This is a genomic window from Pseudovibrio japonicus (assembly GCF_014651595.1).
In the GTDB taxonomy this organism is placed as follows: Bacteria; Pseudomonadota; Alphaproteobacteria; order Rhizobiales; family Stappiaceae; genus Pseudovibrio; species Pseudovibrio japonicus.
This window is the reverse complement of the sequence record NZ_BMXE01000008.1, coordinates 115,344-171,944: the sequence shown is the minus strand read 5'-3', so window position 1 is coordinate 171,944 and position 56,601 is coordinate 115,344. Positions and strand designations below refer to the sequence as shown.

The window sequence follows — 56,601 nt, the reverse complement described above, 5'->3', positions numbered from 1 at the left end:
CCTTTTCCAACATTGAGCTGGCGGACCTGACCACTGTGCTGTGCCGTCACTTCAACAGTTGCTTCAAAATTGCTTTGCGCCAGTCCAGCGCCCGGCACGCCCAATGCCAAACCCAAGAGCAGACCTAAGCTCAGGAGAGTTTTGCCAAAGCGTGTGCCCTTCGGTAAACCTCTCATCGGACTAAATTGTCGAAGAAAAATCATAGTTTACCTACTAATTCCCGTTAATAGACTGGGATGAGATCCCGTACTTCACAAATTTGACGCCGCCTTTGACACGCGGTGGCTGCTTTAGCCCATCCTCGGAATCGGCAGCGCTGCGCAAAGAGAGTGAAAGCGTCCCCATCTGGGTTGCGCGGGCGATCGTCTCCGCTTCATGGGGCAATAACTCCAGCGTGGCCGTGTGATCTGGCGACATGGCCTTCTTGCTGTTTTCAGAGGCTGTTGTGGTGTCAATCGCAAGCACCCTGATATTCTCAAGGAGCGTCTCGCTGATGATCCCATCGTCACGTTTCTTGCCCTGCATACTGATCAGGACGTCAACTTTGTCGCCGGGCAGAATGAAACCACCGGCTGTGGTTACTGCGTCTACAGGCACTGCGATGGCGCGCTTGCCTTTTGGGAGGATCGCGGCAAGGAATCCCTTATCGGTATCGATCAGGCGTTCTGTACGGATTGGTTCGCCGCCGAACATCTCTGCTTTGACGATCTGTCCCAAGAATTCCTGATCTGCCTGCGGATTTGCGCCGCGCAGGATGATGCCTTCGGTTACGGACTCTTCCGGCCACTTTGACCAGGTCAAATCACCTTCTGTAAGTGCAGTGCCAACTTTGAGGGCCTTTGCTGCTACTAGAATCTCAAGGGATGGGATTTCCTGTTCCTGCACGACGATTGTTGGTGTCTGATCACGGGAACCTGACGACAGGTTCAGCCAAGCGGCCAATCCACCGGCACCTAATGCGATAATTAAGACTATTAATCTGGAGGCCTTCATGTGGCACCCACCCTCTGAGAGATTTAGCTATGCAGTATTCGTTAACTCTAATTTGAACAAAAATGGTCAAGACATAGTTAATATTCCGTAGCATCTATCTAATTGTATTTTTTACTTATCTTCACAGAAGAAGAACGCGGATTAATCATGAAGAGCAATAGGTTAGAACCAGTGAAGCTCCACTAATTCAAAACCTTAATACTTTCCTAAGAACTGTTTCGACGCACGCTACAGTGTTGGGATCTGGGCGAACCAGAGCGTGTTTGGGTAGACCTGAATTCCTGCGATAGCGATTGCAATTCCATAGGGAACACCGGTCTCTTTATCGTGCAGCTTCAAGAGCCAATGCTGTCCATGCATGAACTGCGGGAAGTATGGCACCTTGCGCAGCCCCAGAATGACCAGCGTTAACAAGCCGCCGTAGACGCTGGTGAGCAGTATGAACTCCAGCATATTAACGGAGAGGCCGAACCAGAGTGAGATTGCGGCCAGAAACTTCACATCACCACCGCCCATGACACCCAGAGCAAACAGGCCAAAGCCAATGACCATGACGCCGAACCCGAGGGCGAAGCTTAGGCCGATCTGCTCCATTGGCAGTTGCAACAGTACTGCCAGTCCAACAAATGCCACAGCAATCGCCAAGTTTATCTTGTTGGGGATCCTCATGGTGAAGAGATCGAAAAAGGCAGCGATTGCGAGCAGCAATGGAAATATGATCAATAACCCATTTGCAATCATGTGGTGATCTCCCCTGCTCGTACCGTCCTACGGTTTTGCAGGGGTATTTGCAAAGAAGCCCTTAACGCTCGATCGTTTTGTCTCGCGAAATCCCGTTTATTTACAATTTTAATTGGTTGGTTTCACCAATTCCCACAATTGCAGTTTTGGCTTCGTTTCAGATGGCTGCGCTTTTTCACTGGCGGGCAGAAAGTCAGCATCACTGAGTTTTGGGGCGGATACCATGGCCAGAATAGTCAGGGCGACGAGCCCGGAGATGAGGCCGAACTCAACGCTTGCGTTGCCCACGTCTCGCTGGAGCAAGCCTTTAAGTAAAGAGAGCATCGAAACACAACTTATTGTTATCGTTGCGTCGGATGCTACTCTTCGCGGCTAAATCTTAGATTGAGCGGTGCACTCAACTTCTTCGCGTATTTGGTGCAGCGCTCTAAGGTTTCATCAAGAAACGGGTAGCCTAGTACCCGACTTCCAGATCAACCAGATTTTCAAGCGGTTCGCCCTGTTCAAACCTCTTGATCTGCCGGGCGACATACTCGGAGAGCGCTTGCGGGTCGCTCGGTGCGGCGACATGCGGGGTTATAATGCAGTTTTTGTGCTTCCAGAGCGGGCTGGTTTGCGGCAGGGGTTCAACCTCAAACACATCAAGGCTGGCCCCTTTAAGCTGACCGGATGTCAAAGCGGCATCAATTGCTGCCTCGTCCTGTGTCGCCCCGCGTCCGGCGTTGATGTAGACCGGGCCGCCCAACGCACCTGATTGTGGCAGCAAGGCCAGGCGTTCTGCATTCACCAGCTTTTGCGTTGCTGGCGTAGATGGCAGGAGGTTGATCAAAATATCTGTGCGCTTAAGGAAGTCATCAAGATGGCTGTCTCCAAAGAAGCTTTGAACTCCCAATACATTCTTGGGCGTGCGCGACCAGCCAGCAACATCAAAGCCCAAAGATTTGAGCGCTTTTGCAGAACTCAGGCCCAGCTCGCCTAGTCCAAGAACGCCGACGCGCACCTCTTTGGCAGCCGGCTGCTTGTGGTCTTTCCAGACACTGGCTTCCTGCTGAGCAGCATACATGAGGTGGTCGCGATGGTGAAAGAGTGTCTGAAAGACAACCCACTCGGTCATGCGGCTGGTGAGATCAGCGTCAACAATGCGCACGAGCGGAAGGTGGGGCAGCTGTGGCAGTGAGGTCAGGTGGTCAACGCCTGCGCCCAGCGAAAAGATCACCTTCAGGTTTGGAAGGGCCGCAAAGACGTCGGGGTCTGGTTTCCAAGCGAAGAGATAGTCCACCTTTTCCGGGTCAGACACGCCATTCTTCCAGCTCTCTATTTTGCGATTGGGAAGGAGTGCTCGCAGTCGATCAATCCACTCTGCTTCGTTGACGTTTGTGAGAGACAAGACCAAATTCATACGGCACCCCATTTTTGAGCATGACCCTCAAAGCTGACCCCCGCTCCTCAGATCACGTTGTATTCTTTCAATTATCGTAATTCGTTTTATTCAGAGTCGACAAAATCAGCAAGCTGCTGGCTTTTTCGATTGACGACGAGACGGGTTACATCCGGGCGGCTGTAGTGACCCGTTGAGTCAAGCAGTTGGCAGTCGGCGCGCACCATGGCGTAATCCAGTTCAGCTATAATCAGAAGCTCTTTGCCAACTTGTGGCTCGACCACCCATGACCAGTCCGGCGCGGCGATGCACGAGCCTCCGTCAGCAACCAAGTCCTCGCTGTTTGCAAGGATTTCGACCAGCTCCGGCGTTCCCTCAGGAAAGTCGGAGGCACGCATGTCGCTGGTTAGCACGCAACATTCCTGAAGTTTTTGGGAAATACATCCAAAGCTACGCGGCCCCCTGACCCAGCAAACCTGCTTGAGTGCTTAGTTTCATTCATCCTCGATGAAATCTGCGATCTGCTGACGTTTGCGATCCACAACCAGACGTGTCACATCCGGGCGACTGTAGTGGCCGGTTGGGTCAAAGTTTTGACGCTCGCCGCGCACCACAGCATGGTCCAGCTCGGCAGTAATCAAGACCTCGTTGCCGACCTGCGGCTCAACCACCCAGGACCCATCAGGAGCAGAGATGCATGAGCCACCGTTTGCGAGGAAGTCTCCACTATTTTCGAGGATCTCTGCCCGTTCCAAAGTGTCCTGCGGTAAGTCTGCGGGGCGCATGAGGCCGGACACTGAAATCACATAGCTTCTGCTTTCTTTAGCGACAAAGCGTGTTGTGTCTTCGGTGTTGTGCAGACCGCCCGGCCAAACGGCAACGTGGAGGTCTTCTCCCTGCGCATACAAAGCGGCACGGGACAGAGGCATCCAGTTTTCGAAGCAGTTGAGGCCGCCAACCTTGAAACGGCCCAGCGGATGGACGCGAAAGCCGTTGCCATCGCCCGGTGCCCATGCAAGGCGCTCTTCGTAGGTGGGTTGCAATTTGCGATGGGTTGAACCGATCTCGCCGTTCTGGTCAATGTAAACCAGTGTGCAGTAAAGGCTATGACCACTTCTGTTTGAGGCCCGTTCCATCACGCCGAGATAGACGGCGATGCTGTGTTTTTTCGCGATGGCACAGATGCCATCGAGGTGACCGTCTTCAATGACCACGCCTTGTTCGAGGTACTCGGCGTAAAATGCTTTTTGCTTCGGGTCATTGAAGCGCGCGCCATCGGTTCGTTCAATCCAAAACGGATAACCCGGCACCAGAGCTTCGCCGAATGTAACAAGCTGACAGCCCTGCTTGCCTGCCAGCTCAACGGCGTCCGCCACCTTTTTCAGCGTTGCGTCCCGTTTCATCCAGACCGGAGCAATCTGGGCCAGAGCGACCTTGATCCGGTCGGTTTCAGCGGTGTTCTGTGTTGTGTGGTTTGCTTCTAAAATTTCCATCTAGCTCTACTCAGGTGGCAAAGATATCAGCATCACTGGCGAAGGCTTTAAATTCAAGAGCATTGCCCGAGGGATCTTTAATAAAGAATGTTCCCTGTTCTCCCGGCTGCCCTTCAAACCTGATCTTGGGTTCCAGCAGCCATTCAATTCCGTCCTGTGCTTTCAGGCGGTCCGCCAGAGACCTCCATTCCTCCATTGGCAACACAACGCCAAAATGAGGGATAGGAACGGCATCGCCATCCACAAAACCTGTGTCATCAAGCTGGGCCTGTGATTTTTTGCGAAGGTGTGCGGACATCTGGTGTCCAAACAGGTCAAAATCGACCCACTTGCCTTCAAGCTCGCGGCCTTGCTTGCATCCAAGCACGCCCATGTAGAACGCTTTGGTCTGTTCCAGATCATCAATCGGAAATGCCAGATGGAATGGATGCACCATTTTCAGCCTCGCCTTGTAGTTATTCGCAGAACTCATGTTGGAGTTGTTTTAAACTGCCTAAAACCTCATAGATAGGCCAATGACAGTCACATAGACATGAGTTAAACTCATAGCATGAGCCGTCACAGTCTATCGATCACCTCACAAATCCTTGCGGTGCTACCTGTTTTTGATGCAGCTGCCCGCCATGGCAGTTTTACCCGCGCAGCCAGAGAGCTGGGCATTACGCAGGGGGCTGTCTCTCGGCGTATTCAAAACCTGGAGGAGCAGTTAGGGCTTGTCTTATTTTCCCGGCAGGGCAAGACATTAGCACTAACGCAGGACGGTTTGCTGTTGAGCCAAAAGGCAAAGAGCGCCTTGAAATTGGTTGAGGATCTGGAGCACGAATTAAAGGGGTCTGTCTCTGGTCAGCTGCGTATCGGCACCCTGCCCTCATTGGCCAACCTTTGGCTCATGCAGCGGATCAAGGGGTTCACGCAGGCCTACCCCGCTATCAGCATTGACCTTGTCACTATTCCTGCTGATTTTTCGGCGGGACACAAGGATCCGGTCAACTGGGACCCGTCCAGTGTGGATGTGGCGTTGACGGTTGGGCGTGGCAGTTGGTCTGCGTTGGAGAGTTACCGGATTTGCGAGGAGGAGATGGTGCTTGTATGTCATAGCAGCCTTCTCGGTGATGCACAGCCCAAAAGCCTGAGAGACTTATTGGTGTTTCCGCGCCTCGTTCATTCCACGCGGCTTGGCAGCTGGGACTATTGGGCGGAGGCGCACAAGCTTTCGAGCTATCTGCCCGGAGATACGTCCCTTTCCTTTGAACATTTTTTCATGGTGCTGGAGGCGGCCCGTCAAGGGCTTGGTCTTGCGCTGCTTCCCTCAGTCCTGATCGAGAACGATCTGGAGGACGGGACATTGAGTGAGCCTATCCCGGCGCGACATATGACGGGCAACGCCTATTATATGGTGGCAAGCTCCGCAGCGTGGAGGCGTCCGGCGGTGACAGCGCTGCGGGAGCATCTGGCACACAAGCCTTAGGCTTTATCTGCGATCAAACTGGAACGGGGATGGCAGTTCGTCTTCGGCCAGATGGGTTGTCTTTTGCGGTCCCGAGGCTGAGGAGGAAACCTGATCATTGGCCTTACTACCCAACTGCATTTCATCAATCTTGCGGGCGCGGTTGGTGATCTTGTCGCCGGAAATCATAATCTGATCCAGATCCTTGTTGGTCTGGGCGAAGTGGTTTTGCAGCTTGGATACACGCTCGGTCAGCCTACCAACATCCAGCAGGAGGTTGCCGACTTCGGCCTGTATGAGGTGGGCTTGTTCGCGCATGCGTGCGTCTCGAAGGACAGACTGGATCACCTGTACAGCGAGAACAAGCAGGGATGGAGAGACGATCACCACGCGTAGGCGGTGGGCTTTTTGGGTCAGGTCCGGAAAGCCTTCGTGGATCTCGGCAAAGAGGCTCTCGGATGGGACGAACATGAGCGCTGTGTCTTGCGTCTCTCCCGGTAGCAGGTATTTACCAGCGATATCTTCAAGGTGTTTGGAGATGTCTTTTCGGAAGCGATTGGACGCTTCCTTTAGCTCTGGTTTGGTCTCCGCGTCCTTGATCGCTGCGAAGGCCTCCAGCGGGAACTTGGCATCAACCACCAAAGGTGGTGCACCTGTTGGCATGTGGATCAGGCAATCGGGACGGGAACGGTTGGAGAGCGTGCCCTGCAGGGTGAAACTTGTTGGCGGCAGCGCATCGTCGATGATCGCTTCCATGCGCCCTTGTCCAAACGCACCACGGGACTGCTTGTCATTCAGCACCATCTGCAGGTCCGTCACCTGCCCGGCCAGCTCGCCCATGGTTTTGTTGGCCTTGTCGAGCAGCGCCATCCGCTCCTGCAGTCCTGTCAGACTTGCGTGGGTTTGGCGGTGGGTTTCCAGAACAGAGGCGCCTAGCGTTTTGCCAAGGCCATCAAGACGGTCGTTGACGACACGCAGCAGGTCCGACTGACGGGAGCCGAAAACTTCTGCCATGGTTTGCATACGGCCTGTCATTTCACCGTTGGAGCGGACCAGCTCGGCTAATGCCGCTTCTGTATCCTCTGCCCGCTTTTGCTCCAGTATCGATACACCGCGCGCTTGGTTTAATTTTGCACGCAGGCTCATAATCCAGACGAGCAGCAGCAGGAAAAAAAGCCCACCGCCCACCGTGACTGCCTGGATAAACGAAAAGGTATATGCACCGAATGAGAAGACTGTCTGTTCCATGAAACAAACATAGAACACTTTGCAAGGCCGCGAAACCTCTCAGCTTTCTTGGATGCACCGCAACCCACATCCTTCAATTGATGGGGAGTGCCCTTAAAAAGCTCTGGCGAAAAGCTTATAGTCTACGCCTTGGCAAATTTCCGATAAGAGGATATGAAGCCTGAACAACCACGTCGGCCGACCTCACGTTGAGCGGGCAGCTTTGCAACGAGAACAAACTCAAAAGTAATTATGACGATTCGCGAGATTAAATTTGTCCCGGAAACCTGCCTTCGCGAGAAGTGCGCTCCGATTGAAGACATCAACGACGAAATCAGAAAACTTGCCGACGACATGCTGGAAACCATGTATGACGCGCCGGGCATCGGCCTAGCTGCAAGTCAGATCGGTGTTATGAAACGCATGTTCGTTCTGGATGTTGCAGAGCGCGAAAACGAAGAAGACGAAAGCTTCGAAAAAGAGCCGATGGTTTTCATCAATCCTGAGATCACATGGTCTTCTGAAGAGAAGAACACCTATCAGGAAGGGTGCCTGTCCATTCCCGGTGTCTACGAGGATGTTGAGCGCCCAGCAAAGATTCGGGTCTCCTTCCTTAACATTGACGGTGAAAAGCAGGAACTTGAAGCTGCCGATCTGCTGGCAACCTGCATTCAGCATGAGCTGGACCATTTGAACGGCGTGCTGTTTATCGACTATCTGTCCCGCCTGAAGCGCGAGCGGATTGTGAAGAAGATGGTCAAGCAGGCAAAACAAGCCTGATCCTTGCACATTGTAAGCGGATGAAGCGGCCTTCTTTGGAGAGCCGCTTTTTTTGTTGTTTTTTCCTTGTCCTCACCCGGTAGCTGACGCATTAAAGCAGGAATACAAGAATTACAGCCAGGCAGGTCAGCTATGTCATTGCGCGTCATCTTTATGGGTACTCCTGATTTCTCCGTTCCGACACTTTTCGAGATTGTCGGGCAAGGTTGGGACGTGGTCGCTTGTTACTCACAGCCACCACGCAAAGCCGGACGCGGCATGGAGCTGAAGAAAACGCCAGTTCATGAAGCAGCAGAAAGCCTTGGCATTCCTGTCTTCACTCCAACTTCCCTGAAAAGCGAAGAGGAACAGGAACGGTTCCGCTCGTTTGAAGCTGATGTTGCTGTGGTGGTGGCCTATGGCCTGTTGCTGCCAAAAGCTATTTTGGACGGCACCGAGCATGGCTGCCTGAACGGGCACGCCTCCCTGCTGCCACGCTGGCGCGGGGCTGCGCCGATTAACCGGGCGATTATGGCTGGTGACAAAGCCTCTGGTATTCAGGTGATGCAGATGGAAGAAGGGCTGGACACTGGCCCTGTGTGCATGTCCGAGACCGTTGCGATTACCGAAGACATGACAGCTGGTGAGTTGCATGACCGGCTTTCCGCTTTGGGCGGCGATCTGATGGTGCGGGCGCTTTCGGCCCTTTCCCGCGGTGCTCTTGGCGCTACGCCTCAGACTGATGAGGGTGTGACTTATGCCAAGAAGATTCAGAAGAGCGAAACGCGCGTTGACTGGTCATTGCCGGCAGAGCAAGTACACAACCACATTCGCGGTCTTTCTCCCTTCCCCGGTGCATGGTGCGAGATGGAGCTGGGCGGGAAGAATCCTGAGCGGGTGAAGATCCTGCGCAGTCATCTGGCTGATGGGACAGGTGCTGCTGGTGAAGTTCTGGAAGCAGAAGCCAACACTTTAAGCGTTGCCTGCGGTTCTGGCGCGATCAAGCTGGTGCAGGTTCAGCGTGCGGGCAAAAAGGCGATGTCTGCCGAGGAATTTTTACGTGGCTCTAAGCTTAGTGTTGGAGAAACAGTTTCCTGACCCAGCGTAATCAGATAGGCTTTCCTTAAGTAACAGTAGGAAGCGCGGAGGCATCATGGTTGAGTTCCACCAGATTGGAGAGGATCAGGTTGGTCTGCGCGCGCCTGAGAAGAAAGACGAGCCTGCCATTTTATCTCTGCTGGCTCGGGCCTTTGGGCAGAACAATGAAGGGCGCCTTGTCGAACGACTGCGCGCCTGTGGGGCGCTGGTTCTGGAGCGGATTGCAACGGATCGTGACGGCAATCTGCTCGGGCACCTCGCCTTTTCCCGTGTGACGGGTTCTGGCAAGGGACACAGTCTCAAAATCAGCTGCCTTGCTCCTGTTTGTGTTGACCCTGCTATGCAGAACAAAGGGGTTGGCACCAAGCTTATTCAAGAAGCACTGGATGACCTTCAAGGGATGGGTGAAGATCTGGTGCTGGTGCTGGGTGCCCCTGACTACTATTCTCGCTTCGGCTTTGATGGCGAGCTGGCAAAAAAGGTGCAAGGACCATACGCCGGACCAATCTTCATGGCTTTGCCGTTTACACATGCAGGGCATAAAGACCTGCCCGTTGAAGTGAGCTATGCCACACCTTTTCAGGAGTTTGAGTAGGTTCTCTTGTGGCCACCGTGTGAGGTCTGGCCTTGCTCTTGCAAATCTGATAGTACAGCGCGGAATTTCCGAGATATCCTGCGGGCACATGCCTGTCTAACCTTCAGCACACTGGCTCACAGTCTGCTCGCTTAACTTTGCAAAGAACAAGAATGCCGCGTTACAAGATTACCATTGATTATGACGGACGCCCTTTTGTGGGCTGGCAGCGTCAGGACAACGGACCTACAGTTCAGGGTGTTATTGAGCGCGCAATCAAATCTTTCACGGGCGAGACTGTCACCATCGGCGGCGCAGGGCGTACGGATTCCGGTGTGCATGCAACCGGACAGGTGGCGCATCTGGATCTTGAAAAGGACTGGCCTGCTGAAACGGTCAAAAATGCGCTGAACTTTCATGCGCAGCCGGACCCTGTTGCCATTCTGGCCTGCGAGAAAGCCGGACTTGGTTTTGATGCCCGCTTTTCCGCGATCCGCCGTCACTACCGCTACAAGATCGCCAACCGACTTGAGCCGCTGACCCATGATCGCGGGCTGGCGTGGTATGTGAAACCGGAGCTGGATGCGGAGGCCATGAACGAAGCGGCGCAAGTGCTGCTTGGCCACCATGATTTCACGACGTTTCGGCATACACGCTGTCAGGCAAAGAGCCCGTGGAAGACGATGGAGCGCATCTGCGTGTATCGGCAGGGCTATCATGTGTTTTTGGAATGCAGCTCACGGTCCTTCCTGCACAATCAGGTTCGGTCTATGGTGGGCAGTCTACGTCTTGTGGGCGAAGAGCGCTGGACCAAAGATGATCTGAAGGCCGCACTTGAGGCGTGTGACAGAAAGGCCTGTGGGCCTGTCGCTGTGCCTGAGGGGCTTTACCTCACTCAGGTGGATTACCGCACTCCGGAAGAGGATGAAGCGTCATTTCTCGCCTATCAGGATAGTTTGAAAAACATCGCGCCTGATGAAGCTCCAGCGGATGAAGAAGACTAGACGCTCTCCTATCTGGCCCTGACAATCGAAACCGGAGGTAATCCACCTCCGGTTCGCCAAGGTTTTACTATTCCTTGAAAGTAACTACCCGTTTGTACAGATGCCACGTAGTATGCCCGAGCACTGGCAACGTGACCAGCAAGCCGACAAACGCCGGGATCATTGAGGCCATCAAAATTGCGGTGATGAGCAGTCCCCAGCCAACCATCACCACTGGACTTCCCGTGACCACCTTGAAGCTGGTTATCATCGCGGTCACAAAGTCCACCTCTGTATCCAACAGCATCGGGAAAGACACCACGCTGACTGCAAAGAGCAGCAGAGCAAAGAAAGCGCCAACTATGTGGCCTGCGAAAAGAAACAGCAGTCCATCTGGCGTTTCAAAGACTGTCTGCACGAACTGCATAAACGTGCCGTAACCCTTCATTCCCAGAAAGAGAGCCAGCAGCAGGTGGACCTTAAACATCCATAGGAACTGGATGAAGATGACCACGAAGGCCATCCACGCGATTTCACCACGGCGTTGTTCCCACATGAGGGTGAACAGGCCGCCCATGCGGGGTGTTTGTCCTGACTGTAGCTGCCTGGATGCTTCATAAAGCCCGAGCGCTGCGAATGGGCCGAGCAGCAGGAAGCCGCAGGCCAGCGGGTAGCTGATGTAGCTCATGTCCACCCAGAACGAGAGCAGCGTGACCAGTATGCCGCCGATCATAAAGAACGCGCCGAAGGTCAGGCCAATCACCGGCGTCTTTACGAAGTCCAGAATTCCAAGCTTCAGGGAGCTTGTGACATCCTCCAGAGTGACATGACGAACAATAGGCTTCGCCGGTTTGTGTGGCGAGTTTTGCGCACCCGCAGGCGCGGTCAGATGATTGTCTGACATTTCCGTCCCTCCCAATTTTCCTCCACGTTAAGTTTGCGCGGAAACTGAGAGGAGCGCTACCGAAAATTTGAAGGGGTTGAAGAAAAACTGGTTTGATCAAGCAAATAGGCGGTCAAACGAGGCGCTGATCAGGATCGACAGGACTAAATCCAGAATCACCAGACCGATGGCGGTTGAGACATTGCAGTCCCCTGCGACGCGGGCGATTTGGAATCTGAACCACAGAACCCACCCGACAATGGGGAAGGTCAGCATGACCAGCAAAGCAGACGGGATGATGCCTGCGAGGTAGAGCAGGTTCAAAAGCGTCTGCGGCAGCAGGATGAGTAGTGTGCTCCAGTTTCGGACGATGATGTAAGGACCGTAGGTGCGCTTGATCCCTATAGAGCCTGCCAACACAGCAAGGACAATTGGGAAGGTGACCCAGTCTACAAACAGAGACAGGGTTTTGCCGATATAGAGCAGTGCGCCGCCAGAAGCGATCTCGGCTGCCTCCTGCCCCTGCTCCAGATTGTATTCGAGCATCAGGGCTTGCTCTGAGATGAGGCTCAGGAAATAGAAGGGAAGCAGCAGAAAGATAACCAAAAAGGAGCGCCAGAAGCCATCTGCAGACAGGTCAAACTGCTGCAACGCCTCTGTTTCCCCCTTCATCACCCGCCATGATGCTATGCAGGACTGCCCAATTTCCTGAATGCTAAGAGCCATCGAAAAACACTTTCAATCTATAATCGTCTAAAATACCCAGCCTGCTAACATACTGATGACGAATACTGGTGTGAAGATTAGGTATGTTGGTATGAGAACAAGAGCCAAGTCCACAACAAACTCCAGCGCGAGCAACCCGAACGAAACTGGTATTGTTGCTAAAGCTACTAATCGAGCAACTCTAAAATATACCCAAAGTCCCAAAAAAGCGGGCAGATAAGCAAGCACCTGTTCCAACAGAGCCGAACCAGAAAGGCGCATCAACAGCTCAAACAGGATCGTAAAACAAGCTAAGACAACCGTCGCCCAGTTTCTTACTATTATATAGTTGCTGTAGGTATCACGAATACCTAAACGGTCTGACAGGCAACCAGTCGTGTAAGCAAACACCACGCAATTTAGTGCAGGCCAAATCAGAACAACAACGTAGATGGCTAATCTGTAAAGCACCTCTGAAGGTTGCCCACCCAAAAACTCGCCTAGTTGCAAAATGCTGCCATCGGCCGAGAAAGGTATGAATATCAACAGGCTTGCTAGACCCAAAGCTAAGGCAACAAGCTGCGCGTAGAATGATCGCCAAAACCCTGCAACAGACAAGTCGAACTGCTGCAAGGCTTCCGGGTTTCCCATCACCACCTGCCACGAGGCAGTGCTATAGGCTCGGATTTCCTGAATGCTTGGAAACGTCAAAATATAAAATTCTCAAATCTGCTAGGCTTGAAAGTAATCTTGCAGGAAGCGGAGGTAGATGTCAGCGAGCTGTTCGATGTCAGAGACAGCAACGTGTTCATCAACCTTGTGCATGGTCTGCCCGACCAGCCCGAACTCAACAACTGCACAGTAGTTCTTGATGAAACGCGCATCGGAGGTTCCGCCGCCGGTTGAAAGTTCCGGGGTGCGACCCGTGACAGTCTTGATGGAGTTGGACAAGGTCTGAATCAGGGCTTCGTCATGGGTCAGGAAGCTGTCGGTTGCCTCTCTGGCGAACTCAATGCTCCAGTCAAGGCCTTCTGGCGCTGCATCACTCAGCAGCTTCGTGATGTGTTCGCTTAGAGAGCTGACAGACCATTGATCGTTGAAGCGAATGTTGAACCTCGCCATGACATGCGCCGGGATAATGTTGGTTGCTGTATTACCAACATCAACGGTCGTGATTTCCAGATTGGAAGGCTGGAAGCGCTCGTTGCCTTCGTCGAGTTCCACTTCTGCAACAGCGCTCAAGAGTTTGAGCATGCCCGGTACCGGGTTATCGGCCAGATGCTGATAAGCGACGTGGCCCTGTGTGCCGTTGACTTTGATTGTGCCGGTTAACGAGCCGCGGCGGCCAACTTTGATTGCATCACCGAGAGCATCCGGGTTGGTTGGTTCGCCCACAATGCAGGCGTCAAATACTTGCCCCTGCTCTTTTGCCCATTCCAGCAGCTTAACTGTGCCGTTGATGGCCGGGCCTTCTTCGTCGCCTGTGATCAGGAAGGAGATCTGGCCGGGAATTCCGTTTGGATGCGCTTTGACATAGTCGATTGCGGCGGCAGCGAATGCGGCCACACCGCCTTTCATGTCTGCGGTTCCACGACCATGAAGCTTGCCGTCTGCGATAGTTCCGTCGAAGGGACCGTGGGTCCATGCTGCTTCGTCGCCAACGGGCACAACATCGGTGTGACCAGCGAATACGAAGTGTGGTTTACCTGTGCCGATGGTGGCAAACAGGTTCTCAACGTCCGGTGTATTCTCATCTGAGAACGTCACGCGGGAGACGGTGAAACCGGCGTCTGCAAGCAGTTTTTCGAGTGTGGAAAGTGCACCGCCTTCAGCCGGGGTAACACTTGGGCAGCGGATGAGGTCGCGGCAGATTTGTACCGCAGGAGCAAGCGTATCAGTCATGCTCCGAGATGTAGCTGCGCTGCGGCTGATGGTCAATCACGAGTTGCCAGAACTTCGTGATTTTCATTGGCCCATAGCGCTGCAAATTCTCAATTGAGCAACTTATCTTTTGGGTCGGATCGGGCGGCTGTTTGCCGTAGGGCCGTACTTGTTCGGACCGTCCTGGGTCTTCAGGAAACCAACCACAATTGGCACAATCAGATTGAGGAAAGGCAAGAAGAGTGTCAGCGCAACAAAGCCCGTGATGCCGCGATCCTGCAGGCGCTTCATCACCAGCATGAATACAATGAAGTTTGTGAAGAGCAGGAGTGGGTACAGCAACGGATTGGTGGACAGCATGTCGCTGTAGATCTCTGCCAGTGGCAGTTCCGTGGTGCCGGACGTGATATAGGTATCCTGCATAGAACCGACGGTGATATTCAGCGCGATGAACAAAATACACCAGATCAGGCCAAACGCCAGCCAATATGGCTCGCGGGAAATGCGGCCAAACGGGCTGAAAAACAACCAAAACAGGCTTGTTGGCGGACTTTTTTGTTCTGGCATTATTTGATCGCTTAAAGCAGCAGCCCTGTTATGGAACAGGCCAGACCACTTCAATCCCTCATATTCTCTTGTGTCGTTATCCGAAAACCGTCCCCCACCTTAGGGAATACGCTTTAAGAAATCTCAGTCCGCAAGGATGTACGCATATTGCAAGCCGCTTTCAAGAGGGGTGATACAGCAAGACACACTTGGCGGGAAAGATATCCTCCCGCCGCTGCGCAAAAAATGGATTTCAGGCATGGTTGGAGATCAGGATGCCACCTTCACAGTATCCAGATATCCGCTCAGTGCTTTGGTGCAGTTGATGCCGAGGTCACCGACCGCATAGCCGCCTTCCATCACAAACAGTGTGGGTTTACCCAGTCGGGCAATGCGGCTGCCAATTTTGGTGAAGTCATCAGTCTTCAGTTTGAACTGGGAGATCGGATCGTTCTCAAAAGGGTCCAACCCCAATGAGATCACGATGACGTCAGGAGCGAACTTCTCGATATTGTGACAGGCTTCTTCCAAGGCCTCTTCCCACATGTCCCATGTGGTGCCATGCGGAAGAGGATAGTTGTGATTGTACCCCGCCCCTTCTTTCAGGCCGCGTTCGTTTGCATGGCCAAGATAATACGGGAACTCAACTTTCGGGTCCGCATGGATGGAGAGGAACTGCACGTCCGCACGGTCATAGAAGATGGCCTGCGTGCCGTTTCCGTGATGATAGTCCACGTCGAAGACTGTGACCTTGCCCACCCCTTGGTCACGTAGGTGTTGGGCTGCGATAGCCGCATTGTTGAGGAAGCAGTAGCCGCCATACAAGCGGCGGTGGGCGTGGTGTCCTGGAGGCCGGCAGAGCGCGAAGGCGGAGTTGTCGCCGGAGAGGATCAAATCAGCGCCCGTCAGTGCAGTTTCAGCACTCTTACGCGCCGCCATCCATGTGTGCTCTCCCATAGGTGAGCCAGCATCGAAAGAGTAGAACCCGAGTTTTCCGTCAATTTGATCAGGAACGATATCATGTCTGAGGCCGTGGACCGGCCAGACGAATGGGAAGGCCTCTTTTTCTGTGCGCCCTTCCGCCTGCCACAGCGCCCAGAAATCCTGCAGGAAGCTGATATAATCGGCGTCATGTACCTTCAGGATTGGAGTCAGAGAAAACTCTTTTGGCGTGAGCACTTCACCAAACCGGGCTTTCTTGAGGTGTTCAAGAACGATTTCGGCACGGGAGGGTGTCTCATTGGCGGGGACCAGTTTCCCGTCGGAGATTTCGTTGGCTGGGTCGTGCAGCAGCTGATCAGGCGAAAAGATGGTCTTCACTATTATCGTCCTTTACAGGGCCTGATGCACTTCTTTCCCTGGTGCATCAGATGAAACGGTACTCTGTTATTTGTTGGTAACGCTCAGTTGGCTGAAGCGTGGAACATGCAAATTCTTCGTGGTTTGGGCTATCGGGCCAGCATTGTGGCTCCAGACAAAGGCCTGCCCGGGGGCCGTACATTTTGTCGTTGAACCCGGGAACGGGTGTATTGAGCGAACTACCATCGTAAAACTGTATGCCCGGCTCGGTTGACCAGACTTCCATCTTGAGTTCGGTGTCCGGCTCAAACACGACAGCAGACAACTCCGGCTTTTCCAGACGGAACTGTCTGAGGCAGAAGTTGGTGTCGAAACGGGTATCCTGTTCATCCTGTATCTGGCGCAACTCACGGAAATCATAGGCGGTGCCAGCCACGTCGAGGATTTCACCCGTGGGGATCAGGTCTTCGGACACAGGAAGGTAGGAGCGCGCCGGGATCATGACCTGGTGCATTGTGATGTCTGCATGATCGCCCAGATTGAAATAGCTGTGATGGGCCAGATTTAGCAGTGTCGGCTTGTCAGTTGTTCCGGAAAACTCGATGCGTAGCGTGTCATCTTTGGTCAGGGTGTAGCGGCAGGTGACATTTACCGTACCAGGATAGCCTTCTTCCCCATCAGGAGAGACAAGCGACAGCAGGACGCTGTCATTGCTGGCTTCCTCAATGGTCCAGACGCGGTGCGCAAAGCCTTTCTGGCCACCGTGCAGGTGGTGCCGCCCATCTTCGTTGACCGTGAGCTGGACCTCATCTGAGCCGATTGTAAAGCAACCATTTGCGATGCGGTTGGCACAGCGTCCAGCAGTGGCGCCGAAATGTGGTGAGTGCAGCTCATAGTCGCGCAGATTGTCAAAGCCGAGTGTGAGGATGCGATCGCCAAGGCACAGTTTTTGAACTGTTGCGCCGTAAGTGAGGATGCTTGCGCTGAGGTTTCCACCACGCAGTGTCACTTCTTTGACAGTTTGCCGGTTCTCCAATTCACCAAAATCACGAATGGTCACCGCATTTCCTTTCTACTACTGACCTGCCTCCCTTCAGGTCATTCATTGCTTACCAACCTCCTACGAAACGAGAATTAGTACAAGCAAGACAAAAGGATACCGCCCATTCAAAGGCCGCAGGAAACAGATTTCATTTTTATTGCTTATCTCGGTGTGATCACGAGTTCTTTGTTTCCAAGTGTGATCTTGCCAAGTCTGTTCAACGCAGACATTCCCAGAAGAACCTGCGAGAGTGCTTCATCTTTAAGGATAAGACTTTTAACGTTGCGTATATGAATTGAGCCCAAATAGAGGTTTGAAATAAAGGCTGTTGCACCTGACGTGATACCATTTGCGGTGCGCACCTCGACTGTGAAGTCCTCATTTCGCACTCTTATGCCTGCTTTTCGGGCAACACTCTGCGGAATTGCAAGGTGACTTGCGCCCGTGTCAATCAACGCTTGGGTCTTATGACCATTGATCTTTATTGTGGCCATGAAGTGACCATTGGGGGATTTGCGAATTCGCGTGATGCGTTTTGACGGGGAATCAGCGGCGTTTTCTGATTGTGTATCATACACTTCCACAACGCCCAGCAAGCGATCTTCAAGTAACTGAGGGATAATGAGAGCGGCGCACATAACAATAGCCGCCAACCAGATATAACGCTGCACGTACGCCCCCGTTCCTTGCAGGCAGTGCAACACCTCAGATTTACAAGTGCATCAAGATATCGCCCAGAATTTTGCCCATTACCTTTTACAGGTATACCGTCGGGCGGAAGAAAAAGGCAAGTCGTCTAATCAAAGCACAAGTTTTTCGGAGATCACTTTAAGCATCAGGTACAGGCAAGTGCAGCAGCAAATTCTGCCATGCGTCCTGCATCAAGGCGACCGTCGACCCGAACACCACTGCAAACATCGACACCGTAAGGCTTTACGGTCTCAATAGCTTCGATGATATTTTGCGGCGTCAGACCACCAGCCAAAAACACCGGAACATCAAGTTTTTCAACGAAATGACGGCTTAAATCCCAGTCGTGGGTTCGGCCGGCTCCGCCAAGGACGTCGTTGTCAGGGGAACCGGAGTCGAGCAGGATCGCATCTGCGACTCGGCTGTATTCCTGAGCGATTTCAAAGGAGTATTCATCTTCCACGTGAACCACCTGGACAACACGGGTGCAGGCTGGCAGGTCCAGACGCAGTTCGTGATACTCTGAAGGATCAATCGGACTGACAATCTGCACTGTGTTGGTGCCGCAGGTCAGTGCATGTTCGACGATATCTTTTGCAGATTTGCGTGAGGTCAAGAGCCAGGTTGCAACAGGCGGTGGCACCTGTCGGGCAATGTTATGAATAAGATCATCTTCAATCACACCGGGACCGGAGGGCATGTGGGCAACAAGGCCGAGAGCATCGGCACCGCAAGCAACGGCGGTGGCTGCTTCGTCCGCTGTTGAAATACAACACACCTTCATACGGGTACGAGCTTTGATCGACATTCCACCATCCCCTTATGCGTCTGAGCTTACAAAAGCGCTCTGAACCTCATAATGGACGAATACACAGTTTTGAGATGCGCTTCGCCTCTGATATTTCTGTCTATCTTTCTTGAGGGTGCTCTGCAAGAAAAAGGCGCCAGACTTGATGCCTGACGCCTTTGATTAAACCAAGTCGGTTTATTTTGTACCGTACATCCGGTCACCGGCATCACCCAGACCCGGGATGATGTAGCCCTTTTCGTTGAGCTTTTCATCGATGGCCGCGGTGTAGATCGGCACATCCGGATGCGCTTCGTTGAAGCGCGCAACACCTTCAGGAGCTGCCAGCAGGCATACGAACACCATGTTCTTTGCACCGCGCTTTTTCAGGCGCTCAACTGCGGAGATTGCGGAGTTTGCAGTTGCCAGCATTGGGTCAACAACGATTACCAGACGCTCATCCAGCTCCTGAGGAGCCTTGAAGTAGTATTCCACTGCTTCCAGAGTCTTAGGATCGCGGTATAGACCGATGTGCGCAACACGAGCGGACGGGATCAGTTCCAGCATGCCTTCCAGCAGGCCATTACCAGCGCGCAGGATGGAAGCAAAGCAGAGCTTTTTACCAGCCAGAACAGGTGCTTCCATTTCAGCAACCGGAGTGTCGATGGTCTGGGTAGTCATCTTCAAGTCGCGTGTTACTTCGTAGCACAGCAACAAGGAGATTTCGCGCAGCAAGCGGCGGAAGTCCTGCGTCGGAGTTGTTTTTCTCCGCATGTGGGTCAGCTTATGCTGGACAAGCGGGTGAGCGATTACTGTTGCGCCGGACATCGTGTTCCTCTTTTTCAACCCAATCGGGTCTTGTATGTGCAGCTGCCTTTTGTCAGCATGTACATGGCAGTGCTTCTATTAAATTAGGCACCTGATCTTCTCGGGTGCAATTGGTTGCAGGTTCCGGATCAGAAAACCGTTCCATCGCTGATAACCATCAGGGGTGGAGATCCGTCACCGCGTTTTTCAAGGGCAATCTGTCGTCCCGCAGCCCAGGATCCGCCTTCCAGCACACATGCCAATGGCAGCTGATCCCGCGATACAGACAAATCCGCCCGAATCCAGTCCGCGAGCTTATCGAGGAGAGCAATCGTGAGCGCTCTCCATTCAACAATCAACTCGCTACTTACTTCATGTCTCTTCAAGGATTGTACCGGATCTTTCAGGCGTAGCACGCCTGTGTCCATGAACAATCCACCATTGCGATATTCCGCAAGGCCAGTCAGACCATCAATGTTTGCCATCTCAATACCAGCCCACGAGAGAGGTTCAACTAAAGAATAAGCAATCCATTGAGAAAGTTTGTGCAGAGGCACCAATTTGTCGGTTTTATCCTGAGCTGTGACTTTGGAATGACGCCATGTGTCGCCAAGGATCACTCCATCAATCTGCTCACGGTTGGGCCAGACCGGCCCCAGACCATCAAGCACCACTTCCAGAATACGTTCAGCCTCCAGCGGTCCTTTCTGGCCTTCCTCATAAAGAACATCAAAAAGACCGCCCGGACGTGGCTCTTCTTCTTTGCCAAACAGGTCTGGACGCAAGGATACAGCCTCTCCCAGACGGTTCAGCAATGAGAGACGGCCATCCAAACCTATGAGCTCGTTCTCGTCGGTTACCTGCAAACCTTCGGCAAGCTCATCCTTGTCCAACCGGAACAAGGTAATGGCATCTGCGCGGAGCGGGTCCAACGGTTCATCGGAGAAGAAGCCTGCGGAGAACATGGCAAGGGAGCCAACTGCCAGACCTTCTGAACGTGTGAAGGTCTCCCCGGTGATCGCCTCACGGTACTTCCACTTGTCGCCAGCGGCAGCATCGAGCAATGCGGAGACGATTGCCAGATCGAACGCAGTACGGCCCATGCCTTGCACGTCGGAGAAGCGGCGCGCCCCTGCCAGCATGGCCCAACGGTCTACGCCGCCAGTCTCAAAATGACGCCAGCGGGCGTGAAACGGGATCTGCCTGTCGGGATAGGTGTTATCGGTCGCTGCGAGTGTTCTGCGAGCAGCTTCTGCCAGGTGCGATAGATCGACGGCAAAGTGCTCAAGTTCGCCCTGCAGTCCCAGCTCCAAAAGCATATGTGAGCGTTCACGCACGGCTCTTGCATTGAGCAAGGACAAAGCTTGCGATGCTTGCATCTCCATCTTCGTCGGTTCCTGTCATTTTGCCTGATGAGGCTTGGAAAGCACTCAAATTTTAGTTTCACCGGGTTTAGTGAAGTCTGGTTGACCAGCTTATACATGAGAGCTTGAAGCGATCAAACAGATCCTCTGATCCTCAGGTATTTTCCTGCTGAGGGCCAGTCTCCGCTTGTAATCACTACACACTAAAGCCCGCACCTTTTTATGGAGGCACGGGCTTTTTTAGCTACGCTCTCAATTTTGGAGCACAAGCAACCCAGCTTGGCCAGTTTTGCTGCTTATGCCCACTCAACTCAAGAAGAAACTCATGCATCTGCTGTGAGAGTTTCCAAACGCTTGAGAAGAATGGTACGGGTTTCCTCATCCACGAAGGCCGCTTCCAGCGCGTTCTTGGTGATGGACTTTTGAATGTCGTAGGTCCATCCAAATGTACGAGAAGTCTCAACGTACTCATGACCGAGTGTGGTGTGGAAGAATGGCGGATCATCGGAGTTCAAGGTGAGGCGAACACCAGCCTGACGCAGTAGGTTCACTGGGTGGAAGCGCAGGTTTGAGTATACGCCAAGCGCGATATTGGACTGTGGGCACACTTCAAGGGTGATTTCCTCATCCACCAGACGCTGGACCAGTGCTTCATCTTCAACCGCGCGGACACCGTGACCAATACGCGTGATCTTCAGGTAGTCGAGCGCGTCGCGCACGCTTTCTGCGCCGCCAAACTCACCGGCGTGTGCTGTGAGGCCGAGACCTGCTTCCCCCGCCATTGCGAACGCTTTTTCGAAGTCCTTTGCCGGACCGATACGCTCATCACCTGCCAGACCGAAACCGGTCACCAGTGGGTGCGGGTTGTCGATGACGGCCTTGACCGCAGCTTCAACGGATTCAGCACCTTCATGACGCACGCCGAGCGGTACCAGACGACCTTCAATGCCGGTATCGGCCTTTGCGCGTTCCAGACCAGCTACAATACCTTCCAGATAGGATTTGTAGCTCAGGCCAGCTTTGACAGCGTGGTCAGGGGAGATGAACACTTCCGCGTAGATCACACCTTCGGCTGCCAGCATCTTATAGTAGGTTTCCGCCAATTCTGCGTAATCGCCTGGGCGACGGAACAAGGATGCGGCTTCATCGTACTGTTTAATGAAGGTTGTAAAATCATGCCAGCTGTAGGCTCCGTTGGCGTCAAACAGATCACCAAGGTCTACATCATAGCGTTGAGCCAGCTTTCTTACGAGCGTTGGAGGTGCTGCGCCTTCGATATGGCAGTGCAATTCAGCACGTGGCACCACATTTTGCGTTGGTCTCATTTCTTAAAATCCATGCATTGGCTTGTCTTTAGCCCGAACAATCCAGTTGTCATCCGACCATTTCGCCGTACCGTCTACCATATGCAAGGCATAAGCGTGACGGGATTTATCGGAACGGTTGGGTGCAGATTTGTGTGGCACCAGACCGTGGAGGATAACAAGGGTTCCTTTTGGGGCGACAAGTGGAGCTGCATCATCTGCAGATTTTTCGAGTGGGGTTTCGTCCAGGGTCTCCATGACCAAGCCTTCACCGTTGTAGTGGAAGCGTTGGCGAAGTGGTCCTTTGTGACCACCCGGCACACCATACAACCCGCCATTGGTTTCGTCCGCATCTTCCAGAGCGAACCAGAAACCGGTGCAGGTCAACGGGGTTGTGTGGAGGAATGTGGAGTCCTGGTGATTGTTTACTTCTCCGCCGATGTGCGGCGGTTTGAAGATGTACATGGACTGGGCAAGCAATGGCTCGGCTAGTCCAATGTCTTTTGCAACACGCTGCATTTTCGCAGAGCGTGAAAACTGCTCAAACACCGGGTCATAGTCATGCAGAGCATGGCCGACCTTGTTGAGCGCCTGATGTTTGTCCTTGGTCAGAGCACCGGTCTCATCAAATGCCTCAGCCTCGAAGAAGAAACGGATCTTATCGCCGCTTTCACGGAAATAAGCGTCCTTCGCATGGGTCTGTGCATTGGTTTCGAACACTGACGCAACGGTTGACGGATCGAACTCGTCAATCAGCCGGGTCATGCGCGCTTTGAGTTGGTCGCATTCTTCCGGAGATGCAAATCCTTCAAGGATCAGAAAGCCATCTTCTTCAAACGCCTGTTTCATCTCAGGCGTCAGACTTCCATCTTGCTGAGCAGTAAACGTGCGAGCCTGCATGTTGCATTCCCCTCTTAATGTAACACGACGGGTGCCTCTCCCTGCACCCTTAACGATTGCAATTCATAGGCAATTCGGAAATATATCGCGGTACACTAAACCGGGCAAACAAAGCTTGCCCAGTTTATTTTCACAATTCCCTGATGGATCTACAGAAAACTATTTCCGTTTTCACCAGCGGGGATACCAAGGTGCTTGGCTACTGATTCACCGATATCAGCAAATGTCGGACGAGCTCCGATGTCGGAGCCCTGCTCGCCTTTGACCAGTGCCAGAACAGGCACGTGTTCACGTGTATGGTCTGTACCCTTCCAGGTTGGGTCACAACCGTGATCAGCAGTCAGAATGAGCAGGTCGCCGTCGTTCATCTTTTCGACCATCTCTGGCAAACGCTTGTCGAAGTGTTCCAGAGCTGCAGCGTAACCCGGTACGTCACGGCGGTGACCGTAAAGCATGTCGAAGTCGACGAAGTTGGAGAATACGAGATCCCCGTTTTTCGCCAAGTCCATTGCTTCCAGCGTGCGATCAAAGAGCTGATCGTTGCCAGCACCCTTGAGAACCTTGGTCACACCCTGCGCCGCGTAGATGTCGGAGATCTTGCCGATGCCGATCACCTGACGGCCTGCGCCTTCCAGACGGTCCAGAACAGTTGGAGCTGGAGGAAGAACAGAGTAGTCACGACGGTTTGCAGTCCGCTCGAAGCCAGCTTCAACTGAGCCAGCAAACGGACGGGCAATCACACGACCGATGTTGTATTCGTCAACCAGCTTGCGGCACTTCACACACAGGTCGAGCAAACGCTCAAGGCCGAAGGTCTCTTCGTGAGCAGCGATCTGAAGAACACTGTCCGCGGAGGTATAGAGGATCGGCTTACCGGTTTTGACGTGCTCTTCACCGAATTCCTCGATGACAACAGTACCGGATCCATGTGTCAGGCACAGAACGCCGGGCAGTTCGCCTACTTCGATGATCTTTTCGACCAGCTCTGCAGGGAAGGATGGGTTTTCATCCGGGAAGTAGCCCCAGTCGAACGTGACCGGCACGCCAGCGATTTCCCAGTGGCCCGATGGTGTGTCCTTACCGTTGGAGACTTCAGCAGCGTAGCCCCAATTGGCTTCCGGAGTGCCCGCAAAATCCAGACCTTTGACAGCTTTGCCAGTGGATGCACGAGCAGCAGCGCCCAGTCCAAGACGATCCATGTTTGGCACGGAAAGAGGACCGCTACGCAGACCTTCTTTATCGCCTTTGCCTTCTGCACATGCATCAGCAATGTGACCGAGGGTGTCGGAGCCGACATCGCCAAACTTGTCAGCGTCGTCGGCTGCACCGATACCGAAGCTGTCGAGTACACACAAAATTGCGCGTGGCATTCGCGTTTCCTTCGTTTTGGAGGACAGCTCTCAATCAGATAATGTCTGCTCTAATAGAGGTGAGAGGCTGTCCTGCCAGTTAATTATTGCTGCGCGGATTAAGGCGCAATACGGTCACGAACTGTGGCGAACTCTTTAACGTCCGCTGCAGAACCGAAGGAGTATGCGTCACGCAGAACTTTTTCTGCGCGCTCTACCTGATCTTCGGTGTGTGCGTGGATCACAGCGATTGGAGTTTCGCTGTCGACAGTTGTGCCAACACCAGCGATGTCTGTCAGACCAACAGCAGGATCAATTTCATCCGCTGCGGCACGACGACCACCACCAAGTTCAACAACTGCCAGACCAACTGCACGTGCATTCACACCAGTGATCAGGGATGCTTCCGGCACATAAACCGCGCGCTGGATTGGTGCCTTGGCAAGGTATGCTTCCGGCTTCTCCATGAAGTCGTTTGGACCGCCGAGTTCACCAACCATCTTGCCGAAGATTTCAGCTGCCTTGCCGGAGGTGAAGGCTTCTTCCATCTTCTTCTTACCGTCATCAACGGAGTCAGCAAGACCAGACGTGGCAAGACCTTCTGCACCGATTGCAACGGTCACATCCCACAGACGGTTGTCAACGTGAGTTCCTTTGAGGAAGTCGACAGCGTTCTGAACTTCGATCGCGTTACCAGCAGCAGATGCCAGAGACTCGTTCATGTCGGTCAGCAGCGCAGTGGTTTTAAGACCTGCGCCGTTTGCAACAAGTACGAGGCTTTCTGCCAGAGCTTTTGCATCTTCATAGTTTGCCATGAATGCGCCAGTGCCCCACTTAACGTCGAGAACCAGAGTTTCAAGGCCAGCAGCGAGCTTCTTGGAGAGGATAGATGCAGTGATGAGATCAATGCTCTCAACAGTCGCGGTCACATCACGGATGCCATAGAAGCGCTTGTCAGCAGGTGCCAGGTCACCGGTCTGGCCGATGATCGCGCAGCCAACGTCACGAACAACCTTGCGGAACAGTTCGTTGGATGGTTTTGCGGTGTAGCCCGGGATGGTTTCCAGCTTATCCAGTGTACCACCGGTGTGACCGAGGCCACGACCAGAGATCATTGGAACAGCAGCACCGTTTGCAGCCAGAGCAGGCGCGAGCATCAGAGATACGTTGTCGCCAACACCACCGGTGGAGTGTTTGTCAACGATTGGCGCATCGATGTCAGACCAGTCGAGAACGTCGCCGCTGTCGCGCATGCCAAGTGTCAGAGCAACACGCTCGTTCACGGAGAGACCATTGAAGAACACAGCCATTGCCAGAGCAGCAATCTGCCCCTCGGTTACGCTATTGTCGGTAATGCCCTTTACGAAGAACTGTATTTCTTCTTTGCTAAGGACTTCGCCTTCACGTTTCTTACGAACGATTTCTTGAGGAAGCATATCAGTAGGTCTCTTTAGTGGTGTTGTCACGGTCTTCGATGCCAGCGAGCACTGCATCAAGCAGGCCACTTGCGCCGAAACGGAACGTTGCTGCGGATACCCAGTTGCTGCCCATCAGTTCGTCAGCCAGTTTGAGGTATTCAGCTGCGTCTTCTACGCTGCGCACACCACCAGCTGGCTTGAAGCCAACAGTGCGGTGATCTTCCTTGGAAGTTTCACGCAGAACGTTGAGCATGATTTCAGCAGCTTCCAGAGTTGCGTTGACCTTCACCTTACCTGTTGAGGTTTTGATGAAGTCTGCGCCCTGCGCAACAGCAACTTCGGAAGCGACGTGGATCAGACGAGGATCCTTCAGCTCACCAGTTTCAAGGATAACCTTCAGCAATGCTGGAGCAGGAATTGCTTCACGCACCTGTTTGATCTGATCTTCAGCGAAACCACGACGGCCTTCAGCGAATGCGCGATATGGCATGACGAGGTCGATTTCGTCCGCGCCGTCCGCGAGAGCCTGTTTGGTTTCTTCGATCACTGCAGCTGTGTCTTCACCGCCAGCAGGGAAGTTCACAACAGTCGCAATACGGACCGGTGAGTTCTTCAGCAGTTCAGCGGCCTGCTTTACAAAGCGAGGCCAGATGCAGATGGCTGCAGTGTGACCGTAAGGTGTAGTGGAGCGCTCAATAAGTGCTGCTACATCTTCTGCAGTACAATCATCATTCAGGTTGGTTAGATCGATTAGTCCTAGAGCACGCTTTGCTGTTTCTTTTATCGATGCTTCGGTCATTTTGCCAGTTTCCTTCAAGCCATGTTTTTGAGGAAGGCACGCAAAATCTTTTTGATCTTGGCCGCTCCAAGCGGGGCCATTTCCTTGGTTTCATCATGAGAGAGGCCGTGGGCTTGTAGGCCAGCTCCCATATTGGTGATGGTGGAGATTGCTGCGACGCGCATGCCAAGGAAGCGAGACATGATCACTTCCGGAACGGTGGACATGCCAACGGCATCAGCACCGAGCACCTGAGACATGCGGATTTCTGCCGGGGTCTCGAAAGACGGTCCGGAGAACCACATGTAGACGCCCTCTTCGAGATCTTCACCAACTTGAGCAGCTGCCTTTTTGAGCTGCTCACGAAGCTCTGGATCGTATGCGGCGGACAGATCGAGGAAACGGCTCTCGTCTTCTTCGCCGATGAGTGGGTTCAGACCAGACCAGTTGATGTGGTCGTTGATCAACATTGGAGAACCCGGTTTGATATTTTCACGCAGGGAGCCTGCAGCATTGGTTGCAACGATTGTTTCACAACCAAGTTCTTTGAGTGTTTCAAGCGGAGTGCGCATCACGGATGGGTTGCCGCTCTCGTAGTAGTGTGCACGGCCGGAAAGAATAACGACCGGTACACCTTCCAGAGTGCCTGCAACAAGCTCACTTGCGTGCGCAGTAACAGATGAGACTGGGAAACCTGTGAGGCGGTTATATGGCACACGAACCGCGTCTTCCACTTCTTCAGAGAGAGAACCCAGACCAGAACCGAGGATCATTCCAACTTTGTAATCACCTGGACGAGCAGCGCGTACAATATCCGCTGACTCTTTACCAAATCCGCTCATAATCAATCCTCAATCTGTTCATTCAATTCAAAGCCAGCAGGCAGCAGTTCTTCCATGGTGAAGGTTCTCCGCAGACCTTCCAAATTGGCAACATGGATCTTGATCTGCCGATTGCTCGCGAACTCCGAAAGTTTTTGACGGCAACCACCACATGGTGTGCACAGCGCGGCGTCTGCAATCACGACAACTTCATCAATCTTGGTGGAGCCAGCACGAACCATTGCCGAGATCGCTCCGCCTTCAGCGCAGACGCCCTCCGGGTAGGCGCCGTTTTCGACGTTACACCCGGAGATTACTTTGCCATCAGTGGTGAGCAGCGCCGCGCCCACCTTGAAGTTGGAATATGGCGCATAGGCGGTTTCTCGTGCCGCCTTTGCTTCTTCAAAAAGTTTGTCAAATGCGCTCATTGTTTTTGTCCTTATGTACGCTCTTTAACGTAAGGGATACCGGATGCTTTTGGTGGAATTGCGCGACCGATAAAGCCGGCAAGCAGAACCACAGTCAGCACGTAAGGCAGAGCCTGGAAGACCTGAACAGGAACCTCACCAATTCCAGGAATTTCCTGACCCTGAAGACGAATTGCCAATGCATCCAGGAATCCGAAGAGAAGGCATGTGAACATGGCGTTCACTGGCTTCCACTTTGCAAAGATTAGAGCTGCCAGAGCAATAAAGCCCTTACCCGCGCTCATATCCTTGATAAAACCAGCGCCCTGCGCAACAGACAGGTAAGCACCAGAGAATCCGCAGAGGATACCACAGATGATTGTTGCCCTGTAACGTAGCAGTGTTACTGACAGACCGGCTGTATCAGCTGCAGAAGGGTTCTCGCCAACAGCACGCAGACGCAGACCAAAGCGGGTTCTGAACACAATCCACCAGACCAGCGGCACGGCAGCGAAAGATGCATATACCAGGATGTTGTGACCGGAGATCAGGTTTGCGTAGATTGGGCCGAACACTGGGACGTCCGCCAAAGCATCAGCAAATGGAAGCTCAATGTTGTTGAACCGGCTGGCGCTATCCAATGCAGGCGTACGACCACCTTGTGAGAACCACGCCTGACCAAGCAACACGGTCAAACCAGCTGCAAGGAAGTTGATAGCAACGCCGGAAACCACCTGGTTGCCGCGCTGGGTAATAGATGCGTAACCGTGTATCAACGCCAACAGAACAGAAACGAAGATACCAGCCAGCAAACCGATCCATGGACTCTGGAATACGTAGGCAGCAGCAGCAGCAGCAAATGCAGAGCCGAGGATCTTCCCTTCCAGACCGATATCTACGATACCGGAACGCTCTGAGAACAGGCCTGCAAGGCACGCAAACAGAAGAGGAGTTGACAGCCGGAATGTACTGTCGAGAACAAGAATAATTGTGTCTAACATGTCCGTCTCCTTAAGCTTCTGCTGTGTCTGAAGAGAAGCGATCGAAGAACGCTACGACTGCTGGGCGGAACATATGCTCAAGAGCACCAGCGAAGAGAATGACCAGTGCCTGAATGACGACGATCATATCGCGAGAGATTGTTGGGATTTCGAAGGCCAGTTCTGCGCCGCCCTGATAGAGCAAGCCGAAGAGCATGGCTGCGAGAATAATCCCGATCGGGTGCCCTCGTCCCATAAGCGCGACGGCAATACCTACGAAGCCAGCACCACCTGCAAAGTCAAGCAGCAAACGGGTTTGTTCTCCCATCACAACGTTGATGCCCATGAGACCAGCAAGGCCACCGGAGATCAGCATGGTGATGATCGTAATGCGAACCGGAGAGATACCTGCGTAGGCTGCTGCATCCGGGTTTTTACCAAAGCTGCGGATTTCATAGCCGAGTTTGGTATGCCAGATGAGAAGCCAGACAACCACACAAACCGCAAGAGCGAGGAAGAACGCCAGGTTCACAGGAGACTGACCGAAGTCAAAGCTGGTGAAGACGTTTCTGAGCAGCGGAAGCTGACCGCCTGCCTCGAAGTTGCGGGTGGATGGAGACATTGTCCCCTGAGGGATCAGGATGTTCGACAGCAGGTACACCATCAACGCAGATGCGATGAAGTTGAACATGATTGTCGTGATGACGATGTGGGACCCGCGCTTTGCCTGCAGGTAAGCCGGGATGAACGCCCAGGCTGCACCGAAGAGCGCGCCGCCTGCAATCGCAAACGGGAATGTAACCCACCATGGAATGAAGCGGTCGAGCGCAAGACAAGCCAGCGCGATACCAAGGCCGCCTACGTAGGCCTGACCTTCACCACCGATGTTGAACAGACCGGCATGGAAGGCGACAGCCACTGCCAGACCGGTAAAGATAAAGTTGGTTGCGTAGTAGAGGGTATAGCCGATGCCCTCACCATAACCCAAGGCGCCCCAGACGAGCCACTTAACAGCTTCGAATGGATCTTCGCCGATGATTACAACTACCAAGCCAGAAACGATGAATGCCGCGATCAGGTTGAGGGCCGGTAGCAGACCGAAATCAACCCAACGAGGAAGTTGCCCCTTACTCATTTCTGTGTTCCCCCAATTGTCAGGTCAAAGCAAATATTGTTGTTAAACAGGGTGTTGATGATCATTCTGCTGCCTCTTGATTGACACCAGCCATGAGAAGACCAAGATCCTGCTCTGTTGCTTCGGCCCCACGCTCACCGACCACGTTGCCATCAAACATGACAATGATGCGGTCTGAGAGAGAGCGAATTTCGTCTAGTTCCACGGATACGAGAAGCACTGCTTTGCCTTGCGCGCGCATATCCATGATCCGGTTGTGGATGTACTCAATCGCACCAATGTCCACGCCGCGTGTTGGCTGACCAATCAGAAGTACGTCCGGGTCACACTCAATCTCACGTGCCAGAACGATTTTCTGCTGGTTGCCGCCAGAGAACTTCGCTGCTGTCATTTCGGTGGTTGGTGGGCGAATGTCGTATTTCTCGATGCGCTCCTTGGCTTCCTTGCGGATCGCGTCCTTATCAAGGAACATGCCCTTGGAGTATTTCGGTTCGCGGTGGTAGCCAAGAATGGAGTTTTCATACTCTGAGAACTGGTTGATCAGGCCCATACGGTGGCGATCTTCCGGAACGTGGCTCATGCCTTTGTGGCGCATTTCCGCTGCATCATGAACGCCAGCAAGATCCAGCTTCTCACCTGACAACTCCATCGTGCCACTTTCAGCACGTGTGATACCGGAGAGCGCGGCAAGCAGCTCAGACTGACCGTTACCGGAAACGCCCGCGATACCGAGAACTTCACCTGCACGCACTTCGAATGACACATCCTTCACACGCAGCACGCCACGGTCATCACGTACGTTGAGGCCTTCAACTTTGAGAAGAGGCTTGCCAACTTTTACTTCAGGCTTGTCCACCTCAAGGAGAACGCTGCGGCCAACCATGAGTTCGGCCAGTTCTTCCATGGAGGTTTCCGCAGTTTTGCGTGATGCAACCATTTCACCACGACGCATCACGGACACCGTATCGGTGACATCCATGATCTCACGCAGTTTGTGAGTGATCAGCAGAACTGTTTTACCCTGATCGCGCAGCACGCGAAGAATGCGGAAGAGGTGGTCAGCCTCCGATGGTGTCAAAACACCTGTTGGCTCATCAAGGATAAGAATGTCTGCGCCGCGGTACAAAGCCTTTAGGATCTCTACACGCTGCTGCAAACCCACTGGCAACTCACCCACGACTGCGTCTGGGTCAATTGTCATGTCGTATTCGTCTGCCAAACGCTGAAGTTCACGTCGCGCGTTCGCAACACCGTCTTTCAACAGCGCGCCGCCCTCTGCGCCAAGAATGACGTTTTCTAGAACTGTGAATGGATCGACGAGCATGAAATGCTGGTGCACCATACCGATGCCCTGCGAAATCGCGCTCTTCGAATCAGGAATAGTGGTGGCCTTACCATCGATCTTAATTGTTCCGCTATCGGCGTTGTAAAAGCCGTAGAGGATCGACATCAAGGTGGACTTCCCCGCTCCGTTCTCACCAATGATCCCGTGAATGGATCCCTTTCCAACAACAAGGTTGATGTCCTTGTTGGCATGAACTGGCCCGAAACTCTTATTTACGCCAATTAACTCGATGGCAGGTACATTGCTTTCAGCCACTGTTGCCCGGCCTTTCTGGTCTATCAAATCAATAACTTGCACGTCGATCTCATTCCTGCTTTCGAAGTACACCTTTTCGAAAACATCGCCCCGCCCCCAGGGGAAGCAGCGAACAGATCCCGATGTAGTTCCCTCATTTCCTTTTCAGCCTTCGCTCCCAAAGACTGCAAATTCCACTCGGGCTACAGGGGCGCAAGTCCCTCAAATTTTCCTTCGCGGCGCCATGCCTTGAAGATGTGATCGTTCTGAAGAACAACCCTTAGCGAAATGCCCACACCAGATCGTGTGGGCATTTCTATTAGATTAGAACGGACAGGAAGAATCCACCATGTAATCGTGAACTTCTACTTTGCCAGAAATAATATCCATTTTCGCCTGCTCAACTGCAGACTTCATCTCTTCAGTAATGAGAGGCGCGTTATACTGATCGTACGCCCAAGAAACACCGTTTTCAGCGAGACCAAGAACTTCAACACCTGAAGTCCAGTTGCCTTCCTGTGCGTCTACGAGCGTTTTATCGACAGCAACATCAACACCTTTGATCATTGAGGTGAGAACTGAGCCTGGATGCAGGTAGTTCTGGTTGGAATCAACACCGATACCGAACTTGCCTTCATCAGCTGCTGCCTGCAGAACGCCGGTGCCTGTGAGGCCTGCTGCATGGAACACAACGTCTGCGCCACGTGCGAACTGTGAGCGTGCAAGCTCACCGCCCTTGAGTGGGTCAGTCCATGCTGCGCCGGTGGTTCCGGTCATGTTTTCAATGATTTCGATATCAGGATTGGCGTACTTCGCACCTTGCTTGTAACCACATGCGAACTTCCGGATCAGCGGAATGTCCATACCGCCAACAAATCCGATGGTGTCGGTTTCTGTCGCCTGTGCGGCCAGGAGGCCAACAAGGAACGAGCCTTCGCCTTCCTTAAAGACAATAGAGCGCACGTTTGGCAGGTCTACAACAGCATCAACAATCGCAAAGTGGGTATCAGGGAATTCCTTTGCAACTTTTTCCAGAGCAGCTGCCTGAGCAAAACCAATCGTGATGATTGGGTCAAGTCCACGGCGGGCGAAGTTACGCAGGGCCTGTTCACGCTGAGATGGATTCTGGATCTCGAAATCGCGGAAATTGACGCCTGTGCGTTCCTTAAACTTCAATGCACCTTTGTATGCGGCTTCATTGAAAGACCGGTCATTCCGGCCACCGAAGTCATAAACGACTGCGGGTTTAAAGGCTTCTGCCATAGCACCAGTAGCCATCACTGCTGTCAGAGCAATCGCACCGAGGATTGTTGTGGTTTTCACGGTTTTCTTCCTTATTATGTCTTCCCGTAGAGCGGAAAGGGCTCTCCCTTAAGACGAACTGGCCCCGAAACTTATTTTGTTGTTTCCAGTTCATTCTCTTTTAGTAGGCCAACGAGTTCCTTGGCCAAAACCTCATCGATGATCAAATCCTTGATAATGCCGGTCGCCAATGCCGCCAGTGTTGCTTTCGCTTTGCGGTAACCGCCAACGATCGCAACGACATGCGCCTTGCGTACATCATCAAAATGCAGTCCAACTGCTTTTTCATTCAAAGAACAGGCCACTTCCTTGCCGTTGATATCGACAAACCGGCCCATCACGTCAGAACACGCGCCGCTTGCGAGCAGCTCTTCGCGCTCTTCCGAAGTAATCAGCTTGCGTTTGACAAGGTGACCTTCCTTCTCGACAGATCCGATGCCGATTATGAACAGCTCGGCCGCTTTTGCTCTGGAGAGCAGCTCCTGAACTGCGCCCTGAGACAGAAAGGTTTCTCTTTCTGCTTTCGTTTCAGCAATATATGGAACAGGAAGGTAGAATCCCTCGCCGCCTGTCTTTGCACAAAGCTGCTGCACAACATCATAGGGGTTGGCAGAGAGGCGGCGGGTGAGCGAGCCGGATACGGACAGCAGCTCAAGCTCTGGAACGTGAACACGAGGCATCGCCTCGATTGTGGACTGAAGCGTGCGACCCATGCCTACGCCGATGCGTTTAGGCGGGTTTGTTGTGAAAAGTGAATGAAGATATTGGCTGGCGAATGATGACACAGCAGTAAATGAGTCTGCTTCCTCACCGCTGCCAAGGTCCGGAGCAATAAAGCAATTCTCCAGATTCATTCGTTTGCAGAGATACTGTTCTAATTCAACGCACTCGGAAGGTCGCGCTTCGATATGAAATTTTATCAAGCCTTCTTTTTGAGCATGTGCTATTAGGCGATGAACCTTTGCAGGAGAAACCCCAAGACGACCCGCAATCTCCCCTTGCGTGCTTCGGCCGATGAAAGACATCCAAGCGGCTCTAATGGCCAAGGATGTGGTCCATTCGTCTGCCTTCATGGTCTAGCCTCTTTTATTCCTAAATGGCTTCACTGAGATGCCTCCAGAAGCCATTCCCAAATTTCTATCTGAATGCCCAGTTTCAGAGCTTCCGGGCACCCCTCCCAAATCAGATTGGAATATTTCTTCACCCCGTGAGAAATATTTCAAGGACACATTTGCATTAGGAGAAACCGAAGGTCAAGGAAATAAACAGCGCGATTTGCAGATTCTTAAAGCGCATGAACTAAGCCACTGTTTTTACCATACTAATAGAATAAAAGAGTTTCGGCTGAAGTACTTGCGGAAATTACTTAGGTTGCGACTCAGTTGAATGACCCGCTTTACGACGTGATCCTTAACAAAATTATCAACTTTATGTAACATTCCATCAAGTTTTAACATTTTTAAAATAATCAAAATATTTTCAACGCACTAACTGGCGCAATATTTGTGCCCTCAAAATTTTCAGAATGCATTTACTGGCAAATCAAACAATTAGTTTTGATGGAGCGAGATTAATACAACCCTATATATATCAATGCTAGTGAATAGTCTTCCACATCCATGGATGACCTATGGAATACTATGGATGTATCATGTTTTCGCTAGCTGAGTGCCGATTACAGCAAAATAAAAAAATTGAGGTGGGAGGTCGTGACCGGGACATCCTGAACCTTGTAAAAAAGGAGGCTGACAATGCGGCCCATGTGCACCAGACCCCTCATAGCGATTGCGGGCGCAGTCGCACTTGGTGGTTTCCTGCTTTCTTCCCCCATCCTGGCGAAATCCAACACTCATGCATCTTTGAACTTCGACATGTCCAATGAGGTCGACCTCGAATTGGTTCTGGCCGTTGACATTTCGCAGAGCATGGACCCGGAGGAGCAGCGCGTCCAAAGAGAAGGATATATCGCAGCTCTGACTTCTGAAGAAGTGCTTGATGCGATTAAGTACGGCCCCATCGGCCGCATTGCTGTCGCCTACATGGAATGGGGCGGCAAAGATGAGCACTTTGTCGTTGCGGACTGGACTGTGATTTCAGATGTGGAATCCGCCGGAGAGTTTGCCGGTAAAATTGCCGAGGCTCCTTTGCGCCGGGTGCAACGCACATCCATCTCTTCTGCCCTGACACAGGCGGTTAATCTTGTTACGGCCAACCAGTATAACGGCATGCGCCGTGTCATCGATATCTCTGGTGATGGCCCCAACAATCAGGGCAGCGCAGTCACCGAGGCCCGCGATGCTGCAATCGCGCAGGGCGTTACAGTCAATGGCTTGCCTTTAATGCTGAAGGAAGAGAGCATTTCGTGGCAGTCCATGCTGCATCTGGATCATTATTACGAGGACTGTGTGATTGGTGGACCGGGCGCATTCTCGATTCCCGTGCGCTCCAAAGAAGGCTTCAGCGATGCAATCCGCATGAAACTTGTGCTCGAGATTGCTGGCCTTGTGGATGACCAGCCCAAACTGATCCGCGCCAAGTCGCGCAGAGATATGGTCATGTGCTCCCTGTTTGACTGACGGTGAGCACACCAACTGGTTGCGGAAACCTGTGTATGACCTGCTGCTGTTTGTCGCCGCTTAAATATCAGGCACAAACGGCGCATGTTGGCTCTTTCAAAGCCTGTCAAGACGCGCTAAAGGATAGGTCATCTCAAGAAGCTTAGAGCATGTCGCGTATACTTTCAGGCAAGCTCTAAGTTTTTGTTGGGCGTATCCCTTTGGGAAAACGGAACCACCGTTTGGGGATGCGCACCAGCGACGTGTTGACGGAGCCAAAATGACCGAGCGCAGAACTCTCGCCCTAATCGCCCACGATGCCAAGAAAGACGAAATGGTCGCGTTTGCCAAATTGCATGAGAGCAAACTGGCTGACTACAAGCTCTTCGCAACGGGAACAACGGGTGGTCGTATTCATGATGCATGCCCATCTCTGGATATCGTCCGGATGAAGAGTGGCCCGCTTGGTGGTGACCAGCAGATCGGCGCTTTGATTGCAGAGCGCGCTCTCGACGGTCTGTTCTTCTTTGTCGACCCGCTCTCTCCAATGCCACATGATGTGGACGTGAAGGCGCTGATGCGTCTGGCGCTTGTCTATGACATTCCGATGGCCTTGAACCGCAGTACGGCAGACATCATTTTACGGTCTGCCCGTCTTGCAGGGCTGTCCACGTCGTCACAGACACCAGAAATTTCCAGCCAACAATAAAGTCAAACTCATAAATGCTGCACTCTGCTCCGCTTACAGAAAATCTGCCCTACCCGGTGCTTGTCGCTGACATTGGCGGCACAAATGCGCGCTTTGCACTGATTGAAGGACCCAATGCGCCTAGCAAGTTCTGCGGTCAGGAAGGGACAAAAGCACACGCAACCATTCAGGATGCGATCCGTGCCGGCGTTCTGGAACAAGGATATGCTGCGCCACGCTCTGCGGTTCTGGCTGTTGCGGCGCCGGTTTCCAGCGACCGGATTGCGTTGACCAATGCACCCTGGGTGATTGAACCTCCGGCTCTCATCCGCGAGCTTGGTCTGGAGCAGGTGGTAATGCTCAATGACTTTGAAGCGCAGGGCCTTGCACTGCCTTCGCTCGCCCCAACAGATTTGGAGCAGATTGGCGGCGGCACAACCGTGCACAATGCCACCAAGTTTGTTGTTGGTCCTGGTACTGGCCTTGGCGCTGGTGCGATGGTCCGCTCCTGCGGCAAGTGGATTCCTGTTCCCGGGGAAGGCGGCCATGTTGAGCTGGGGCCACTCAGCGAAGAAGAGTACCGTATCTGGCCACATCTGGAACGTATCGGGGGCCGTGTTGGCGCTGAGCAGGTAGTTTGTGGTGCAGGGCTTATTCGCCTTGCCAACGCTGTCCTGAAGGCGCATGGCGCGCATCGCACCTATGAAAAACCTTCGGACGTCCCGATGGCGGCTGATGGTGGTGATGAGGTTGCACAGAAAGTGCTGCGCTTGTTCTGCGCTGCGCTTGGCCGTGTGGCCGGTGACTTTGCGCTGACTACGCTGGCACGCGGCGGTGTTTATCTGGCCGGCGGCATTCCGCCGAAGATCTCACAATGGTTGCATATGGGAGAGTTCCGTGCAGCATTTGAGGCCAAAGCACCGCATGACAGTATCATGAAGTCTATTCCGACCTATATTATCACGCATAAGAGCCCTGCTCTTGAAGGACTTGCAGCCTACACCCGAGCACCGGAGGATTATCTGGTGGACCTGACGGGGCGCAGCTGGCATCGCAACGACATCAAGAGTTCGATATAGATCCAAGCGCGACTTCTTATTTGACTGGAAGCAGCTTTGCGTTGTTTAGAGTGTGGCACATTCATTTTCTTTCACACGTGCCGCACTCCTTTGATTGACGCCTACTTTTTGCGCGGAGCCCATGACATCTTCTTCCCTGCCCATCGATGCAATTCTGCCGGACCTGCTCTCCACGCTTGAACAGAGCACCAATGCAGTTCTGGTTGCTGAGCCGGGCGCGGGTAAGACAACCCGTGTGCCACTGGCTCTGCTGGAGGCACCTTGGCGTGAAGATGGCAAGATCATCGTGCTTGAACCACGCCGCCTTGCTGCTCGTGCTGCCGCACGCCGCATGGCGCATACACTTGGTGAGCGGGTTGGGGAAACGGTTGGCTACCGCGTGCGGATGGACAGCAAGGTTTCAGGCAAAACACGTATCGAAGTGGTGACCGAAGGTGTTTTCACCCGCATGATCCTAGATGATCCGGAGCTCTCCGGCGTGGCTGCGGTTCTGTTTGACGAATACCATGAGCGTTCCATGGATGGGGATCTGGGTCTGGCGCTGGCACTGGATGTTCAGGGAGCGTTGCGGGAGGATCTGCGGATTGTACCCATGTCCGCGACACTAGATGCTGCCGAGGTTTCCAAGCTGCTGGATGATGCACCAGTCCTGAAGAGTAAAGGCCGCCAGTATCCAGTCGAAACACACTACATTGGCCGTGATCCGCGCCGGAGACTGGAAGATCAGGTGGCAAATGCTGTTCGTGCTGCACTGGCCGAGGACGCTGGCTCGGTGCTGGTGTTCCTTCCCGGACAAGGTGAGATCAAACGCACGCAATCGTTACTGGAAGGGCGTGTGGCTGCTGATGTGGACCTTGCACCGCTTTATGGCGCGCTGGATAGTAAGGCACAGGATCTGGCGGTTCGTCCTGCCGCATCGGGCCGCCGAAAGGTGGTGCTAACCACGGCAATTGCGCAGACCTCCCTGACCATTGAAGGCGTGCGGATCGTGATCGATTCCGGGCTTTCGCGTGTGCCGCGCTATGACCCGCAGACTGGCTTGACCCGTCTTGAAACGGTCAAGGTATCACGCGCAACAGCGGAACAACGCAGGGGCCGTGCCGGGCGTGTGGAACCGGGTATCTGCTATCGGCTGTGGGAGGAAGCGCAGACCAAGGCTCTGCCTGCTGCCGAGAAGCCCGAGATACTGGAGAGCGATCTCTCCGGGCTGGTGCTTGATGTGGCGAACTGGGGTGTTGCTGATCCAGCGCAGTTGAAGTTCATGACCCCTCCTCCTGCGGCGGCATGGTCTGAAGCTAAAGAATTGCTTGAAGAGTTGGATGCTCTGGATGCGGATGGTGGCCTGACAAAAGCTGGTGGCGAGCTTGCCGGATTGCCGTTGCACCCTCGCCTTGGGCACATGCTGGTGCAGGCAGCACATGAGGGGCAGGCAGAGCTGGCCTCGCTGATTGCAGTGATTATCGGCGAACATGGGCTGGGTGGCCGCTCTATAGATCTACGCGATCGTCTGCGCCGGTTGATGCAGGATCAAAGTCCACGTGGAAAAGAAGCACGGGCGCAAGCCAAGCGCTGGGTGAAGCTGGTTGGGGGGCATTCCTCTCAGCGGGCAAACTTTGAAGATGCGGGCGATATTTTGAGCCTCGCCTACCCGGACCGTATTGCTCAGCAGCGCGGTGCGCGAGGAAGTTTCCGCCTTGCTAATGGCCGTGGTGCACAGCTGGACGAGAGCGAAGCGCTTTATGCCGCGAAGTTTCTGAGCATTGCCGAGGTGACAGGCACGGCCGCCCGCGCGCGCATTTTGTTAGCAGCACCACTTTCGTTCAACGAACTTGAAACGCGTTTTGCCTCGCACATCCGCGAGAACGAGCAGGTGCAGTTGACGCCGGACGGGGGCATCAAAGCAGTTCGGCAGCGGGTGCTTGGCAAACTGGTACTGGACGAGAAAAAAATCTCTGATCCTGATCCAGAGGCAATCACCGATGCCTTGCTGGAGCAGATTGCTCGTAAGGGCGTGGCTCGCCTACCGTGGAGCAAAGATCAGCTGCGTTATCGCGGGCGAGTGAATTACCTTCGGGAGACTGCCGGGAAGGACTGGCCCGATCTGAGCGACAAGGCTCTGGATACGGACTTTGATTGGCTGCGTCCGTTCCTTGCGGGGAAAACCGCTGCCTCGCAGATTGATGCAAGTATGCTCGGAGATGCGCTAGCAACGCTGGTTCCGTGGGAGCTGAGCACACAGCTGGACACTCTGGCACCCTCCCACTTTGTGGTACCGACTGGATCACGCATTCCGATCGATTATGACGGAGAACAGGGTCCGATGCTTTCTGTTCGCGTGCAGGAGTTGTTTGGGTTGGCTCAGCACCCGTGTATCTGCGGAGGGAAGGTTCAGTTGGTCTTGCAGCTGCTCTCCCCTGCTCAGCGGCCTATTCAGATCACCAAGGATCTGCCGGGGTTCTGGCAAGGTTCGTGGGCGGACGTCAAGGCGGATATGAAGGGGCAGTACCCCAAACATCCATGGCCGGATAATCCGCTAGACGCAGAGGCCACGCGGCGGGCGAAGCCGCGTAAATAAAAAGCCGAAGAGTGCAACCACTCTCCGGCCTTACGTAATTCGATTGCGGAAAGCTTATTCGCTTTCGTTTGCAGGGGCTGCCTGAAGCAAGCCGTAGCGCTCGATGCCGATCTTCTCGATAAGCTCCATCTGAGTTTCGAGGAAGTCGATGTGACCTTCTTCGTCTGCCATCAGGTCTTCGAAGAGCTTCATGGTGACGTAATCGCCTTCGTCGCGACAAACTTCGCGGGCTTCTTTGTAAAGAGCACGTGCGGAGTATTCGCCAGCCAGGTCGCACTCAATGCATTCCTTGAGGTCCTGACCGATACGCAGAGGATCAAGCGTTTGCAGATTCGGGTGTCCTTCGAGGAAGATAATACGCTCGATCAGCTTATCGGCGTGTTCCATTTCCTCAATGGATTCCTCGCGTTCTTTCTTCGCGAGCTTTGTGAAGCCCCAATCTTCAAGGAGACGGTAGTGCAGCCAGTATTGATTAACCGCTGTCAGCTCATGACGGAGCGCTTTATTGAGATATTCCAGTACTTTAGGTTCACCCTTCATGTCACTCTCTCCTTGACAAATTGAGGTATTGTCCTTTTTTAGAATAATTCCAAGCTACTGTCCAGAGTCATCTTTTACTTGTTCAGCCTCCGCGTACACAACCTCGATGATGCTCTTGAAGCAACCACCACATTTTGGCCTGTACCCTAGATGACGAAAAATTGCGCCGGGAGTGGGGACACCGCCCTCCGGGTTCTCGCAGAGTTCGCGTGCAGCTTGTTTAATTTGTTTGTCAGTAATGACGTTGCAGTGACAAATGATCATTGTTGGTTGCTTTCGGGCTCCCAATTTCTCTTGCAAAGCATTATATAATCTGTAGAGCTTTTAAAACTAGAGAATAATACTCCAGTTTCCTGCAGTCCTATCATGAGCAAAGCCCCTATGAACACCAACCAAACGACGAAGGATCTCCGCAAAACAATCGTTTTGACAGGCGCGAGCCGCGGAATCGGCCACGCGACGGTTAAAAAGTTTTCTTCAGCGGGTTACCGGGTCATCAGCTGTTCCAGACAACCTTTTTCTGACAAATGCCCCTGGCCATCGGGACCTGAGGACCACATTGAAGTGGACCTAGGTGATTCTGATAGTCTGGAAAATGCAGTTTTGCAAATTAAGGAACGTTTGCAAGACAATGGCTCCATGCTTCACGCACTGGTGAACAATGCTGGCATCAGCCCCAAGGATGAAGAAGGGCAACGCCTCGATTCCCTGACCACACCGATGCAATCTTGGCGGGATGTGTTTCAGGTCAACTTTTTCGCACCGATCATGCTCGCACGCGGATTGTTTGAGGAATTGAGGGCTGCAAAAGGATCTGTTGTCAACGTCACTTCAATCGCCGGAGGCCGCGTACACCCGTTTGCAGGCACTGCTTATGCGACCTCCAAAGCAGCTCTTGCGTCACTAACCCGTGAAATGGCGGCTGATTTTGGTCCTCATGGTGTGCGCGTGAACGCGATTGCGCCGGGTGAGATCGACACTTCGATCCTTTCTCCGGGTACCGAGAAGATCGTTGAAACCATTCCAATGCGCCGTCTTGGGAGTACCGCAGAGGTGGCAGACACCATCTACTACCTGTGTTCTGCGCCGTCCTCCTATGTCACGGGCGCCGAGATCCATATCAACGGTGGTCAGCACGTTTAAGTGCATCTATCCATTGGGTTTCTAAGGGGCGCTTCAGGCGCTCTTTATTCTTGCTATTGAGAGAAACACGAGCCCTGCTCTACCCGCAATTTTATTAGTTACTTTTTTAGTAATCTTCTGATCTAGTGAGCTGGTTACTTAAAGGCATTTGGGGGATCAGACTGTTGGCTGCATTCAATTTAAATAGGGTACCCATCATTTTATACGCTGCGGTCTTTCTGATCGTACTGCTTGGTATCGTTCAACAGGTCTTCGTTACCTACGTGGGCATTGAGACGCCTTTGAAGGATCTTCGGCACTTCTCGCTGGATCACGAAACCAATTTGGGCGCATGGTTCTCATCCATGGTAATGCTTTGCATTGCGGGGCTATCTGGTTTGATCGGCGTGATGGAGCGGCACTCCAAGCAGCCGCAAAACTGGCTCTACTGGATGGGGTTGGCAGTCGGCTTTTTGTATATGTCGGTTGACGAGAATATTGGCATCCACGAGGTGACCATTAATCCGCTGCGTGAAGCCTTTGACCTGAGTGGTCCACTTTATTTTGCCTGGGTGATACCGGGAATGATTTTGGCTGCAACTGTCGGGCTTGTTTACCTGCGCTTTCTTGCAAGGCTACCGAGACGGTTTGCGGTTCTGTTTGTGCTGTCAGGAACCATATATCTTTCCGGCGCGCTCGGATTCGAGATGTTGGGTGCCAGTTTTGCAGGCAGCGTGGGGTATGACGCGCTTGGATATAAGATCTTCTATACGCTTGAAGAAACCTGCGAGCTGATCGGTCTAACGACCTTCCTCTCGGCTCTCCTCGCCTATCTGGGAGAGGTGCATGGCTATGCCACGATTACATTCCAGCGGACGGCAAAAGCTGGATATTTGAAATCAGGCAAGTGAGGGAAAGGGGCAAACGCCCCTCCCCCTATGTTTTCTCAGGCTGCGGCAGCGACGGCGCGTTTGGCCATGACCGTTACCAGATTGGCGCGGTAGGCTGCGGTGCCGTGCATGTCGGAGAGCATGTCATCTACAGCTGGAGCCATGCTGGCTACAGCGTCAGCAGACCAGTTGCCATCCAGAGCCTTTTCCATGTCAGGCATGCGGAAGACACCGTTTTGCCCTGCTCCAGTGACTGCCACACGTGCGCCTGATCCCGTCTTTGCCACAAACACGCCAGCCATGGCATAGCGGGATGCGGGGTTCGGGAACTTGACGTAGGCGGTGTGTGATGCTGCCGGGAAGACAACTGCAGTTACAATTTCATCTTCATCCAGCGCTGTTTCGAACATGCCGGTGAAGAAATCTTTCGCGGTAAACTCCCGCTTGTTGGTCTCGATGGTTGCACCAAGAGCCAGCAATGCTGCCGGGTAGTCCGCTGCCGGGTCGTTGTTGGCGATAGACCCGCCAAGGGTGCCCATGTGGCGAACGTGCGGATCACCGATGTGTCCGGCCAGATCAGCCAGTCCCGGAAGAGCGGCTCTGACATCAGCATTGCCAGCCACATCCGCATGGCATGTTGCTGCGCCAATGCGAATTGAGCCGTCCGCCTGTTTGGTAATGCCGGAGATCTCGTCTATGTGACGCAGGTCGATCAGATCACTTGGTGCGGCAAGGCGCTGCTTCATGGTTGGGATCAGGGTTTGACCGCCAGAAAGCAGTTTGCCGTCATCGGCGTTCTTCAGCATTGCGGCTGCATCTGACACTGTCGATGCGCGATGATATTTGGTCTCGTACATTTTTAGCCTCCCATCCCCATAGGGGTCTTTGGCAGAGTTGCTATGAGTTTAGTTCGGATAATTCAGCTTTCGGGTACGGAATAGCCTCCAGATCAGAAAAGAAAATCTTGCGATTTTGCTCGCCGTCAATCAGCTGACCAAGCCGCGCTGCTCTTTGGAACAGAATTGCGGCTTCGCTGTCCTCACGCGCCAACAACTTGGCGCGTGCCATAAGCTCGGAAGCATAGGCATGATCGAAATCGGCCATATCCTCCTGATGCGCATTGGTCAGCTCCATGGTCTGCAGCGCATAACGCATGGCTGCTTCGATGTTGCCGAGCAAAACATGGACGCGACCCACGAGCCAGAGCCCGCGTTGGTGATTGACTTTCGTTCCCACCTGAAGCCAGTGCCAGAGGCTGGCGTGCGCGACATGGAGTATCTCGTCATTTTCCTCCGCCGACCGGTTCTCCTTATCCAGAAGAGCCCATGTGCGTTGGTTGAGTTCAATGGCGATGAACTTGTGATCCAATGTCGGTTTTGCGCCAGCCTGTGTCACTTGATTACTCCGCTGCCTGTTTCATGCCATTGTCCTGAATGAGCTGCCAGACCCGGTTAGGCGAGGCAGGCATGGTCATGTCGCGGATGCCAAGAGCGTCCGTGATGGCGTTGATGACAGCAGGCGGTGAACCGATCGCACCAGCCTCGCCACAGCCTTTCATGCCGAGCGGGTTGCCCGGACATTCTGTGACTGTGGTTTCCAGCTTGAAGGACGGCACATTGTCTGCACGCGGCATGGCGTAGTCCATGTAGGATGCAGTGAGCAGCTGGCCATCTTCGTCATACTGGGTGTGTTCCAGCATGGCCTGACCAATGCCCTGCACCAGACCACCGTGGACCTGACCTTCCACAATCATCGGATTGATGATGGTGCCAAAGTCATCGGCTGCCACGAAGTTCTCGATGGAGACAACGCCAGTATCCGGATCAACTTCCACCTCGCAGATGTAACAGCCTGCAGGGAACGTGAAGTTGGTTGGATCGTAGAACGCTCCTTCCTTCAGCCCCGGCTCCATACCTTCCGGCAGGTTGTGGGCGGTGTAAGCTGCGAGTGAGACTTCTGTAAAGGAGAGTTTTTTGTCGGTTCCGGCAACTTTCAACTCGCCGTTCTCGATGGTGATGTCCCCTTCAGAGGCTTCCATCAGGTGCGCTGCGATTTTCTTCGCCTTGGCTTCGACTTTGTCGAGTGCCTTGGAAATCGCGGACATGCCGACGGCGCCTGAGCGGGAGCCGTATGTGCCCATGCCCATTTGCACCTTGTCAGTGTCGCCATGAACAATGGAGATGCTATCGGTTGGCAGGCCTAAGCGGTCTGACACCAACTGGGCGAAGGTGGTTTCATGTCCCTGACCATGGCTGTGAGAACCGGTCAGCACCTCAATGGTACCAACAGCATTGACACGAACCTCGGCAGACTCCCATAGGCCAACGCCAGCGCCCAATGAGCCTACTGCCTGAGAGGGTGCAATGCCGCAGGCCTCGATGTAGCAGGACATGCCGATGCCACGGAGTTTGCCAGCAGCTTCAGATTGAGCGCGACGCTGCGCAAAGCCGTTGTAATCAATGGCGTTCATGGCCTGATCGAGAGATGCTTCGTAGTCACCGGCATCATAGGCCATGATTACAGGTGTCTGGTGTGGGAACTCGCGGACGAAGTTCAGGCGGCGGAATTCTGCTGGCGCCATGCCAACTTCTTTTGCTGCCGTTTCCATCATGCGCTCAACAACATAAGTCGCTTCCGGACGTCCTGCCCCGCGATACGCATCTACCGGCGCTGTGTTGGTGTAGACCGCTTTCACATTCGCGTAGATATTTGGAATGTTGTACTGGCCGGACAGCAGCGTTGCGTAGAGGTAGGTTGGCACGGAAGATGAGAACAAGGACATGTAGGCACCAAGGTTGGCGACTGTCTTCACGCGGAAACCGGTGATTTTGTTGTTCGCATCCAGAGCCAGCTCAGCTGTGGTGTGGTGATCACGACCATGTGCGTCTGTCAGGAACGCTTCGGTTCGGTCCGAGGTCCATTTGACCGGACGGCCTACGCGTTTTGTGGCCCACAAACAAGCGATCTCTTCCGGATAGATGAAGATCTTGGAGCCAAAGCCGCCACCCACATCCGGTGCCACCACGCGGAGTTTGTTCTCCGGCGCCACGTTGTAGAACGCGGAGAGAACCAAGCGGGCTACATGCGGGTTTTGAGAGGTGGTGTAGAGCGTGTAGTGCTCTTCCGAAGGATCAAAATGGGCCAGAGCAGAGCGTGGCTCCATCGGGTTTGGAACAAGGCGGTTGTTGTCCAGGTCCATCTGGGTGATGTGCGCGGCGTTGGCGAACGCTTCATTGGTTGCCGCTTCCTCACCGATCTCCCAGTCGTAAATGAGGTTGCCAGCAGCTTCCGGATGGAGTTGCGGGGCGCCGTCCTTGAGCGCATCAAGGCTATCGACGACGGTTGGCAGCTCTTCATAGTCCACGATGACAGCTTCGGCTGCATCACGGGCCTGTTGCAGGGTGTCAGCCACAACAACTGCGATTGCCTGACCAACAAAGCGCACGGTTTCCGACTCAAGGGCACGGTAGGCGCCCATGTTCATTGGAGACCCGTCTTTGGAGTGGATCATCCATCCGCAGATGATGTTGCCGATACCGTCGGCAACCAGCTGGTGGCCATTGAGAACCGCATCAACACCCGGCATTTTCATCGCTTCGTCGGTGTTGATGGACTTGATGCGCGCATGCGCGTGGGTTGAACGAACAAAGGCCGCGTAGCCCATGCGTGGCATGGTCATATCATCGGTGTAGCGGCCATTTCCTGTAATAAATCTCTTATCTTCCTTGCGCAGCACCCGTGCGCCAATTCCTTCTGCTGCCATTTCCATCCCCTCCCGGAAGGTTGACTTCAGCAACTGTTCATAGACGCCAGTACTGCCCCTCCGCGTGAAACGGGGTGCATCCGGCCTCAAGGCCAGTTGAACTCTGAATTATTCTGCGGCTTGGAGAACTTCCGCCATCTCGTCTGCAGCAGCTTTGATCGCCTTGACGATGTTGTGGTAGCCGGTGCAGCGACAAATATTGCCTTCCAGCTCATGGCGGATTGTCTTTTCGTCCAAATCAGTCCCGAGGCGATTAATCATGTCGATTGCGGACATAATCATACCGGGGGTACAGAAGCCGCACTGAAGGCCGTGGTTTTCCTTGAATGCCTTCTGCATGATGTGCAGCTGGCCATTTTGGGAAATGCCTTCGATGGTGGTAACGGCAGAACCAGATGCCTGAACAGCAAGCATACTGCAGGACTTAACCGCCCTGCCGTCCAGATGTACAAGGCATGCACCACACTGCGAGGTATCGCAGCCAATGTGCGTTCCGGTCAGTCCCTGATTTTCACGCAGAAATGTCGATAGAAGGGTGCGGTCTGCAACCTCACCAGAAATCTGCTTTCCATTCACCGTCAAAGAGACAGTCGTCATGGTTTTCCTCCCTCACTAAAGCCTGCAATTTTCGCGTCCGCAGGCTATGAAGCCAACAACCTTGATCGGGGTCTCCGCTCCTATCAACGTAGTTGGTTATAAATTAGGCCGCTGGCCCAATTATTCTCTGGGATGGTTATTCGGCAGTGAACCCGCTCCATACACTGCCGTTTGCAACCACCAAACTTCTAGGTTCCAAGCAACCAATAAAGCACAATCAGAACAAGCAGAGTGATAATTCCCCAGCCCAACGGGCCACCTAGGAATCCTTTGCCTGCGGCAACCTCTACTTTTTCTTCAACATCCTTAACCGCTTCTTCCAAGGCATGCTCAGCGTCTGCAATCACTTCCGTCGGAGCATCGACCATGTGCTGGTTGGCAATGGTCTTGGCTTCTTCGATCAGCGCTGTATCCGGCTCTTCGTCCGCAAGAGACTCATCCGCTTCGGACACGGGCTCGCCGCCAAGTTCTCTGTTCAGGTTTGAGAAGAACTCTTCAGCCATCTTTTTGGCTGTGGAATCGATCAGCCGGTTGCCCAGCTGGGCAAGCTTGCCGCCAACCTTTGCGGTCACCTCATAACTCAAGAGAGTGCCGTCGTCGCTCGGCGCTAGAGCGACATCTGCCGACCCCTTGGCAAAGCCAGCCACACCACCTTTGCCTTCACCGGAAATCTTGTAGGAGTTTGGCGGGTTCAGATCAGAGAGCGTTACTGCGCCTTTGAACTTGGCCTTTACCGGTCCCACTTTTGCGGTGACTGTCGCTGTCATTTCTGTGTCGGAGGTTTTTTCCAGACTATCGCAACCCGGAATACACTTTTTCAGCAATTCAGGATCGTTGAGAGCTTCCCAAACTTTTTCCTGACTCGCAGGTATTTGCTGCTCTCCAGACATTTCCATAGAGTGGCCCCCTCGTTATTCTCAGTGCTTCCTTTAGGTAGGCTTTGCGCCTTAAGGTCACTTTTGCATTCTACGTCATGTAGATTGGACTTAAACCGAGGGAAAAGACAAGTACCTCTCGTGTTAAAATTGTCATGAATGCTCAAAACTTCTTTTCAGAAGACAGTGACGTTTTACAGGTCCCGCGTCAGGGCGGTGCTTGCGTGCTGTGGATACTCACTTAACGGTAAAGGCGTTGTTTTGCGCTAAAGCGTTGACCGCAGGCTCGCATCGCCTTAATGCCTTTTCATTAAACAGATGAAATCAGCGTGAGGCTTTGCCTCGCGTTTGTGCGCAGAAAATCAAAGGCAACATCCTTGAGCAAATCACCAAAAGGCGGCGCTCCACGCGCTCGCAATGCGCAATCCAAAAAAGGCGGAGCACGGCGGGACACCGGTCCGAAGCGTGGTTTTTCTGCCAAACGGGATAGTCGTGACGGGCGTGACCAACGAGAGGCGCGTAATCCCCGCGACACTCGTGGTGGCAAAAAAGACAGCCCGGCTGCTGCCCGCCCGAACCGGCGCGAGCAAACGCGTAGCGCTCCAGCCACGGCCGTCGTTGAACCGATCGTGCGGGAGCACAAACCTACATCCGCTCGCTTTGCCACGCCTGCCAGCGTTTTGCCAGTAATGGTGGAGATGGACGGCTGGGACGACTATGCCCTGTTGGACATGGGACACGGACAGAAGCTGGAGCGGTATGGCCGCTATAAGCTGATCCGCCCCGAAGCACAGGCCATGGGTGCCCCTCGCCTGCCGGAGAGCGAATGGAAGAGCGCGGATGCGATCTTTACCGGTGATGTTGAGGAAGAAGGTCCGGGCCGCTGGAAGTTTGCCAAACAGGTAGATGAAATCTGGCAGATGAAATACGGACCTGCCACGTTCAACGGCCAGTTCATGTCTTTCCGCCATGTGGGCGTGTTTCCTGAACAGGCTGCCCACTGGGATTGGGTAGGCGAGCAAATCAAAAAAGCGGACCGCCCACTCAAGATCCTCAACCTGTTTGGATACACCGGTCTGGCATCGCTGCTGCCTGCTGCCCTTGGCGCACATGTCACTCATGTTGATGCATCCAAGAAGGCGATTGTGTGGGCGCGCGAAAATCAGGAGCTTTCCGGCCTTGAAGATAAGCCGATCCGGTGGATCTGCGAGGATGCCATGAAGTTTGTGGAGCGGGAAGTACGCCGTGGAAACACTTACGACGGCATTATTCTCGATCCACCAAAGTTTGGCCGTGGGCCCAATGGCGAGGTCTGGGACTTCTTTGAGAATGTGCCGCATATGCTGGCCTGCGTACGTAAACTGCTGTCGCCAAATGCGCAGTTTCTGCTTATGTCCAGCTATGCTATTCGCGCCAGCTTCCTTGCCTCTCACGAACTGATGCGTGAATGCCTAGATGGCCTGCCGGGTACTATTGAATCCGGCGAGCTGGCTATTCGCGAACTTAACGGACCACGATTGCTCTCAACCTCCCTTTTCAGCCGGTGGAGCGCACCAGAAAACAATAAGGCTGAGGGAGCATAACCCGATGGAATTCAGAGAAACCCACCGCGCCGGCGCTGTAAAGCAGATCACCTCACACTCCAACCCGATTGTGAAAGAGATCAAGGGCCTTGTTGCCCAGCGCAAGAATCGCAAACAGAGCGGGCTGTTCGTTGCTGAAGGTTTGAAGCTGGCAACGGATGCACTGGAAGCAGGCTGGGGCGTGCGTTATCTGGCGCTTGGGCCTGAAGCTCGTGAAAACAAGATTGCTCTGGAAGCAGCGGCAAAAGCAAAAGCACGCGGGGCGCTCATTCTTGAAGTGAATAATGCTGTGCTTGGCGCGATCACCCGCCGCGACAACCCGCAGATGGTGGTTGGCGTTTATGAGCAGCAGACCCTGAAGCTGAGCGACATCGACCCCCACAGCGCCACCACATGGATTGCGCTGGACCGTGTGCGCGATCCGGGCAATCTGGGCACCATTATCCGCACCGGAGATGCTGTTGGCGCATCCGGCGCTATTCTGATTGACGACACAACGGACCCGTTTGCTGTTGAGACCGTGCGGGCGACGATGGGCTCTTTGTTCCATATGCCGCTTGTACGCTGCACTGCTGATGAGTTTGTTGAGTTCCGCAAGAGCTGGTCGGGCCCTGTGGTTGGCACCCATTTGCGGGGTGAAAAAGACTATCGTGCTGTAGATTATAAAGAACCGGTAATTTTGATGATGGGCAATGAGCAGGCAGGTTTGAGTGATAAACTTGCTGATACTTGCTCTGAGCTGGTGAAAATTCCTCAGGCAGGGCAAGCTGATTCAATGAATTTGGCTGTCGCAACGGCTGTGATGCTTTATGAAGTGCGCAGGAACTACCTGAAGCTGTAGACATATGCCGGGGAGCATGGAATGCGCTTGTTGATTTTGGGGGCTGGATATTCAGCTCGTCACTTTGTGAAACTATTTGGTACCGAGTTCTCATGGATCGGCGGAACCACTCGCTCGCCAGAGAAGATGGAGGAGCTACGGTCCATTGGGTTGGAGCCGATCCTGTTTGACGGTGAGACAGCAAGTGAAGAGCTGCTGGAGGCGATTACGTCTGCGACCCATATTTTGGTTTCAGCTGCGCCTACAGATCAGGGTGACCCTTTGCTGAATGCTGCCAAAGATGCGCTGGCAGAGGCAAAACCAGCGGCCATTTGCTACCTGTCTACCATTGGGGTTTACGGCGATCACCAGGGTCGCTGGATCACTGAAACAGCAGATTGTAACCCAACCTCCAAACGTTCTATACAGCGCCTGAAAGCAGAGAAGGATTGGCTCGCGTTTTCCGAAAAGACCGGTATTCCTGTCAGCATCTTGCGCCTTGCGGGCATTTATGGCCGTGGTCAAAATGCGCTTTGTAATCTGGAAAAGGGCAAGGCGCGCCGGATTATCAAAGAGGGGCAGGTCTTCAACCGCATTCACGTGGCCGACATTGCCGGAGCTGTGCAGCGTGCGTTTGAGAACAACGCCTCGGGTATCTTCAACGTGTGTGATGATGCGCCGTGTCCACCGGAAGACGTGGTGGAATATGCTGCTGGCCTGATGGGGGTAGAGCCGCCGCCAGCCATTGCCTTTGAAGATGCGGATCTTTCGCCGATGGCAATCACGTTTTATGGCGAAGTGAAGCGGGCGAGCAATGCCAAGCTGAAAGGCGCGCTGGGGTATAAGTTCAAATTCCCAACCTATCGCGACGCACTGGACTATATGTGGAAGAACGGCTGGAACTAGAGCCTGTATAAAACGTGCTCTGATCCCAACCGCACTCCATTTGCACCGGTATTATTCGACTGTTTCGTGCTGAGGCAGGTCTCCTTCTATCTCGTAGTAATCGCCCTTGCTGGCGCAGAAGATGTGACCTGCCAGTTTTAAGCCTGTCGGTTCTTCCAGCAGTCCAGCGCTGAAATAAACTTTGTTAGAAATCTCGGGTATGTTGTCTCCGTGATAATACAGGCTGCTACCGCAATTGTTGCAGAACGCACGCTTGGAATATTCGGAGGAGCGATAGTAGGAGATATTCTCCTCGCCGCCCTCAACCGTTAATGCATCAAGCGGGATTCCCACTGCATGGAATGGACCACTGTTCCAGCGGCGGCACATTGAGCAGTGGCACAAGCCGACCTCTTTGAGAGGCGCTTCCGCTTTGAATGAGACTTCACCACACAGGCATTTTGCTTTGAAAATCCGCGAATCCGACATGTATTCCTCCCTTAATCAGTCTTCGCCAGCATATTGAGGGCGACTGTCCTTAATCTCGTGGTAGTCCGCCTTGGCAGCACAGAAGATGTGCGGTCCTGCGGTGAGGCCTGTTGGCTGTTCCAGCGTACCCACGGCAATGGCGATACGGTCTTTCCAGTCGGGGTGGCGGTCAGCATGCCAGAACAGGCTTGAGCCGCACTTTGAGCAGAAACCGCGGCGGGCGAACTCAGAGGATTCGTAGAATTTGATGGCATCTTCGCCAGAGGTGAACTTCAGATTCGCCAGCGGCACGCTGTAAGCATCAAATGGGCCACTGCCCCATTGGCGACATTGTTTGCAATGACAGCTGCTGACCGGCTCGTCCGGTGCGGCGCCTTCAAAAGCGACAGCACCACACAGGCAGCGTCCCTTAAACTCAATGGTTTTCGTCATAGGACTATCCAGTATCAATAAAAATAAAGAGGTGATCTCCCGAATCGAGAGGTACCCGATTCCCTAATAAGAACATAACGTGAACAGTTGTATTCAGCAAGTGTTCAGGCTATGTCTCCTATTTAGGTTTTCATAGTTTCAATTTTTATTCATTCAGATTTGCGGGATCGCGGTTTCGGGTGGACTGATACGAAGGTTATTTGGGGATGCGGGTAGGATTTATTGTTGCTGCAGTTGGATTGACACTGAGCGGATGTGCCTCACTTTCTGAGGACGATTGCAAGACAGGCGACTGGCAGGGCATTGGTGTTGTTGACGGGCGTGCCGGTTTCACCTCTGACAAGCTCAATGAGCATACAAAGGCTTGCAGCAAGTACGGTATCTCGCCGGATGTGAACGCCTATATGGCGGGGCGAACACTTGGCCTGCAAAGTTATTGCACTCCAATCTCTGGCTTTGAGCAAGGCCGTGAGGACAAAAGCTATCGCGGTGTTTGCCCGATTGCGAGCGAGGAAGGCTTCAAGGTCGGCTATTCCCTTGGCAACCAGATTTATGTGGCCAATGAGGCAGCAGATGATGCGCAGGATGAGGTGCGAAATATCCAGTACCGCATTGATGAGTTGGAAGAGGAAGCACGCGGCAAAAACTGCAAATCCAGTGAAGACAAAAAGGCCTGCCGCAAACAAGCAGAGGCAGCGCGTATGGATGCTTATCTGGCCCGTGCAGAGCTGCTGCTTGCACAAAACCGCCTCTCCACTCTGGAGCGCCAGCGTGATCGTGTCATGAGAAGCGTCACTAATCAGCTGATGGACCTTGAACCTAGCTACAACCCCTCCTAAAATTTAAGGGTGAACGCAGATTCTTATGGGAAGGCGAGCCGATGAAAACGTGGCGTGTTTATCTTTCAGGTGAGATCCACAGTGATTGGAGAGAACGGATTGAACATGGTGCGGCGGATGCTGGCCTTCCTGTCCACTTTGACAGTCCTGTACTTGATCACGAAAACAGCGATGATTGTGGCGTCGAGATTTTAGGCGCAGAAGAAAGCAACTTCTGGAGAGACCACAAGGGCGCGAAGGTCAACGCTATTCGCACCCGCACGCTGCTTTCTGAAGCCGACATTGTTGTCGTGCGCTTTGGTGACAAATGGCGGCAGTGGAATGCTGCTTTTGATGCCGGTTATGCATCCGCTTTGGGTAAGAGCATCATTGTGCTGCATGATCCAGCATTGACCCACCCGCTGAAGGAAGTTGATGCGGCGGCGATGGCCGTTGCAGAAGAGCCTGATCAGGTGGTGGATATACTTCGCTATGTGATCCGCGGCGAGCTATAAGACCTTCCCGAGATCAGGAAGGTACTGGTGTTTAAAGGTGGGCTGGGATCAGCCCGCCTTTTTTTGATCAGGCATTAAACGCGATGAGGGTGTTGCCCCAGTGCCGGCCTTTGACCCAGATTGGTGCCGAGACCAGTTTGATCATCATCACCTTTCCGCCCCCCATATCACGACGATAGGTTTGCAGGCTGTAGTCCTTGGTATTCTTGCTTGCGTTCAACCCTGTGCGATCATCAAACATTCTGCGGTTACGGCAGTTCGCAGCGTTCCAGACCGGATCATTGCCTTGCGGCTTGGAATACTCCTTGCTGTGCGTTGGCAGGTAGGCGTTCTGATCCAGTGCTGCGCAGAAGATGATATGGTCATCCTGATCTTTCACTGGCTCCTGAAACACAGGAAGCACGCGGTCTGTCATTTGCGTGAAAGGCGCCATGAACTGTGCGGGGTCAGTTCCTTCGATCGGCGTATAGGTGAAGTCGAAGAGGTCATGGATCGAGATGCGACCTGCGTCGACTTCTGCTTCGAACGCTGCGATGGTCTTACCCGCGGTCTCTTTTGCGATTTCAATCATTTTCTGATTGAGGTTGTCGCCATGTTCGACAGCCACTTCGGCCAGAAAGGCGTCGGCGGTCTGTGATGTTTCCAGCATCTGGCCTGTTACCGTTTCGATACTCTGGGTATTTGCGGAAACAACGCCCATCATTTCATCGCGGTTGCGCAGCAGCTCTTCTGTATCAGCATCATTGTTCGCGCAGGCTGTGCGGATACAATCCGTGTTTGCGGAGATGTTTTCGACCATGGCTTCCAGCTCGTGGAAGAGATCATTGATGGACTGGGTTCCGGTTTCAGCAGTCGCAACCGTATCCAGAGCACCCTTCCCCAAATCCACCAGAGTGTCGGCTTCCTTGCCAAGCTGGAGAATAGTCTGGTCGATCTGCTCTGTTGCAACAGAGGTCTGGTTGGCAAGCGCTTTGACTTCGCTGGCGACAACCGCAAAGCCTTTGCCAGCTTCCCCGGCGCGTGCGGCCTCTATGGTTGCGTTGAGAGCCAGCAGGTTGGTTTGGCGGGCGATGGCATCAATGGAGCTGGAGAACTGGCGTACGTTGGCAAACGAGGCCTGAAGGCCTTCCAGCTGGCTGTTGATATTGCTGATGGTATTCGACAGGCTGTTAATGTTAGCAAGCGCCTCAGTCACCGCCTGCTGGGATTTGGACATGGTGTCCTTCGCGCTGGAGGTCTGCTCAGCGGTTTGCTCAACAGCTTCGCTTACTTCCCGGTTGCTTTCAACAACGCGCCCTGAGGCCTCTTGCAGGCTCTCCATGGCGGTTTGCAGGGCACCTGCGGTGTTGTTGACAGCATCCAGCTCTCCCGCAGCTGCTGCCATGTCCAGCGCCAGTGCGTCCAGTTCATCGAACAAGCGGGCACTCGCAATGGAATTGTCCGGTTCTGCTCTTTCCGTCACAGCAGTCTGACCGAGCACTTCCTCTCGGTCATTTGCGGCGTCTTCATCAAGAATTTGTGCGTTGCGCTTAAAAAAAGCCATGTCAAAACCTCTCAATTACAGAGAGACTTTCATAGTTTTACTTAAAGATTATTAACCTTGTTATTATTCCTCTTTTCAAGCTCAACATGCTGGATTACAAAGGATAATCACAAAACCTCCTGTGATAATGATTATATTTTCTAGTTACAATGTGTGGTGCATATGATTTGTCGGGAAATGCGTCTATCAGATCAGGACGCAGTGATTGCGCTTTGGAAAGCTGCCGGGGTTTATCGGGAGTGGAATGATCCGGTTCGGGACATCGAAAAGGCGCTGGAGGGCGCGCATTCTACTATTCTGGTGGGCGAGTTGGACGGTGCGATTGTGGCCAGCATCATGTGCGGCGAGGACGGGCATCGTGGCTGGTTTTATTATGTCAGCACTCACCCAGAACATCAGGGTAAAGGGCTCGGCAAAGCGATCTCGAAAGCAGCAGAAGACTGGCTACGGGCGCGAGGCATCTGGAAGGTTCAGTTGCTGGTGCGCAGTGACAACACCCAGGCTACCAGCTTTTATGAAGCACAAGGGTACAAGGACACCCGGTCCGTCTGCTTTCAAAAGGTGATCGATCCAGTCTGATCCTCATATTTTGGGGGCTATTTTCACGGTGTATTTTATAGCCAGTAAATCCTGTAGGTTTGAGGTTTGTTGGATTTTCCGTGGTGCCCACATTAAGCATCCGCAGGTAAAGTGTGGGACCAAAGGTGCACTCAACAAATCTTGCGCATAGACGTATTGTAGTTTTGACGAACCAAATAATAAGTATAAACGAGAATTTCAATAGATTAATCTACGGCACCTTTTACATAAGCAGGTCCAGTGTACATTGAATCGTCATAGAGATATAATATTTCTGTAATATATGTAGGATTTGAAGGAGCTGGTTGCTTCGTAAAGATGTCATGTAAGCGCCGTACAGTGCGCTCACTTTCGTTTACGGGGTATTACTGATGTCAAGCAATCTTAAGAATGAACTCTCAGCTGATGAATGGGATGAAGTGAACTTTCCGCGTGCTGAAGAGAACGAATTTGACCGTGTGGTGGAACGCGCTATTTCGCGTCGCGGTTTCTTGGGCGGCGTTCTGGCATTTGGGTCAGGTGCTGCAGTGATGGGGACAGGCGTTCTGGGTCTGTCAGCCTCTGAAGCAAAAGCTTCCGTTTCTCGTTTTGCCTTCAAACCAATCCCGACCTACACCGATGCGACCGTGCATGTGCCTGAAGGGTACAGCTGGAAAGTGATGGCCAGCTGGGGGGATCCAATCATCGAAGGCGCGGAGCCGTTTGATGATGAAATCGGCGGATCTGCGGCCAGCGCGGACAAGGTGTTTGGCGAAAACACCGACGGCATGGAGAGCTTCGAATATCAGGGCAAGCACTTGCTGGCGATCAACCACGAATATGCCAACCGTGCAATCAACCTGCCGCAGAATGAAAACGGCACTCCACAAAGTGCTGAGGATGTCCTGAAACTGCAAAACCTGCAGGGCGTGGTCGTGGTTGAAGTGAGCCAGGACGACGATGGCTGGAACGTAGTGAAGAACAGCCCGTTCAACCGCCGCATTACGCATATCACACCGATTGCGCTGGCAGGCCCTGCAGCTGGTCATCCTTTGCTGCAGACAGCCGCTGACCCTGCCGGAACGCTGGCTCTTGGTACCTTGAACAACTGCGGCTCCGGCAAGACGCCATGGGGCACGTATCTGACCTGTGAAGAGAACTTCAATGGGTACTTTGGTGCCACCGAGACGCCTCCAGTTGCCCGTATGGCCGGTGTTGATGCCGGGTATCAGCGTTATGGCATCAACGAGGTCGGTTTCCTTTACGACTACCACAAGTTCGATGAGCGTTTTGACATTACGCAGAACCCAAACGAGCCGCACCGTGCTGGATGGGTTGTAGAGATTGATCCGACCGATCCAACGTCCACACCTGTGAAACGCACGGCATTAGGCCGCTTCAAGCACGAGAATGCGGAGCTTGTTATTGCCGAAGATGGCCGTGTGGTTGTTTACATGGGCGATGATGAACGCGGTGAGTTTATGTACCGGTTCGTCTCCAACGGTGTTTACACACCGGGTCAACCGACTGATGGCCTGCTGGATAATGGGACACTGTACGCTGCCAAGTTCAACGATGATCAGACCGGCGAATGGCTTGCTCTG

The 56,601-nt window shown here is 53.4% G+C and carries 60 protein-coding genes (2 of these 60 running past the window's edge); 18 read left to right on the top strand and 42 right to left on the bottom strand.

Annotated features, from left to right (window positions below; all coding sequences use genetic code 11):
- The 8 genes from IE076_RS19195 to IE076_RS19160 all read right to left on the bottom strand — a co-directional run.
- Positions 1 to 176, bottom strand: partial view of a type II and III secretion system protein family protein gene (locus IE076_RS19195; RefSeq protein WP_189438403.1) — the beginning only. Its footprint begins 1,249 nt before the window's first position; 176 of the gene's 1,425 nt are visible here — the first part of the coding sequence; its start codon is at positions 174 to 176; its stop codon lies beyond the left edge, outside the window.
- Between the two features lie 37 nt (positions 177 to 213).
- On the bottom strand, positions 214 to 993 hold the full coding sequence (gene cpaB / locus IE076_RS19190; protein WP_189438402.1) for a Flp pilus assembly protein CpaB: 780 nt from the start codon (positions 991 to 993) through the stop codon (positions 214 to 216).
- 228 nt (positions 994 to 1,221) lie between these two features.
- On the bottom strand, positions 1,222 to 1,734 hold the full coding sequence (locus IE076_RS19185) for an A24 family peptidase (protein ID WP_189438401.1): 513 nt from the start codon (positions 1,732 to 1,734) through the stop codon (positions 1,222 to 1,224).
- Positions 1,735 to 1,842: 108 nt separating this feature from the next.
- Positions 1,843 to 2,058, bottom strand: a complete 216-nt coding sequence (locus tag IE076_RS19180; RefSeq protein WP_189438400.1) for a hypothetical protein — start codon at positions 2,056 to 2,058, stop codon at positions 1,843 to 1,845.
- Between the two features lie 130 nt (positions 2,059 to 2,188).
- Positions 2,189 to 3,133 (bottom strand): 2-hydroxyacid dehydrogenase, encoded by a 945-nt coding sequence (locus IE076_RS19175; protein WP_209009279.1) that lies wholly within the window; start codon positions 3,131 to 3,133, stop codon positions 2,189 to 2,191.
- A gap of 86 nt (positions 3,134 to 3,219) precedes the next feature.
- Positions 3,220 to 3,525 carry a carbon-nitrogen hydrolase family protein gene (locus IE076_RS19170; protein ID WP_209009277.1) on the bottom strand — a complete coding sequence of 102 codons (306 nt, stop codon included), beginning with the start codon at positions 3,523 to 3,525 and terminating at the stop codon, positions 3,220 to 3,222.
- Positions 3,526 to 3,606: 81 nt separating this feature from the next.
- Positions 3,607 to 4,605, bottom strand: a complete 999-nt coding sequence (locus IE076_RS19165; RefSeq protein ID WP_189438398.1) for a carbon-nitrogen hydrolase family protein — start codon at positions 4,603 to 4,605, stop codon at positions 3,607 to 3,609.
- Positions 4,606 to 4,615: 10 nt separating this feature from the next.
- Positions 4,616 to 5,077 carry a VOC family protein gene (locus IE076_RS19160; RefSeq protein WP_244649731.1) on the bottom strand — a complete coding sequence of 154 codons (462 nt, stop codon included), beginning with the start codon at positions 5,075 to 5,077 and terminating at the stop codon, positions 4,616 to 4,618.
- A gap of 78 nt (positions 5,078 to 5,155) precedes the next feature.
- On the opposite strand from IE076_RS19160, the gene IE076_RS19155 reads away from it, so the two are divergent.
- Positions 5,156 to 6,073, top strand: a complete 918-nt coding sequence (locus tag IE076_RS19155) for a LysR substrate-binding domain-containing protein (protein ID WP_189438397.1) — start codon at positions 5,156 to 5,158, stop codon at positions 6,071 to 6,073.
- A gap of 3 nt (positions 6,074 to 6,076) precedes the next feature.
- On the opposite strand, the gene IE076_RS19150 is transcribed toward IE076_RS19155, so the two are convergent.
- Entirely contained in the window at positions 6,077 to 7,318 is a 1,242-nt protein-coding gene (locus IE076_RS19150) for a DNA recombination protein RmuC (protein WP_189438396.1), read from the bottom strand.
- Between the two features lie 213 nt (positions 7,319 to 7,531).
- On the opposite strand from IE076_RS19150, the gene def reads away from it, so the two are divergent.
- The 4 genes from def (at position 7,532) to truA (ending at position 10,714) form a co-directional block, all read left to right on the top strand.
- Positions 7,532 to 8,059, top strand: a complete 528-nt coding sequence (def, locus tag IE076_RS19145) for a peptide deformylase (RefSeq protein WP_189438395.1) — start codon at positions 7,532 to 7,534, stop codon at positions 8,057 to 8,059.
- 138 nt (positions 8,060 to 8,197) lie between these two features.
- Entirely contained in the window at positions 8,198 to 9,136 is a 939-nt protein-coding gene (gene fmt, locus IE076_RS19140) for a methionyl-tRNA formyltransferase (protein ID WP_189438489.1), read from the top strand.
- 55 nt (positions 9,137 to 9,191) lie between these two features.
- On the top strand, positions 9,192 to 9,731 hold the full coding sequence (locus tag IE076_RS19135) for a GNAT family N-acetyltransferase (protein ID WP_189438394.1): 540 nt from the start codon (positions 9,192 to 9,194) through the stop codon (positions 9,729 to 9,731).
- 152 nt (positions 9,732 to 9,883) lie between these two features.
- Complete coding sequence (truA, locus tag IE076_RS19130; protein ID WP_189438393.1) at positions 9,884 to 10,714, top strand: tRNA pseudouridine(38-40) synthase TruA; 831 nt, start codon at positions 9,884 to 9,886, stop codon at positions 10,712 to 10,714.
- 67 nt (positions 10,715 to 10,781) lie between these two features.
- Here the strand turns inward: truA and IE076_RS19125 are convergent, their stop codons facing one another.
- From IE076_RS19125 to IE076_RS19015, 23 genes are all read right to left on the bottom strand, one after another.
- Positions 10,782 to 11,597 carry a DUF2189 domain-containing protein gene (locus IE076_RS19125; RefSeq protein WP_189438392.1) on the bottom strand — a complete coding sequence of 272 codons (816 nt, stop codon included), beginning with the start codon at positions 11,595 to 11,597 and terminating at the stop codon, positions 10,782 to 10,784.
- 96 nt (positions 11,598 to 11,693) lie between these two features.
- Positions 11,694 to 12,302 (bottom strand): hypothetical protein, encoded by a 609-nt coding sequence (locus IE076_RS19120; protein ID WP_189438391.1) that lies wholly within the window; start codon positions 12,300 to 12,302, stop codon positions 11,694 to 11,696.
- Positions 12,303 to 12,329: 27 nt separating this feature from the next.
- Positions 12,330 to 12,932: a hypothetical protein gene (locus tag IE076_RS19115; protein ID WP_189438390.1), complete on the bottom strand. Its 603-nt coding sequence runs from the start codon at positions 12,930 to 12,932 to the stop codon at positions 12,330 to 12,332.
- Between the two features lie 81 nt (positions 12,933 to 13,013).
- A complete protein-coding gene (gene dapE, locus IE076_RS19110) occupies positions 13,014 to 14,183 on the bottom strand; it encodes a succinyl-diaminopimelate desuccinylase (RefSeq protein ID WP_189438389.1) in 1,170 nt (389 codons plus the stop codon).
- Positions 14,184 to 14,285: 102 nt separating this feature from the next.
- Positions 14,286 to 14,729, bottom strand: a complete 444-nt coding sequence (locus IE076_RS19105; protein WP_189438388.1) for a DUF805 domain-containing protein — start codon at positions 14,727 to 14,729, stop codon at positions 14,286 to 14,288.
- Positions 14,730 to 14,978: 249 nt separating this feature from the next.
- Positions 14,979 to 16,028 carry a histone deacetylase family protein gene (locus tag IE076_RS19100; RefSeq protein WP_189438387.1) on the bottom strand — a complete coding sequence of 350 codons (1,050 nt, stop codon included), beginning with the start codon at positions 16,026 to 16,028 and terminating at the stop codon, positions 14,979 to 14,981.
- 46 nt (positions 16,029 to 16,074) lie between these two features.
- Positions 16,075 to 17,067, bottom strand: coding sequence for an aldose epimerase family protein (locus IE076_RS19095; RefSeq protein ID WP_189438386.1), 993 nt, complete (start codon positions 17,065 to 17,067; stop codon positions 16,075 to 16,077).
- 143 nt (positions 17,068 to 17,210) lie between these two features.
- Positions 17,211 to 17,720: a retropepsin-like aspartic protease family protein gene (locus IE076_RS19090; RefSeq protein WP_209009273.1), complete on the bottom strand. Its 510-nt coding sequence runs from the start codon at positions 17,718 to 17,720 to the stop codon at positions 17,211 to 17,213.
- A gap of 164 nt (positions 17,721 to 17,884) precedes the next feature.
- Positions 17,885 to 18,547, bottom strand: a complete 663-nt coding sequence (locus IE076_RS19085; RefSeq protein ID WP_189438385.1) for a phosphoribosylanthranilate isomerase — start codon at positions 18,545 to 18,547, stop codon at positions 17,885 to 17,887.
- Between the two features lie 177 nt (positions 18,548 to 18,724).
- Positions 18,725 to 19,354: a uracil phosphoribosyltransferase gene (gene upp / locus IE076_RS19080; protein ID WP_189438384.1), complete on the bottom strand. Its 630-nt coding sequence runs from the start codon at positions 19,352 to 19,354 to the stop codon at positions 18,725 to 18,727.
- A 128-nt stretch (positions 19,355 to 19,482) separates the two neighbouring features.
- Positions 19,483 to 20,718 carry a DUF1688 family protein gene (locus IE076_RS19075; protein ID WP_189438383.1) on the bottom strand — a complete coding sequence of 412 codons (1,236 nt, stop codon included), beginning with the start codon at positions 20,716 to 20,718 and terminating at the stop codon, positions 19,483 to 19,485.
- Positions 20,719 to 21,020: 302 nt separating this feature from the next.
- Complete coding sequence (locus IE076_RS19070; protein WP_189438382.1) at positions 21,021 to 22,022, bottom strand: adenosine deaminase; 1,002 nt, start codon at positions 22,020 to 22,022, stop codon at positions 21,021 to 21,023.
- Between the two features lie 3 nt (positions 22,023 to 22,025).
- Positions 22,026 to 22,901, bottom strand: a complete 876-nt coding sequence (locus tag IE076_RS19065) for a phytanoyl-CoA dioxygenase family protein (RefSeq protein ID WP_189438381.1) — start codon at positions 22,899 to 22,901, stop codon at positions 22,026 to 22,028.
- 149 nt (positions 22,902 to 23,050) lie between these two features.
- Positions 23,051 to 24,271, bottom strand: coding sequence for a phosphopentomutase (locus tag IE076_RS19060; protein WP_189438380.1), 1,221 nt, complete (start codon positions 24,269 to 24,271; stop codon positions 23,051 to 23,053).
- A 98-nt stretch (positions 24,272 to 24,369) separates the two neighbouring features.
- Complete coding sequence (gene deoA, locus IE076_RS19055) at positions 24,370 to 25,686, bottom strand: thymidine phosphorylase (RefSeq protein ID WP_189438379.1); 1,317 nt, start codon at positions 25,684 to 25,686, stop codon at positions 24,370 to 24,372.
- 1 nt (position 25,687) lies between these two features.
- Positions 25,688 to 26,467 (bottom strand): deoxyribose-phosphate aldolase, encoded by a 780-nt coding sequence (deoC, locus tag IE076_RS19050; protein ID WP_189438378.1) that lies wholly within the window; start codon positions 26,465 to 26,467, stop codon positions 25,688 to 25,690.
- A gap of 14 nt (positions 26,468 to 26,481) precedes the next feature.
- Positions 26,482 to 27,288 carry a purine-nucleoside phosphorylase gene (locus tag IE076_RS19045; RefSeq protein ID WP_189438377.1) on the bottom strand — a complete coding sequence of 269 codons (807 nt, stop codon included), beginning with the start codon at positions 27,286 to 27,288 and terminating at the stop codon, positions 26,482 to 26,484.
- 2 nt (positions 27,289 to 27,290) lie between these two features.
- Positions 27,291 to 27,695, bottom strand: coding sequence for a cytidine deaminase (gene cdd, locus IE076_RS19040; RefSeq protein ID WP_189438376.1), 405 nt, complete (start codon positions 27,693 to 27,695; stop codon positions 27,291 to 27,293).
- Positions 27,696 to 27,706: 11 nt separating this feature from the next.
- Positions 27,707 to 28,675, bottom strand: a complete 969-nt coding sequence (locus IE076_RS19035; RefSeq protein WP_054664572.1) for an ABC transporter permease — start codon at positions 28,673 to 28,675, stop codon at positions 27,707 to 27,709.
- Positions 28,676 to 28,685: 10 nt separating this feature from the next.
- On the bottom strand, positions 28,686 to 29,789 hold the full coding sequence (locus tag IE076_RS19030; RefSeq protein WP_189438375.1) for an ABC transporter permease: 1,104 nt from the start codon (positions 29,787 to 29,789) through the stop codon (positions 28,686 to 28,688).
- Between the two features lie 61 nt (positions 29,790 to 29,850).
- Positions 29,851 to 31,389: an ABC transporter ATP-binding protein gene (locus IE076_RS19025; RefSeq protein WP_189438487.1), complete on the bottom strand. Its 1,539-nt coding sequence runs from the start codon at positions 31,387 to 31,389 to the stop codon at positions 29,851 to 29,853.
- Between the two features lie 303 nt (positions 31,390 to 31,692).
- On the bottom strand, positions 31,693 to 32,646 hold the full coding sequence (locus tag IE076_RS19020) for a BMP family lipoprotein (RefSeq protein ID WP_189438486.1): 954 nt from the start codon (positions 32,644 to 32,646) through the stop codon (positions 31,693 to 31,695).
- A gap of 116 nt (positions 32,647 to 32,762) precedes the next feature.
- On the bottom strand, positions 32,763 to 33,743 hold the full coding sequence (locus IE076_RS19015; RefSeq protein WP_189438374.1) for a sugar-binding transcriptional regulator: 981 nt from the start codon (positions 33,741 to 33,743) through the stop codon (positions 32,763 to 32,765).
- 687 nt (positions 33,744 to 34,430) lie between these two features.
- Here IE076_RS19015 and IE076_RS19010 point away from each other — a divergent pair.
- From IE076_RS19010 to hrpB, 4 genes are all read left to right on the top strand, one after another.
- The gene (locus IE076_RS19010; protein ID WP_189438485.1) at positions 34,431 to 35,246 is read left to right on the top strand and encodes a DUF1194 domain-containing protein; all 816 of its coding nucleotides are present in this window, start codon (positions 34,431 to 34,433) and stop codon (positions 35,244 to 35,246) included.
- Positions 35,247 to 35,505: 259 nt separating this feature from the next.
- Positions 35,506 to 35,934 carry a methylglyoxal synthase gene (locus IE076_RS19005; protein ID WP_189438373.1) on the top strand — a complete coding sequence of 143 codons (429 nt, stop codon included), beginning with the start codon at positions 35,506 to 35,508 and terminating at the stop codon, positions 35,932 to 35,934.
- Between the two features lie 14 nt (positions 35,935 to 35,948).
- A complete protein-coding gene (gene glk, locus IE076_RS19000) occupies positions 35,949 to 36,992 on the top strand; it encodes a glucokinase (protein WP_189438372.1) in 1,044 nt (347 codons plus the stop codon).
- Positions 36,993 to 37,113: 121 nt separating this feature from the next.
- The gene (gene hrpB, locus IE076_RS18995) at positions 37,114 to 39,567 is read left to right on the top strand and encodes an ATP-dependent helicase HrpB (RefSeq protein ID WP_189438371.1); all 2,454 of its coding nucleotides are present in this window, start codon (positions 37,114 to 37,116) and stop codon (positions 39,565 to 39,567) included.
- A gap of 54 nt (positions 39,568 to 39,621) precedes the next feature.
- On the opposite strand, the gene bfr is transcribed toward hrpB, so the two are convergent.
- Positions 39,622 to 40,107, bottom strand: a complete 486-nt coding sequence (bfr, locus tag IE076_RS18990; RefSeq protein WP_189438370.1) for a bacterioferritin — start codon at positions 40,105 to 40,107, stop codon at positions 39,622 to 39,624.
- 54 nt (positions 40,108 to 40,161) lie between these two features.
- Positions 40,162 to 40,371: a (2Fe-2S)-binding protein gene (locus IE076_RS18985; RefSeq protein WP_054665781.1), complete on the bottom strand. Its 210-nt coding sequence runs from the start codon at positions 40,369 to 40,371 to the stop codon at positions 40,162 to 40,164.
- Between the two features lie 117 nt (positions 40,372 to 40,488).
- Here IE076_RS18985 and IE076_RS18980 point away from each other — a divergent pair, with 117 nt between their 5' ends.
- Together IE076_RS18980 and IE076_RS18975 are read left to right on the top strand one after the other, a co-directional pair.
- Positions 40,489 to 41,250 carry an SDR family NAD(P)-dependent oxidoreductase gene (locus IE076_RS18980; RefSeq protein WP_189438484.1) on the top strand — a complete coding sequence of 254 codons (762 nt, stop codon included), beginning with the start codon at positions 40,489 to 40,491 and terminating at the stop codon, positions 41,248 to 41,250.
- Between the two features lie 164 nt (positions 41,251 to 41,414).
- Complete coding sequence (locus IE076_RS18975; RefSeq protein ID WP_189438369.1) at positions 41,415 to 42,140, top strand: DUF8692 domain-containing protein; 726 nt, start codon at positions 41,415 to 41,417, stop codon at positions 42,138 to 42,140.
- Between the two features lie 35 nt (positions 42,141 to 42,175).
- On the opposite strand, the gene IE076_RS18970 is transcribed toward IE076_RS18975, so the two are convergent.
- The 5 genes from IE076_RS18970 to IE076_RS18950 all read right to left on the bottom strand — a co-directional run bounded on the left by IE076_RS18970 (position 42,176) and on the right by IE076_RS18950 (position 47,375).
- Positions 42,176 to 42,976, bottom strand: coding sequence for an FAD binding domain-containing protein (locus tag IE076_RS18970; RefSeq protein ID WP_189438368.1), 801 nt, complete (start codon positions 42,974 to 42,976; stop codon positions 42,176 to 42,178).
- Between the two features lie 40 nt (positions 42,977 to 43,016).
- Entirely contained in the window at positions 43,017 to 43,514 is a 498-nt protein-coding gene (locus IE076_RS18965) for a hypothetical protein (RefSeq protein WP_189438367.1), read from the bottom strand.
- A gap of 4 nt (positions 43,515 to 43,518) precedes the next feature.
- Entirely contained in the window at positions 43,519 to 45,882 is a 2,364-nt protein-coding gene (locus IE076_RS18960; protein ID WP_189438366.1) for a xanthine dehydrogenase family protein molybdopterin-binding subunit, read from the bottom strand.
- 108 nt (positions 45,883 to 45,990) lie between these two features.
- A complete protein-coding gene (locus IE076_RS18955; protein WP_189438365.1) occupies positions 45,991 to 46,479 on the bottom strand; it encodes a (2Fe-2S)-binding protein in 489 nt (162 codons plus the stop codon).
- A 188-nt stretch (positions 46,480 to 46,667) separates the two neighbouring features.
- Positions 46,668 to 47,375 carry an SRPBCC family protein gene (locus IE076_RS18950; RefSeq protein WP_189438364.1) on the bottom strand — a complete coding sequence of 236 codons (708 nt, stop codon included), beginning with the start codon at positions 47,373 to 47,375 and terminating at the stop codon, positions 46,668 to 46,670.
- A gap of 356 nt (positions 47,376 to 47,731) precedes the next feature.
- On the opposite strand from IE076_RS18950, the gene IE076_RS18945 reads away from it, so the two are divergent.
- From IE076_RS18945 to IE076_RS18935, 3 genes are read left to right on the top strand one after another with little or no spacing between them, the layout of a single operon-like run.
- Positions 47,732 to 48,937, top strand: coding sequence for a class I SAM-dependent methyltransferase (locus IE076_RS18945; RefSeq protein WP_371871518.1), 1,206 nt, complete (start codon positions 47,732 to 47,734; stop codon positions 48,935 to 48,937).
- Between the two features lie 4 nt (positions 48,938 to 48,941).
- Positions 48,942 to 49,778 carry a TrmH family RNA methyltransferase gene (locus tag IE076_RS18940; RefSeq protein WP_189438362.1) on the top strand — a complete coding sequence of 279 codons (837 nt, stop codon included), beginning with the start codon at positions 48,942 to 48,944 and terminating at the stop codon, positions 49,776 to 49,778.
- 21 nt (positions 49,779 to 49,799) lie between these two features.
- Complete coding sequence (locus IE076_RS18935) at positions 49,800 to 50,663, top strand: SDR family oxidoreductase (RefSeq protein ID WP_189438361.1); 864 nt, start codon at positions 49,800 to 49,802, stop codon at positions 50,661 to 50,663.
- Positions 50,664 to 50,714: 51 nt separating this feature from the next.
- Here IE076_RS18935 and IE076_RS18930 read toward each other — a convergent pair whose 3' ends face one another.
- On the bottom strand, positions 50,715 to 51,131 hold the full coding sequence (locus IE076_RS18930) for a GFA family protein (RefSeq protein WP_189438360.1): 417 nt from the start codon (positions 51,129 to 51,131) through the stop codon (positions 50,715 to 50,717).
- A 15-nt stretch (positions 51,132 to 51,146) separates the two neighbouring features.
- Positions 51,147 to 51,563 carry a GFA family protein gene (locus tag IE076_RS18925; RefSeq protein ID WP_189438359.1) on the bottom strand — a complete coding sequence of 139 codons (417 nt, stop codon included), beginning with the start codon at positions 51,561 to 51,563 and terminating at the stop codon, positions 51,147 to 51,149.
- A gap of 206 nt (positions 51,564 to 51,769) precedes the next feature.
- Here IE076_RS18925 and IE076_RS18920 point away from each other — a divergent pair, with 206 nt between their 5' ends.
- Together IE076_RS18920 and IE076_RS18915 are read left to right on the top strand one after the other, a co-directional pair.
- Positions 51,770 to 52,402 (top strand): DUF2799 domain-containing protein, encoded by a 633-nt coding sequence (locus IE076_RS18920; protein ID WP_189438358.1) that lies wholly within the window; start codon positions 51,770 to 51,772, stop codon positions 52,400 to 52,402.
- A 41-nt stretch (positions 52,403 to 52,443) separates the two neighbouring features.
- Positions 52,444 to 52,896 (top strand): YtoQ family protein, encoded by a 453-nt coding sequence (locus IE076_RS18915; protein WP_189438357.1) that lies wholly within the window; start codon positions 52,444 to 52,446, stop codon positions 52,894 to 52,896.
- Positions 52,897 to 52,963: 67 nt separating this feature from the next.
- Here IE076_RS18915 and IE076_RS18910 read toward each other — a convergent pair whose 3' ends face one another.
- Positions 52,964 to 54,439 carry a methyl-accepting chemotaxis protein gene (locus tag IE076_RS18910; RefSeq protein ID WP_189438356.1) on the bottom strand — a complete coding sequence of 492 codons (1,476 nt, stop codon included), beginning with the start codon at positions 54,437 to 54,439 and terminating at the stop codon, positions 52,964 to 52,966.
- 162 nt (positions 54,440 to 54,601) lie between these two features.
- Between IE076_RS18910 and IE076_RS18905 the strand changes: the two genes are divergently transcribed.
- Both IE076_RS18905 and IE076_RS18900 read left to right on the top strand, forming a co-directional pair.
- Positions 54,602 to 55,018 carry a GNAT family acetyltransferase gene (locus IE076_RS18905; RefSeq protein WP_189438355.1) on the top strand — a complete coding sequence of 139 codons (417 nt, stop codon included), beginning with the start codon at positions 54,602 to 54,604 and terminating at the stop codon, positions 55,016 to 55,018.
- Between the two features lie 371 nt (positions 55,019 to 55,389).
- Positions 55,390 to 56,601, top strand: partial view of a PhoX family protein gene (locus tag IE076_RS18900; protein WP_189438354.1) — the 5' portion only. Its footprint extends 693 nt past the window's final position; 1,212 of the gene's 1,905 nt are visible here — the first part of the coding sequence; its start codon is at positions 55,390 to 55,392; the stop codon falls past the right edge of the window.

Coding starts and splice junctions, on each gene's coding strand:
- cpaB (WP_189438402.1), bottom strand. CDS start 993: ATGAAGGCCTCCAGATTAATAGTCTTAATTATCGCATTAGGTGCCGGT.
- IE076_RS19185 (WP_189438401.1), bottom strand. CDS start 1,734: ATGATTGCAAATGGGTTATTGATCATATTTCCATTGCTGCTCGCAATC.
- IE076_RS19180 (WP_189438400.1), bottom strand. CDS start 2,058: ATGCTCTCTTTACTTAAAGGCTTGCTCCAGCGAGACGTGGGCAACGCA.
- IE076_RS19175 (WP_209009279.1), bottom strand. CDS start 3,133: ATGAATTTGGTCTTGTCTCTCACAAACGTCAACGAAGCAGAGTGGATT.
- IE076_RS19165 (WP_189438398.1), bottom strand. CDS start 4,605: ATGGAAATTTTAGAAGCAAACCACACAACACAGAACACCGCTGAAACC.
- IE076_RS19160 (WP_244649731.1), bottom strand. CDS start 5,077: ATGAGTTCTGCGAATAACTACAAGGCGAGGCTGAAAATGGTGCATCCA.
- IE076_RS19155 (WP_189438397.1), top strand. CDS start 5,156: ATGAGCCGTCACAGTCTATCGATCACCTCACAAATCCTTGCGGTGCTA.
- def (WP_189438395.1), top strand. CDS start 7,532: ATGACGATTCGCGAGATTAAATTTGTCCCGGAAACCTGCCTTCGCGAG.
- IE076_RS19135 (WP_189438394.1), top strand. CDS start 9,192: ATGGTTGAGTTCCACCAGATTGGAGAGGATCAGGTTGGTCTGCGCGCG.
- truA (WP_189438393.1), top strand. CDS start 9,884: ATGCCGCGTTACAAGATTACCATTGATTATGACGGACGCCCTTTTGTG.
- IE076_RS19125 (WP_189438392.1), bottom strand. CDS start 11,597: ATGTCAGACAATCATCTGACCGCGCCTGCGGGTGCGCAAAACTCGCCA.
- IE076_RS19120 (WP_189438391.1), bottom strand. CDS start 12,302: ATGGCTCTTAGCATTCAGGAAATTGGGCAGTCCTGCATAGCATCATGG.
- IE076_RS19115 (WP_189438390.1), bottom strand. CDS start 12,932: ATGGGAAACCCGGAAGCCTTGCAGCAGTTCGACTTGTCTGTTGCAGGG.
- dapE (WP_189438389.1), bottom strand. CDS start 14,183: ATGACTGATACGCTTGCTCCTGCGGTACAAATCTGCCGCGACCTCATC.
- IE076_RS19105 (WP_189438388.1), bottom strand. CDS start 14,729: ATGCCAGAACAAAAAAGTCCGCCAACAAGCCTGTTTTGGTTGTTTTTC.
- IE076_RS19085 (WP_189438385.1), bottom strand. CDS start 18,547: ATGTCGATCAAAGCTCGTACCCGTATGAAGGTGTGTTGTATTTCAACA.
- upp (WP_189438384.1), bottom strand. CDS start 19,354: ATGTCCGGCGCAACAGTAATCGCTCACCCGCTTGTCCAGCATAAGCTG.
- IE076_RS19075 (WP_189438383.1), bottom strand. CDS start 20,718: ATGGAGATGCAAGCATCGCAAGCTTTGTCCTTGCTCAATGCAAGAGCC.
- IE076_RS19070 (WP_189438382.1), bottom strand. CDS start 22,022: ATGAGACCAACGCAAAATGTGGTGCCACGTGCTGAATTGCACTGCCAT.
- IE076_RS19065 (WP_189438381.1), bottom strand. CDS start 22,901: ATGCAGGCTCGCACGTTTACTGCTCAGCAAGATGGAAGTCTGACGCCT.
- IE076_RS19060 (WP_189438380.1), bottom strand. CDS start 24,271: ATGCCACGCGCAATTTTGTGTGTACTCGACAGCTTCGGTATCGGTGCA.
- deoA (WP_189438379.1), bottom strand. CDS start 25,686: ATGCTTCCTCAAGAAATCGTTCGTAAGAAACGTGAAGGCGAAGTCCTT.
- deoC (WP_189438378.1), bottom strand. CDS start 26,467: ATGACCGAAGCATCGATAAAAGAAACAGCAAAGCGTGCTCTAGGACTA.
- IE076_RS19045 (WP_189438377.1), bottom strand. CDS start 27,288: ATGAGCGGATTTGGTAAAGAGTCAGCGGATATTGTACGCGCTGCTCGT.
- cdd (WP_189438376.1), bottom strand. CDS start 27,695: ATGAGCGCATTTGACAAACTTTTTGAAGAAGCAAAGGCGGCACGAGAA.
- IE076_RS19035 (WP_054664572.1), bottom strand. CDS start 28,675: ATGTTAGACACAATTATTCTTGTTCTCGACAGTACATTCCGGCTGTCA.
- IE076_RS19030 (WP_189438375.1), bottom strand. CDS start 29,789: ATGAGTAAGGGGCAACTTCCTCGTTGGGTTGATTTCGGTCTGCTACCG.
- IE076_RS19020 (WP_189438486.1), bottom strand. CDS start 32,646: ATGGCTACTGGTGCTATGGCAGAAGCCTTTAAACCCGCAGTCGTTTAT.
- IE076_RS19015 (WP_189438374.1), bottom strand. CDS start 33,743: ATGAAGGCAGACGAATGGACCACATCCTTGGCCATTAGAGCCGCTTGG.
- IE076_RS19010 (WP_189438485.1), top strand. CDS start 34,431: ATGTGCACCAGACCCCTCATAGCGATTGCGGGCGCAGTCGCACTTGGT.
- IE076_RS19005 (WP_189438373.1), top strand. CDS start 35,506: ATGACCGAGCGCAGAACTCTCGCCCTAATCGCCCACGATGCCAAGAAA.
- glk (WP_189438372.1), top strand. CDS start 35,949: ATGCTGCACTCTGCTCCGCTTACAGAAAATCTGCCCTACCCGGTGCTT.
- hrpB (WP_189438371.1), top strand. CDS start 37,114: ATGACATCTTCTTCCCTGCCCATCGATGCAATTCTGCCGGACCTGCTC.
- bfr (WP_189438370.1), bottom strand. CDS start 40,107: ATGAAGGGTGAACCTAAAGTACTGGAATATCTCAATAAAGCGCTCCGT.
- IE076_RS18985 (WP_054665781.1), bottom strand. CDS start 40,371: ATGATCATTTGTCACTGCAACGTCATTACTGACAAACAAATTAAACAA.
- IE076_RS18980 (WP_189438484.1), top strand. CDS start 40,489: ATGAACACCAACCAAACGACGAAGGATCTCCGCAAAACAATCGTTTTG.
- IE076_RS18970 (WP_189438368.1), bottom strand. CDS start 42,976: ATGTACGAGACCAAATATCATCGCGCATCGACAGTGTCAGATGCAGCC.
- IE076_RS18960 (WP_189438366.1), bottom strand. CDS start 45,882: ATGGCAGCAGAAGGAATTGGCGCACGGGTGCTGCGCAAGGAAGATAAG.
- IE076_RS18955 (WP_189438365.1), bottom strand. CDS start 46,479: ATGACGACTGTCTCTTTGACGGTGAATGGAAAGCAGATTTCTGGTGAG.
- IE076_RS18950 (WP_189438364.1), bottom strand. CDS start 47,375: ATGGAAATGTCTGGAGAGCAGCAAATACCTGCGAGTCAGGAAAAAGTT.
- IE076_RS18940 (WP_189438362.1), top strand. CDS start 48,942: ATGGAATTCAGAGAAACCCACCGCGCCGGCGCTGTAAAGCAGATCACC.
- IE076_RS18935 (WP_189438361.1), top strand. CDS start 49,800: ATGCGCTTGTTGATTTTGGGGGCTGGATATTCAGCTCGTCACTTTGTG.
- IE076_RS18930 (WP_189438360.1), bottom strand. CDS start 51,131: ATGTCGGATTCGCGGATTTTCAAAGCAAAATGCCTGTGTGGTGAAGTC.
- IE076_RS18925 (WP_189438359.1), bottom strand. CDS start 51,563: ATGACGAAAACCATTGAGTTTAAGGGACGCTGCCTGTGTGGTGCTGTC.
- IE076_RS18920 (WP_189438358.1), top strand. CDS start 51,770: ATGCGGGTAGGATTTATTGTTGCTGCAGTTGGATTGACACTGAGCGGA.
- IE076_RS18915 (WP_189438357.1), top strand. CDS start 52,444: ATGAAAACGTGGCGTGTTTATCTTTCAGGTGAGATCCACAGTGATTGG.
- IE076_RS18910 (WP_189438356.1), bottom strand. CDS start 54,439: ATGGCTTTTTTTAAGCGCAACGCACAAATTCTTGATGAAGACGCCGCA.
- IE076_RS18905 (WP_189438355.1), top strand. CDS start 54,602: ATGATTTGTCGGGAAATGCGTCTATCAGATCAGGACGCAGTGATTGCG.